Raw genomic sequence first — 57,671 nt, 5'->3', positions numbered from 1 at the left:
TCTGCCGCAAGTTGAAAGCCGATCCGACAACAAAAGGAATCCCGGTAGTGATTTGCTCAACTAAAAACACAGATGTTGATAGAACTTGGGGCAATATGAGTGGCGCTGATGGCTATTTAGTCAAACCTGTAGACGAAAATACCTTGCTCCAGACTGTTAGTAAATTTATTCGCTAAAGGAAACTGGGGCAATGGTACAGAGCAACGATCGCTTTTCTTCGCTACCCATTAATAGCCAATTTCGACTTGAAAACTCTCCTCAAGGAAACAACCAGAGGTTTTTAAGATTTCCGTTGAATGGAAAGGTAAATGGGTTACTCCCATTAGCTGATTTGCGGGGAGTAATTCAGGTTGCACTGACCGAGATTTTACCAGTACCGCAGGTAGCAGAATTTTTGTTAGGCATAATGAATTGGCGGGGAGAAGCGATCTGGATTCTTGATTTAGCAGGTTTGTTGGGAGCAACACACTGGTGTCGGCGAGAAAGTGTGCGTAACTCTGGCATGGCGATGCTTGTTCAAGTTCAGAATCAAACCGTCGGGCTGTTGGTAGAGCAAGTCAATACCATTGAAGTTCACGATCCCCAAGAGCGGTTAGAGATTTCGACATCGATGTTACCTGGCCGACTAGGCTCATTCTTACAGGGTTACTTTGTGGATTCTCAAGGTAGCCCTTTGATGTTACTTGACACCCAGGTTGTGATTCAAGCCCTTCAGCCTCTTTAAAGTTCAGAGCTTCCTATACAACGCCAAAAGCTGACGCACAAAGGCTTCTGGACGCTGAAGCCGTTCTAGAAAAGTAATACCAATTTCAAAAAAGAATGCTCCAGATACACGCTTCCAAAGCCTTGTTCTGTCTGCCTTTATTAATTTTGAATTTTGAATTGGTATAAGTAGCCTCCGCTCTGCATTCTACTTCTTAACTCCGACAACCTTCATAGCAAGAAAGATCATGGTAGCGCAACACAATCTTAGACCTAGCCAACCTCAGTCAAATTCCAGCAACGGTTATAAGGAAACTGATAACGGGCATACCGTTGATTTACCAGCAAAACAGCAAATCACCTCCGCTCTAGAAGAATTGCGAAATGAACTGGATCAAGCTGATTGGGTGGAAACAGGGCCGTTGCGAGAGAGAATCCGCAAGTTAAAAGAACTGCTAAGTGTGTTGCCATATCAAGACGGAGGAGATGGATTAGAGGTAGAGCAAGTACAGGCGATCGCTAGCAAAATCCGCCAATTTTCCGATCTAGATACTTTGCTTGCTACTGCTGTCATGGAGGTACAAAGCGCACTGCAAGCCGATCGCGTGGTGCTGTATGAGTTTACGAATCCAACGCTGGGGATAGTTGTTGCGGAGGCGATGAGGGATGGCTTTACCCCAATGCTGAAGGAAAAACTGCCCGCCGTCACTTTTGGGTTGGGTTCTGCCAAGGTTTATCAACAAGAAAAATTAGTCGCGATCGCCGATACATACACTGCTGGCTTGTCTCCTTATCAAAAGCAGCTTGTGGATCGGTTTCAGGTAAGAGCTTGTTTGAGTTTGCCGATTTTAGCAAAAGATGGGGTTTGGGGTTTGTTGGTAGTGCAGCAATGCACTGCTGCTCGCCAGTGGCAGAATGCTGAAATTCAGTTACTAAAATTAATCGAGCAGGAATTAGAAGCGCAACTGCAAGTTGCCGCGATCCAGGCTGCGTTACAACAAGAAGTGGAAAAAGACCAAATCCTGGTCGGTGTAGCGAATAAAATTCTCCAGTCCAAAGATTTGGATACCATCTTTCGCGTTGCCACCCAAGAAGTGCGACAGTCACTAAAATGCGATCGCGTGGCAATTTATCGTTTCCAGCCAGATTGGAGTGGGGAATTTGTAGCTGAATCTGCTGGATCTGAGTGGGTTTCTCTATTAGAAGAACAGCGAAACAATCCAGCAATTGTCAATAACGTTAACTATTGCAGTGTGAGGAACCTTGCAGACGAAGGGGGATTGGCTGGGACAACAGGGCGATCGCACAGTGCAGATAGCTACATTCAGCACACCCAAGGCAAAAATTTCCATCGCGGACAGATTTATCGAGTCACCAATGATATTTACAGTGCTGGTTTTTCTGACTGCTATATCAAAATTTTAGAAACCTATCAAGCCAAAGGATACATTATTGTTGCCATCTTCCAGGGAGAAAAGTTGTGGGGCTTGCTCGCTGCCTATCAAAATTCTCAGCCTCGTCAGTGGAAAGATAGTGAAGTTCGCCTAATGGTGCAAGTTGCAACTCTGTCTAGTATTACTATTCAACAGGTGCAATATCAGCAACAACTTTATAATCGCTCTGAGGAGTCAGCCAAACTTGTTGAACGAGAACGTACTGTTTTCGGCATCATTGAAAAGATTGGGCAAGCAACGGATCTTCGCACCCTTTTCCGGATTACAACCCAAGAGTTGCGGCGATTTTTAAAATGCGATCGCGTTGTCGTTTATCAATTTCATCCAGACTGGAGTGGAGAAGTGATCGCTGAATCTGTGGCTGCTGGTTGGTCGTCACTGTTGGAGATGCAGGAACAAGACGGCATTTTAAAAACAGGTCTGATATCTTCAGAGCGTTGCAATATTAAAGATTATGGCTCCCCTGTTAAACCTGATGCCGATACCTATCTCAAGGAAACGCAGGGTGGAATGTACGCCAAAGGAACGCGCTTCCGTAAAGTCAACGATATTTCTGCTGCTGGTTTTTCACCTTGTTATTTAGAATCATTAGAGAAGTTTCAAGCCAAAGCATACATCATTGTTCCCATCTTCCGCGCTGGTAATCTTTGGGGTTTGTTAGCAGCCTATCAGAATTCTGATGTTCGGAAATGGACTGAGGAAGAGACCGGTGCTTTGTTGCAGATCGGCGAACCGTTGAGCATTGCTCTCCAGCAAGCTGAATATATCGAACAGCTACGGTTAAAAAATATCGAAATGACCCAAGTAGCTGAAGTAGAACACGCCATCGCCCGAATGACGGATAGAATGCTTCATTCCCAACACCCAGAAACAATTTACCGCACTACCTTGGCAGAATTGCGGCAGTTGTTCAAATGCGATCGCCTAGCAATATATCGCTTTAACTCTGACTGGAGTGGTGAATTTATTGCTGAATCTGTAGGAAGTGACTGGGTGCCTCTGGTTGGCCCCGATATCAAGACTGTGTGGGAAGACGAACACCTACAGCAAACCCAAGGCGGACGCTATCGCAACAATGAAACTTTTGTCGTCAATGATATCTATACTGTTGGTCATGCCCAGTGCCACATCGACCTGTTAGAGCAGTTCCAGGCTAAAGCCTACACCATCGCCCCTATTTTTGCTGGAAACAAACTTTGGGGTTTGCTAGGAGCCTATCAGAATAGTGGGTCACGCCAGTGGAATTCCGAGGAAGTGCGATTGCTGACCAAATTGGGCATTCAGTTGGGTTTAAGCGTGCAGCAAGCCGATTACATTGAAGAACTGAAAACGAAGAATGCAGAGTTGGCGCGGGCAGCAGAAGAGGAACAGGTGCTGACAGCGATGGTGGAAAAAATCCGTCAAGCCCAGGATATGGACACTATTTTCCTAAATGTGCTGCCAAGTTTACGCAAACAACTACACTGCGATCGCCTAGCAGTATTTCGCTTTCATCCCGACTGGAGTGTGGAGTTTATTGCCGAATCCGTAAAAGATCAATGGCTGTCTTTAGCTGGTTCCGAGATCAAAACGATTTGGATGGACGAACACTTACAAGAAACTCAGGGCGGACGCTATCGCAATCATGAAACCTTTGTTGTTAATGATATCTACACTGTCGGTCACGTTCAGTGCTACCTAGAGATATTAGAAAAAATCCAGGCCAAGGCTTACACCATCGCTCCGATCTTTATTGGAAACAAACTCTGGGGCTTTATCGGAGCATACCAAAATACTGGGCCTCGCGAGTGGAAATCCAAGGATGTGCAACTGTTGCGAAAAGTAGCTGTGCAAATGGGTATAGGCTTGCAACAGGTTAAGTATATCGAACAGCTCAAGAAAAAGAATGCAGAGTTAGCCAGAACCGCAGAAGGGGAACGAGCATTAACACGGCTGTCAGAAAAAATTCGCCAAGTTCAAGAGCTAGATACGATTTTCCGCAATGCCCTACCAGAATTGCGATCGCATTTAGAATGCGATCGTCTCGCAGTGTATCGCTTCAATCCAGATTGGGGTGGGGAGTTTATTGCCGAATCCGTAAGTCGTGAATGGGTGGCTTTGGTTGGCCCCGATATTAGGACTATATGGGAAGACGAACACCTACAACAAACCCAAGGTGGACGCTATCGCAACAACGAGACGTTTGTGATTAATGACGTTTACATTGCTGGCCATGCCCAGTGCCACTTGAAAATTCTCGAGCAATTTCAGATTAGAGCCTATATCATCACCCCGATTATTGCCGGAAACAAGCTCTGGGGTTTGTTAGGAGCTTACCAAAATAGCGGCCCCCGGCAATGGCAAGAGAATGAAATCAACTTGGTAGCGAAAATCGGCACCCAGTTTGGGGTTGCCGTCCAACAATCGCAATACTTACAACAAACCTTAAGCAAGAATGAGGAACTGATCAAACTGGCAGAACGGGAAGTAGCAAACGCCCGATTTTCCTATCGCCTGCCAAGTCGGTTAACAGAGATGGCCCAAAGTCATGGTAATGTTCTGGAATTTATCCAGTTTGCCACCCACGAACTTCGTCAACTGCTGAAAGTAGATCGAGTTGGAGTTTACCGTTTTGAGCCTGATTGGTCTGGAGAATTTGTAGTTGAGTCTGTGACTGGGGATTGGCCTAAGTTGGTAGGAACTAGCCTTGCCAAAGTTAGAGATACCTATCTCCAGTACAACCAAGGAGGGCGTTATGTCCGCAAAGAAAGTTTGCAGGTTGACAATATATATACTGTCGGTCATGACGAATGTCACATCCAATTGTTAGAAATGTGGGGAACTAAAGCCTACATGATTTCTCCGATTTTTCAAGAAAATCGGCTATGGGGGCTGATGGGAGTTTATCAAAATAGCGCACCGCGCCAGTGGGAGCAATCCGAGGAGGATGTTCTCAACCAAGCCAGCGTCCAGATTGGTATTGCCCTCAATCTTGCAGATTACCTAACACAGGTGCGTACTCAAGAGCAGCAACTAGCAGAAGCAGCAGAGCGCGAACGCACCGCCCGCGAAAAACTCCAACAAGGAGCAATCCGCGTTCTCATGGCTTTGGAACCATCCTTCAGAGGCGATCTGACCGTTCGAGCGCCCCTATCTGAAGATGAAATTGGGACGATCGCCGATGGTTACAACACTACAATCCAAAGTTTGCGAGATTTAGTGCGACAAGTGCAGATTGCTGCTGGCAGGGTGAGTGAAACTTCTAGCGATAACACGATCTCAGTAGTGAAACTATCTGACCAAGCTCAACAGCAGGCAGAACGGCTTGAACACGCTCTGGAACAATTACAAATGATGGTAACTTCCACCCAGATAGTCGCTGCTGATGCCCAAAAAGTAGGACAGGCGGTGCAAAGAGCTAATAACACCGTCCAAGCTGGTGATTCCCTGATGGAAAGAACCGTAGATGGCATTTTGGAGATTCGGGAAACCGTGTCGGAAACAGCGAAAAAGATTAAACGCCTTGGTGAAGCTTCTCAGAAAATCTCGAAAGTAGTGAGTCTGATTGAAAACTTTGCCACTCAAACCAATTTACTGGCACTCAATGCTGCGATCGAGGCTACCCGTGCTGGAGAGTATGGCAAAGGCTTTGCGGTGGTTGCAGATGAAGTTCGTTCTCTGGCTTATCAGTCGGCTAGTGCCACCACAGAAATTGAGCGACTCGTGCAAGAAATTCAAGCTGGCACCAACGAAGTTACCGAAGCAATGGAAATAGGGATTAGCCAAGTTGTCCAAGGCTCGAACTTGATCGATGAGACTCGTCATTCCCTGAGTGCGATCGTGGTAGCTACCAACGAAATTGGTGGACTAGTACAAGGAATTACCCAAGCAGTTTCCCATCAAAGTCAGCAATCTCAGATGTTGACAGAAGCGATGATGGATGTTTCAGCGATCGCCCGCAAGACTTCAGAAAGTGCCATCCACATTTCCGAGTCTTTTGAGGAACTACGGATGACTTCACAACAACTGGAAACCAGCGTTAGCCAGTTCAAAGTTGACTAAGTAAGTCGTGGTGAATATTTGTTCTCAGGATAAGGCAGAGGGGCAGAGGGGCAGAGGGGCGGAGGGGCAGGGGAGAAACAACTCTCCTCTGCTCCCCTGCCTCCCCTGCTCCCCCTGCCTGCCTTAACAGATAAATCTCCTTGACACCAAGCGTATTATGAACCCCGATCCCAGTAATCAAGAGCAGGCTTTTCTTGCGGAAGCGGCAGAGTTGTTGCAAACCATTGAGCAGAATCTGATCGGTCTACTTGATGAAAAAACAATAGAAAAAGTTCATGCCTTGATGCGAAGCGCCCATACTATCAAAGGGAGTGCTGCCAGTGTTGGGCAAGAAACTATTCAGACAATTGCCCATCATTTGGAAGATGTATTCCAAGCGTTATACGCTCCAGAACTGGAAATCGATCCAGAATTGGGTGCTTTGCTTCTAGATGCTTATGAGTGCCTGCGAACTCCATTGAGTGCAGCCTTGATGGGCTTATCCTGCAATGAGGCAGAAATACTCGATCGCACTGCCTCAATCTTTGCCCAACTTCAACATAAACTAGGCGACTTTTTTGGTCGTGAGGCTCCGCTTCCCAGTTCGGAAGAACTTGGCTTTGATGTCGTAGAGTCAATCTTTTCCGGGAGTGTACCCCAGGATTTGCAACAGCTGGAAACTGACATCCAAAGCCAAGATCCGCAACAAATTCAAACAACACTCAACTCCCAAGCAGAATTTTTTGTCGAACTAGCAGCATCTTATGGCTTATCTGGATTGGAAGAAATTGCCCAGGCAACCCTAAACGCGCTCAAAGCGCATCCAGACAAAGTATTGCAAATCGCTCAGGTGGCTTTAGAAAATTTTAAAGCAGCTCAAATAGCAGTACTTGCAGGCGATCGCACTCAAGGGGGAGAAATATCTCCACAATTGCGAGAATGGGCAGGGCTAATTACTCCTATCCCAGAACCGCAAGAGCAGCCAGTTGCGATCGCTGCCCAACCCACAGAAACGTCTACAACTGAGAATAAGCCATCCCCCCTCCTCAGTGCCAGCGAAGCGGAATCAATTTGGTCGTTTTTCCCGAAGCGGACTGATAATTCCCTACCGAAAACACCGGAGGTACTGGCACCTATTTCTCAGGATTCGGTAGTAGGCCCCTCTGCCATAGATAGGATTTTACAGTCAATCTGGATCGGAGATCCACAGACATCCTGCCGATACACAGACTCAGATCGGCCAGCCTCTCCACCACCAGCGCCAAGCCTCCAGGCTCAGTCATCGGCATCACTTCCCAGTATCCGAGTCGCGATAGAACAGCTCGATCGCCTCAGCCATACAATTGGGGAATTGCTAATCAGCGAAAACCAACAAAACCTGCAATCTAACCACATCCACAAAGCAGCCCAAGACACTCTACTACAGTTTTTGTACTGTCAACAACAACTTAGTAAAGTTTTTACTTGGTCAGATCGACATCTGCTGCTTCCCGAACGCAAGCAGCGACATATACATGGATCTCCACGAGTTATCTCTGCTACCGAGGCACAATCCAATTTTGATGCCTTAGAAATGGATAACTATAGCGAGTTGCACATTCTCCTGCAAAATCTTACAGAAGACATGGTGCAATTAGGAGAACAGATTGAGGCTGTTAATGGCTTAGTTCAGCAATCTCGCTTCAGTCTTGGAAAGCGTAAGCAACTGCTTTCAGGAGCGCAGGAAGATTTGCTGCAAGCCAGAATGGTTCCACTGGGAACAGTGTTGAATCGATTACCCCGCCTCCTGCAACAGATGGTAGCAACTTATCATAAGCCTGTTGAACTCAAGCTTGGCGGTACGAAGGTACTGGTGGATAAAGCCATTTCTGAGCAGCTATACGATCCCTTGCTGCACATGATTCGCAATGCCTTCGATCACGGCATTGAACCGGTAGAAACCCGCCGCGAGCAGGGTAAACCAGAAACCGGAACAATTACAATTAAAGCTTATCATCAAGGCAACCGCACTACTATTGAGGTACGGGATGATGGTCGAGGCTTTAACTGGGAATCCATACGTCAGCGAGCTATAGAAAAACACCTGCTGACTCCCGAACAAGCCGCCTACGCCTCAGAAGACCAACTGGCAGAGTTATTATTTGAACCGGGCTTTTCTACCGCCAACCAGGTTGGTGAGTTATCTGGCCGTGGTATCGGCTTAGATGTGGTTCGCACTCAATTGCAAGCTTTACAAGGTTCAATTGTGGTGCGATCGCTTTCAGGGCAGGGAACCACCTTCATGCTGCAATTGCCCCTGAGCTTGACAACAGCACGCTTGCTCGTTTGTCAATCTCAAGGTATTACTTATGGCTTGCTGTCTGAAGGAGTTAGCCAGGTTTTATTACCACAGCCAGAGCAGATTCAAGTCCAGCAATCTTTACACGGGCAAGGCAGCCAAAAATTCTGGCAGTGGGGAGAAGGGCAAAATCAGCAACTAGTTCCCATCCGCTCGCTTGCGAATTTGCTGGATTACAAATACCCTTTATTCACCCAAGACCACAATTTAAACCTAAGTCCTTTTCCAGTTAAACAACGGAACACCGTCGAACCTCTGCTGCTGTTGGAAACAGAGCATCAATACCTGTGTTTACAAGTCGATCAGATTTTAGTCGAGCAGGAATTAGTAATTAAATCCCTCGGCAGAGTGCTGACTTTACCTAGTTATATCCAAGGCTACAGCGTGTTGGGAAATGGTAGTCTTACCCTAATCGTTGACCCGTTGGAGTTAGTTCGGCAAACTTGGGAGACAGATATGATGCCGACTTCCCCAGCATCAAGTCTTGCAATATTGCCCGCGCCTGAGCCTGTTCTGGCTCTAGAGGCGCAGCAATCCGCAACTATAACGCAACCGCAGCAACAGCCGATAGAAGTCAATACAGCCGTTGCTCAACCTAACCGACTGACAGTGTTAGTCGTGGAAGATTCGGTTGTACAAAGGCAAAGTTTGGTACAGACGCTCCAGAAAGCCGATTATCAAGTGTTGCAAGCAGGCGATGGTCGAGAGGCGATCGCTCAATTGGTGCAACACAGTGATGTCGATCTAGTGATTTGTGACATTGAAATGCCGCGTATGAATGGATTTGAGTTTTTAGAACACCATCGCCAAGACGAGCGTTTGTCCGGGATTCCTGTGGTGATGTTGACTACTCGTAGCGGACAGAAGCACCGCCAATTAGCTCTAGCTCTAGGGGCGAAAGCTTACATGACCAAACCCTATTCCGAACAGAGCTTTCTAGCCGCGATCGCTGAACTGGTTAATGGGTAAAGGGGAAAGGGTAAAGGGGAACGGGGAAGGGAAGGAATGGAAAGGAAAAAAATTGAAACTTTTGAGGATTTAAAAGTATGGCAAAAAGGTATTGACTTAGTTAAGCAAATATACTTGAGGACTAAAGAAGGTGAACTGAGTAAAGACTTTGGTTTAAGAGATCAGTTAAGACGTGCATCCGTATCAATACCTACAAATATTGCAGAAGGATTTGAACGATATTCTCGCAAAGAATACTTAAACTTTCTAAATATTGCTAAAGGGTCTGCTGGTGAAGTTCGCAGTCTTTTAAGAGTAGCGTTAGAAGTAGGCTATCTAGACCAACCAACTTATACACAACTTTCTAATCAAGCTATAGAGTTGAGCCGTATGCTATCTAATCAAATTCAATCTATAAATCAGTCATCAAAATAATAAAATCTTTCCCCTTTACCCTTTCCCCTTTACCCTTTCCCCTTTCCCCCTTACCCTTCTTCATGAATTACGAATTACGAATTAGTATTTATGCTTAACACTCCCTTTCCGTTTAAGCGATTATCTGGCGCTGTGAGCGAGCGCGACTCATTACGAGTCGTTGTTTTTGCGATCGCAGACTATTTATTTGCCCTGCCAGTTGGTGCAGTTCTCAAGGTGATGGCTTGTCCCCCTATTAGCAGTACGGTTGAAAGTGGTATCGGGATGGTTGATTTGGGAGCGCAAACCATTACGATTGTGGACTTGCGCCAGAAGTTCATTCAGCAAGTACAAGACCAACAGGCACATCAAGTTCCCTCTGCGGTTGACACTTCAGGGCGCTTCTTACTTCTGACTCAAACGCGAACTGGGGAAATTTGTGGCATTCCTGTGGACAAGCCCCCTGCCTTAATCGATATTCCTTTGTCAGCAGTGCGTCCGGTGCCTTGGTCTTATCGGCAAGTAGCGGAGTTAAGCTGTGTTAGCCACATGGCTGTTTTGCCTGTAGCACCGAACGAGGAACCACTGAAAGTACTTCTTTTTGGTATGAGCCAGATATTGGCTGATAAGTTGGGTTTGCCCGGAACAACCCCAACCTTGGCTCTTGGGCTGACATCAGGCGAACAACGGCAAAGATTTCTGCGTTTTTCCTTGGGGAATCAAGGAAGTGGATTGCTACCATTTGACTCAATACAGGACATTATTCATCTCGCTAGCCAAGAAATTTCCCCAGCCCCGGCCTTACCAAGTTGGATTTTAGGTTTCTATAATTGGCAAGGACAGATGCTGCGGCTGGTTGACTTGGAACATTTGCTTGGTTATGCGCCGCTTTTGAAGCGGCAGTCACGACCAGAAAAGCCAATGGTTCTAGTTCTCGAACTGCAAAATCAGGTAATCGGGTTTTTGGTGGCTCATGTCTACGATGTAGAGTGGCAGGATTTACAGCAAGCACAATCGGCACCAACCGACCTTTCCCCAAACAAACTGCTAAATTTTGTTCGAGGTATTCTGCCAGGCGATCGCTGGATTTTAGACACCAGAGCGATCGCCCAAACATTGCAATGGCAAACCCACTGATTTAACTTGATGCTGCCAAGGAGTTTTCTGTGACGATCGCAACTTTAGACCCTAATTCTGAAACCCAGCCTGTTGAAAATGAAATCCAAATAGAAGAAATTTTGGCTAATGTGGCTCTAATCAAAGCAGTCTTTCAATCTGCTAAGGGACCAAAGGTCGCTCAATTGCAGCAGAAGGTAAGTCAAATCGAAGCTTTTATCCAAGCTTTGGCTAAGGATTCGCCCAGTGACAATGATGAAAATGTTCGAGGGGCTTTTCAACTCCAGCGAGAACAACTTGCGGCCATCGATCGACAAATGCAACAAGCAAAAGGTCAAGCTGAACTTTTGGAGATAACAGTCACCGCCTTGCGAGATGTTCTCAACGCCGATCGCGTCCTGATTTATCGTTTTGAGGAAGACAATCGCAGTCGAGCGATCGCTGAAGCTATACAAGCGGGTTGGACATCCTTGCTCAACCAATCCCTACCGATAAATTTGTTTGTTAATAAACCCGATGTTGGCGACGGACAAAACTCGCAGGGCAACCTAACTGAAGTATTGGAATTAACTCCACGCCAACAGCAATTTTGGCAACGCTTTCAGGTACAAACTAGCCTCTGCTTGCCCTTGATTGTCAAACAACAGCCTTGGGGTTTTTTAGTTATTCATCATTGCCTTCAACCCCGACAATGGCAGGAAACAGAGCGCAGTTTGCTACAACAAGTAGGAATGATGTTGACAATTAACTTGCGCTGGGCTGAAATAGTAGCTCCACCTGCTCAACAGCTTGAATCCCTCGATCGCTTACAGTTACTAGTGCCATTTCAGCAAGTGAGGCAGGCAGTACAAGAAGGAGCCAGAATCGCCGAGCTTGCCAACGAGCATTTAATGTCTATTCAAGATACTGTTGCTATTACTAATAAACAGCTGCAATACCTTGGTGAATTTTGTCAGCAAGCTTCTGGCTTTGTTCACCTTGTGGAAGGCTTGAGTACCAAAATTCAGGTTTTGTCTTTGAATACAGCCATCGAAGCCACAAAAGCTAGCGATCGGGAACAAGGTTTGTTAGCTGCTGCCGAACAGGTGGAAATTCTCGCTCGTCAAGCCCGCGAAAGCACGCTAAATATAGAGGAATGGTTCCAAGAACTCCAGGTGGCAGCAACAGACGTTGCTTCTGCTATCGAACCGTGCGATCGCCAAATCAGTGCTGGGCTGGAGTCAATCGCGCAAATCCACGAGCAATTTCGAGCGATCGCCGACATCGCTGCTTGTACCCTCAAATCAATGTCGAAGCCATAGAATTGTCACAAACCCATAGAAACTGAGAGTTGTTTTCATGAGTACCGATTTTGTCCCCCAACCGCAGAACGACGATCGCTTTCTAGAAGAAGCGATCGATCTGTTACTGTTCTTGGAGCAGGAGTTGCCTAACTATACAAAAGACAGTAACCCTGGTACAGCTTTGGCTCTCATGGAAGCTGCTCGCTCTCTGCATTCGATTGCCATAGCAGCCGAGCTAGATGCCATTGCCATAGTTGCGGCTGCACTAGAAGAGATTTTTCAGCTTCTGCATCAGTATCGAGCAACTGTCAACGCCCCAATCGCCTCCCTGTTGTCAGAAGGATTAGATTGCCTACAGATGCTGTTGATGGCATTTTTAACAGCCTCGCAAATTGACGAAGTAGAAATTCTGGAGCGGATGTCTGCCATTGTTGCTCGTTTACAAGCAGAGTTTGGCGATTCCCAGGAAACAAACCTTGAGACATCGGTAGAGCAACCGCAGGAATATCAACCAGTTATTCAGTTTGGCGATCGCTTGGCCGAGGTAGAATCTTCTGCGGAGCAAGTTATCGTTAAAGACAACGATAGTCTACTAATATATGAAGAAACTAGCCCCCAGTCTGGCAGCCTTGTTCACGTAGATAGCGAGCAGCTTCCCGTCAATGTAGGGGAACTAGTAAACCCGGAGGAGTATGGGGAAGAAGATTTTCATGCTTGGTTGGGGGATTTTTCCTTGTCTGCTGAAATATCTGAAACATCCCTAGTTAAATCTGTTCGCGATCGCCATCCACTCTCTTTGCAAGAATCGATTTCTACTATTCTTGCAACCAGTATTCCAGCCGCTACACCCATCAATATTAAGCATCTCGAACAACTAAACGCGCTAATTGCAACACTATTAATTAACTATAATCAGCAAGCTTGTCAGGAAGAACAACAACAACATACGATCGGGCGGTTGTTCCGACAAGTTAAACGATTACAACACCTGCTCGATAATCTACAGGAATGGTCAGGACGTTTAGCAGCAATTTCAGATACCCTTTCTCCTCTAGCTGCTTCTCGCTCTCAGCAATTATACAATACTCTGCAATCTGTTTTGGCTGAAGCGTCTCAGGTGGGATCAACTGTTGATTCGCTGAATAACAATCATCATCAACTCAAACAAGAACTCATACAGCAGGAAAAGTTACTTAACCAGTCTTCCAATTTAGTCAAAAAAGTTACAACTATTCCTTTAAAAGTAGCCTTAGAACCTTTACATCGACTTTGGTCTCAGTTACAAGCTCTACAAGATAAGTCTGCTAGACTACATTTACAAATTAGCGAGATCCAAGTCGATCGGGTATTTAGCGATCGCCTCCGTACCCTCCTGTTGCATATAAGTTGCTATTTACTAGAGCAAAGTATAGAGTCTTGCCAAACACGCCAACAGCTTGGTAAAAATAGCAATGGTATCATCGAAATTCAAGTTTATCAGCAAGGAAATCAACTGATTATTGATGGCTGTGATGATGGTGCAGGACTTAACTTATCTCAAATCTATCAACAAGCTTCAGCCCAAGGACTCGCCCTGACAAAACCAGGGGATATCTTACAAGAACTGGTACTTGAACCAGAGGTTTCATCTGTTTTGTGCGATCGTGCTGCCTTAGAGTTAGGAGTAGAATTAACTGAAGTTTGCAAGCAATTAACAGCTATTCAGGGAAGAATAGTATTGAAGTCTAAAGCTGGACATGGTACAGCCTTCTCGCTCCAAATTCCCCTCAATCAAAAAATTGCTCAACTTATCGTCTGTCAAGCTAACTCCAGAGTCTATGCATTTATTGCCGATTCTGTAGAGCAGATTTATCTATCCCAGTCCGAACAAATCATCCAAACTCAAGCGGGACGGATGTTATTATTGCAGTCTTCTGGCACCAGTGGCTTGCTTGGTTATGCTGATGAGGATCTAACAACAGAAATGCTCGTTCCTATCCACTTATTAACTGATGTGCTGATTTATCCTAACCAGCTTCCCACCTCAGTTACTACTTACAGTACAGATACACTAAATGCTTTCAAGCTGGATAAGCCTTTATTAGTATTTCGTTACTTAGACAAACGATGTGCTTTAGAAGTAGATTGCATCATCGGCAAGCAATCCTCTGCAATCCATCCTCTGGGGGAAGCAATCCCAGTTGCTGCTTATATTCAAGGAACTAGCATTCTTGCCAATGGGCAACTTAGCTTGGTTTTGGATGGTCAGCTTCTCACAAAATCTCTAGCTTGAACTCAATACCTGCCGAAAAAAACTAAGTTACAGCGATACTATCCTCAAATACTTTTGCAGTCTAGAAGACCTTAGAATTGAGGTAAGTCCTACAATAAATTTCAAATATTAAACTGATATCTATCCACGAGGTAGAAGAAACTACTTACAAAATTCCGTATTGTAGAATTGCTGTCTTAAAATCAGGAAAAAACGCTCGTGGTTCCCATTAGAGATAATAATCCGACAAAAATCACGCCTTATGTAACTTATGGGTTGATTGCTGTCAATGTCCTCGCTTTTCTTTATGAAGCAAATCTTCCCCCACAAGCATTAAATGGATTTTTACACCTTGCGGCTGTAGTTCCACGAGAACTGACTTTAAGTTTTGCGGGTATCTCTGTACATCAACCAGTTCCAGAATGGGCAACTTTGATTACTTCCCAATTTTTGCACGGTGGTTTCTTACACTTAGCTGGCAATATGTTGTTTCTCTGGATTTTTGGCAACAACGTTGAAGATAAGTTGGGTCATGCCAAATATTTACTGTTTTATTTATCTTGCGGTGTTTTGGCATCCTTGACCCAGTGGTTCTTCGCTCAAGATTCTAGCATTCCTTCTTTGGGTGCAAGTGGTGCGATCGCAGGTGTTATGGGTGCATACATTCTCCGCTTTCCCAACGCCGAAGTTCTTGGTGTAGTACCTTTAGGGTTTTTCTTCCCAACTTTCCGTGTCCCCGCATATTTCTTTTTAGGATTCTGGTTTCTCGAACAAGCCTTTTACGGACTTACCAGCCTGGAAGCACGTACCAACATCGGTATGGAAAGTGGTGGTATTGCCTACTGGGCCCATGCAGGCGGGTTTATTTTTGGGGCAATTCTCGGTCCACTGTTGGGCTTATTTAGCGATAAATCCCAGGAAGAATCTTGGTACAAGTAATTATTTTTCATAGTATCGTTTTTACCCTCAATTATGCTGATTAATTTAATAGGTGAAATTGCTTAACCTTCGCAACTGCTAGCCTTACAAGCTATATTGCAGTTAGTCAATAATTTAGGAAAAACACCTGTGTTTCCCCTCTACGATGAAAATCCGACGCGAATTACCCCGTATTTCACCTATGGGTTAATTGGCATGAATGTTTTAGTTTTTATTCACGAGGTGAGCCTGCCACATGCACAATTGAGTCAGTTTTTAAGTGAGTATGCGGTAGTACCTCAAGAGTTAACCACCAATTTGAATGGAGAGTGGATAACGTTATTTACGTCGCAATTCTTACATGGTGGTTGGTGGCACTTAATCTCAAATATGGTGTTTCTCTGGGTTTTTGGCAACAATATTGAAGATCGATTAGGTCATGCCAAATATCTGATTTTTTATTTGGCGTGTGGTGCTTTAGCTGCCTTGTGCCAATGGTTTATTGGGATGAATTCTGAGATTCCTTCCTTGGGGGCAAGTGGTGCAATTTCAGGGATTTTGGGTGCGTACATTATCCGCTTTCCCCACGCTCAAGTTATGACTTTAATATTTTTGGGGTTTTTCATCACCACAATCAGAGTTCCAGCACTAGTCATAATTGGAATTTTTGTTGTGCAAAATGTGATATCCGGTCTTGCTACCCTACAAACAGCCGCTAATATGACCGTGCAAACTGGTGGAGTTGCATATTGGGCGCACATCGGTGGTTTTATATTTGGGGTAATTCTTGCTCCCTTATTTGGCTTGTTTCGGCGCGACTAAATGCATCATTTCCTGAAACTCGCAGCACAAAAATTGTTACCTCTCAATTATCTGCGCTAACTTTCTGTACTAAACGCTTTTCTTTCAGAGACGCTAAAGCGAACGCCAACGCGACACTTTGTGTTAAAATTTACACATTTGAAACTATTAGTTTTTGTTGGCACTCGCTGAAACTTCTTCTGACTGTTCTACCTCAGATGTAAATGCTGATGATTTTGGAACTTCTTCAGGTACAGAAACGATGATATCAGCACCATTAATAATTGCTCCCAATAACCCTAGTTCCGATTCAACCAATTGATCGATAGCTTCACCTAGCATATTCTCTTGCGTATAGTTTGGTCGCGCCACTAGTACGATCCCATCGCTGTAGGGTTGAATTAACAAAGGGTCATTGGATATGCTCAGGGGACTAGTATCTAAAATTACTAAATCAAACCGTTCGCGGACATCTTCTATCAGCCGTCGCATTTCGCTCGATTCAAGAATAGCAGCGGATTGCCGCACTGGTCCAGGGCTGGGAAGAATGTATAAATTTGCAACATCAGGAACTAAACGAATACATTCGCTCAAATTAGCGTAATAACGCAGGGGTTCAATAGTGGCCTCAGGGTCAGGAATGACTTTCAAGGATGCACAACGGGAAGGCGATCGCAAATCTGTTTCGATAATTAAGGTTCTTTTTCCAGCACGGGCGGAAGCAACACCCAAATTATAAGCACTTGCCGTTTTACCCTCTAGGCTACTGGTGCTAGTAATCAATACTACCTTTAAGTTTTTACCACCAATGCGGCGCATATTACTACGGAATTTCTCATAAAATTCTAAATAAGGAGAATCTTGGGAAAATACTACCGGTACAGCATCTGGCTCCAAATCATCAACTGGCATTAAAGGCAATTCTCCCAACAGTGCCACTTCTCGTTGCTTGAGGCTCTCGCGAATATCCTCCCTGGTTTTGAAAGTCCCTTCCAGCGCTCCCAACAAAAATATCACCCCGCCACCAATCAATACACCTAAGAAACCACCCACAGCAAGGGTAATAGGCACACTCTTCGGAGGTTTGGGATCGACAGTGACTGCGGGGCGTCTGGCAATACTGAGGCTGCTAGTAGTTTCTGCCTCTGCGGTTTTAGCATCCGTTAGCTTCACCTGCATTTGGTCATAGATGGCTTTTTTAAGTCCAACCTCCTGTTCTAAACGCGATCGCTCTAATTGCTTATTGGGTATTAGAGCATACTCTCGTCTGAGCCGCGCTTCTAGTTGGATTTCTTGAGCTAGTTGTTGTTGCAGTGTCTCCCTTTGGGTTTGTAAAGACACCATTTGGTTTGCCAATTGCTGGCGTGTTGGATCTAAGCTGCTTTGAGTGCGAATACCTGCAACGCTACCCTGAAGCGGAGCCGCCGTTCCATCACCACCTAAAACCTCAGCTGCACGTTGTTGTAGTAATTCCTCAGCAGCTTGTTTCTGACGCAGTAACTGCACCATCGTTGGATGTTCTGGCCGCAAATCTTTTCTGAGTACAGCAATTTGCGATTCACTTTGATAAATTTGCGCTCGTAAGTTACCAATAATTGGATCGGCACTCAAAGCAGAAGAAACATAAGCCTGTCCAACAGTTAAGCCTAACTTATTTTGTAAACTGCGAACTTGACCATCAACCCCAGAAATAGTTAATTGAATTTGCCGTTGGAGATTTTGGCTAGCAGTAATGGCGCTTAACAAGCTGCCATTCTCTGCTGCTAAGATTGCTGTTCGCTCGACGCGATCGTACTGTTCCAACTTCTTTTCAGCAATTTGCAATTCCCGTTTAGCTTGTGGTGTGCGATCGTTAATCTTTTGAATAATTGCTTGTAAGCGCCCAGTATTGATGTCACTACTCAACTTGATCATTGCTTGCATCAATTCCGTCAATACCTGTATGCCTCGTTTGGCGTCACTATCTACATATTTAAGTTCAAAGGTAGAAGATTCTAATTCTCCACTCTTAGCATTTTTTTTAGGTAGAGCAAGAGCAAGACTTGCACCGAGTTGTTTCGGCTTGACACCGACTTTCTCCGCCACACCTGCAATTATTTGGTTTGATAGTAAAACTTCCTCATTTAGTTCCTTTCCTTGCTGTTGGATTTCATTACCAGTTGCAGAGAAAGAAACTGGTGGTCCACTATAAGTAAGTGCCCCAGATGCTATATAGCTAGTAGGTGGCTCTGGTTGCATAGCTACCACAGTTGACCCAGCGATAACTAAACCAAAACTAGCTAGTCCAATCCACTTATATTTATCAAAAGCAATAAGATAGCGTTTAACAATTGGTGGGGTCATGGTCGCTTCGCTCCAATTCAAAATTTAAATATTCAAAATTCAAAATTTAGGAAGCACCAAACTAAAGATAGTGGCTTTGATACAAGGATGCTATCAACTTCCTACTGTATATATCGGTTGATATCTTTAAGATTTTTCCATTAATAAATTCAAATATCGGTTAGAGATGTGGCTTCCTACACTCCAAACTATTTTTAGGTTGTATCCTGCTTTTAATGTTACTAATTCGATCCACCACCGATGTTGTCAAAAAACCGAAGAAAGGATTGAACATTGAAGAAAGGTTGGGTAATGGTGGTCAAGAAATTAGTAATTCTACCAATGAGGTTCCGACCAACAACAATAACATCATTATCTTGAAGTGCGACATTTTGCGACGCATCACCGCCTAGAGCTTTTTTAGCATCAAGTTTTTGGGTAACAGCTTTGCCTCGTTCCGAATCAAAGCGAACCAGAGCGATATCTCTCAGATTAGCAGTGTCTAGATTTACACCTCCCAAAGCATCTACAAATGTACTGCCGTTAGGCAGTGCTTGAATGGAAAGACCTCCCGCAGCGTAGTTTAAAACTCGGACTCTAATCTGTGGTGTGGCCAAGGATGAACGTGCTACTAAATTGCGGTCATAACCATCCTCATTACCAACTTCACGACGGGGCACGAGTATTGCATCTCCGTCTTGTAAGCGTAAATTCGGGATTGAACCGCCATTTTGCAGTGCTGCATATAAGTCAATAGTTTGTGAAATCACAGAACCATCGATTAACTTTCGGCGTACTTGCACCTGTCGCAGGTCTGCATTCAATGTTGAACCACCAGATGTTAGCAAAGCATCAGCAACGCGGGGTGTTGGTGAATTAATTGGATAAATTCCTGGTCGAAATATTTCTCCACTAATGGTAACTTGAACTGGTCGCGTTCCTGCCAAAGATACTACCACGACTGGATCTGGAAAAAAGCGACTCAAGCCCAGGCGAATTTTTTCTTGAGCTTCTTCCAAGGTTAAACCTTTTAATGACACCGTTCCCACTTGCGGCACGATGATGTTGCCTTCTGGACTAATTACAGCTTGAAAACTGAGGTCTGGACGCTGCGCTGCTAATGCTAAAACTATTATTGGATCGACTACATAACGATTTAAACCCAAGCGAATTTTTTCTTGAGCTTCTTCCAAAGTTAAACCTTGTAAAGAAACTGTTCCCAATAACGGCACCGCAATATTACCTTCTGGGTTGATTAAAGCTTGAAAGCTCAAATCTGGAAAGCGCTGAACCGAAACACTAATTCCGTCTCCGATGCCTAAACGGTATGGGCCGGGAGGACGCTGAAGCACAACACCAATTGCATCTCCTGGCCCCAACAGATAGCGACTGAGTTGCGGAGAAATTTCTTCATTCGTATCTGGAGGTACAACTTCAGTACCTGGCACAGGCGAAGGAAATAGCCCTGGTGATTGTCCTTGAGATGGAAAAGGCTGGGCAACAACAAGTTGGATAGGTGTTGTTAAGAAAACTCCTACTTGAAGACTAACAAAACACAAGGCGCTGAATCCACGCATATAAGAATTAGGATCTATGAACATCGGTCAGAAAATATTGATATAGAAATTAGTCGCGCCGAATGGTTATTTTACTCTAAAAATGCCTTGGATGTCTCTTTTATCTACAAGTATTTACCAAGAGAAAGAGAATAATTTTGCTAAATTTAATTTCCAACTTCATATTGTTAACATCATTTTAAGTGAGTTTCAGCCTGACACAATTTATAGAGATACTCTTGATGAATCTCTGCACAAGAGCATCTATAACAGACTCTAGAGAGGGCCTGCCATTAATGCAGCTTGAACTGTTTCCCCAATAGACTGAGCTAAAGACCAAGATGTTTCTACCTGCCCCAAAGGTTCCATTGGAATCAGAATGCTCACGCCAACCCAAGGAGTGCGTTGCTTGCGCCACTGTGCCAGTTGATCTGCCAAGAACCAGTGAAAAGGTGATGGATTTCCGCCGTCTGGCATCGCGTACCATTGCAAAACAGCGAAGGTTTGCTGTGGTGTGGAGGCGCGAAAAAACCTAGCTTCTACTTTAGTTTCGACGTTAGAAGCCAACTTTGCAGATGGTTTCACAGTAAATTGTGCAGAACGAGATTGAGCTATATCCCACTTTCCCCAGCGCGACCTTCCCCAGCCGTTAACGTCTGTCCACTCTACCTCTGGTTGATCCATAGGCCCATTTTGCGGCAACAAAAGCAGAATTGCTTGGGATTCGGAACCTTCTTTTTTAATTACCTGCAAAGACCAATTATGTTCGCCAATTTGCTGTTCTGCTTGTTCAATGGTTTGCCAACCAGGAAGGGTTAACCCAGTCTTGCGGATCTGTTTTAATTCGTGGAGAGTAGGAACAGGGGGCGGTTGTTTCCATTGCCAGTGTCCTGTCAGATATCCGGGAACCCCCGCCATTGCTAGTAGCAGTAGCAATAACAAAAGTGCTGCTACCTGAGTCAATTGGTTTTCCTTGAAAAATTTAGAGAAGGAAATCATCAGTAAAATTTGCAATACTTAGGCAAAATCTTACTTTATAAAATCACATTGTGAGTTCAGTAATATTTAGGACTTACGTATAAGTGATGAAAAATTAAAGGAGTTGGGAGTGAAGAGTGGAGAACAGGGGAGAAGTTGCAGAAAATTTTCTCCTCTGCTCCTCCGCTCCTTCGCTCCTCTGCCTAATCCCCAATACCTCTAACTTCTGCCTCTTGCTCAGTTTCTAGAGAGGCTGAAAAATAGTTATTAATCCAATTCAGTAAGGGCACTAGTGACACCAGCATACAAGCAGAGTAGAGATCGCCACCCCAACCCTCATGCAGCCATTTAAAAGCCGCTTCTTGACCCGTGCCGTGAAAGAAAGTCAGTAAAGTATTACGAATGATATTGGCAATAATACTAACGATCGCAGCAAGAGATAAAAACGATATAGTTGTTCGTCGTGAAGATAAAGCATCTGTCCAATAAAGCAGCATCAAGCCCACGTAGATAGTCGTAAACAACATTTTCAGTCCTGCACAATAGGGAGCAACTTCTACAATCCGTCCTCCCACGTAAAGATTGATCTCATCTACGGTTACTTCCATCCCAAATTGATTCAATATGAAACCTGCTGTGCCAGCGATGAAGCTTTGGAGAGGCAAAGTATAGGGAGCAATAAGATAGGGTAATGCTGTTGGGGTTGCTAAAAATACTAGTAGTAGAGAGAATCCTTGTAATTGCAAACCCGCTATTCCCTTAAACCACAAGCATAAGCCAATTAATATCACGGGCAAGGATAGGTTGACCCACTCTGTAACACCGCTAAGATAAAAAACTGCCCCTAATGACAATAAAACAGCGCCCAAAGGATTGATGGTATCTGGCAAACGTTTCCACTTTTTCCGGTTCATCCAGCCCAGATAAGCCGCAAATGGTAGACCAATAATTCCGTGGCTGAAATATTCGTGTTCTGTACTGATATTTTTGTGCAGCCAACCATCCAACCAGTGTAGCAATATTGGAGCATAAAGCAGCAGCAAAACGCCTAAAATAGCTAGATTTAACAAGCCTGATGCGTTTATATTTTTAACCTGTTGCTGGAGTGCCATAATTTTAAGTAATTCAAAAACTTTGGTTATTAGTCATTGGTCATTGGTTATTGGTCATTTGCAAAGGATAAATGACAAAGGACAAATGTCTAATTTTTAGATGTACATTAAGTATGAATTAACTTCAGGCTACCACGCTGCCAAGGTCGGCAGGAGATAGATTATCTGCCTGATAACTTGTTGAGACTGCATTGGCGATCGCTGCTACAACTTCTTTAACTTGGCTACTACTCAAACCAGGATACATCGGTAATGATAATATTTGCTTTGACAACTTCTCTGCTTGGGGAAAATCTCCCGGTTGATAGCCTAAGTTGGTGAATGCTGGCTGGAGATGACAAGGAATTGGGTAGTGAATACCAGTTTGAATCCCCGCGGCTGTGAGTTTTTCTTGGAGTTCCTGGCGTTCTATTGGGCAAGAATCATCTACTTTAATCACATAAAGATGATAAACGTGTCCTGTATCACTTTGATTTTCTATAGGAATAATCCCAGCAGTTGCTAAGGGTGCTAGTTCACTATCATACTGCTGGGCAATAGTCAGGCGATCGCGATTCCACTGGGGCAAATATGGTAGTTTTTTGTGCAAAATTGCTGCTTGCAAAGTATCCAAGCGGCTATTAGTACCTGGTTCAGTATGAAAATACTTTTGCGATGCACCATAATTTCGCAAGCGCACCATCTTTTGGGCTACATCTGAATCTCGTGTCAGCAGCATTCCCCCATCCCCAAATGCTCCCAAATTTTTGCTGGGATAGAAACTAAAAGCTGCTGCTATTCCTACTGAACCAGCGTAATATCCGTCTCTTTGAGCAAGATGTGCTTGGGCGGCATCTTCAAAAATTAGGAGTTTGTAGGTATCGGCAAAGTTCACTAGATCGCGTGGTGATACCATTTGACCATAGAGATGCACGGGGATAATTGCTTTGGTTTGAGGTGTAATTGCCTTTGCTGCGGCTTCTAAGTCAATTAAAGCAGTTTGGCGATCGCAATCTACCAAAATTGGCTTGGCGCCAGCACGTATTACCCCAATTAAGGTGGCGATAAAAGTATTTGCGGGTAAAATTACTTCATCGCCAGCACCAATATTACACGCTTGTAATCCCAAAGCGATCGCATCTGTACCTGATGCCACACCAACTCCATAAGCCGTACCAGATACTGCCGCAAATGCTGCTTCAAAATCTGAAAGTGCTTGCCCTAAAATAAAATCTCCCCGTTCCAATACAGATTGGATTGCGTCTTGCAATTGCTTTTGAATTGGTTCATGTTGTAACTTTAGGTCTACAAAAGGAACTCTAATAGTCATTTTATTCATTACCAATCGTCCTCAAAAAATGTTTCCTCACATGGAAAAAATAGAAAACCTTGTACAATTTTCGGTATGAAATTGTCATAGATTTAATCTATTGGATAAAGGTTTAGATCGATTATTTAGTCGGTTATGGTTTTCAAAATTACGCCCTCTTAATTTGAGCGCCCGAAGTTGCCATCAGACTTCTCTCAAAATTCAAAAAGTTCAGAAACTAGGCTTTTCAATAATTTGCTAGTTTGCTAATCCGTAGGGATATGGTTAGCCTATTTAGGTCATCCTGCACTAGGATTATCATCTCTAGGTGCTAGTTGTTATCAGTAAAATATCTATATTTTATTACAGTAACATCTATTTTTTTAAGTAAATTTACCTTGAATGTTCCAGTCAAAATTTCCCTTATATACATAAAGAATGATAGCCCCTTTGTATTGTATCCTTAGCATTAGCTTACCCTGGCTGAATTCAAATCTAACGCAGTCTGATTGGAAAATCTCAAGCAATAAAGACTACATCAGTGCCAAATAAAGAACATTCAGCACCAGTAACTAGTAACTAGCAGACACCACATCTTGGCTTAATGCAAGGGAGAAAAAATTTTTGCCCTAAATTTGTTTGTCAGAGGCAAAATTAGGGAATGCTTAAAAATAGCAATTGATAACCTAGAAATAGGACTTGGATCAATTAACACGATAGAGAAATTATTAAGGTAGCAGTGGCAATGATAGAGCCTGAAAACAAATTATTTGCCCTAAAGGATGGTTGGGATTCTCATGAATCAAGAGAACAGCAACGCCTCAAAGCTTTGTCCGATTTAGGTTTGCGGCAACCAGAAACGATTCCGGTTTTTGAAGAAGCCACACAGACTGCTGCCCACTTTTTGGAAGCACCAATTTCGATATTGGGATTTGTGGATCAAGAACGCCACTGGTTCAAATCGGCGATAGGCTTATCTAGACTAGGACTAATGAATCATTTGGCACAAAGCCGCCAACTACTACGCCGGGAATCATTTTGCACTCAGGTAGTAGACAGCTTTCAAGTGTTTGTCATTAATGATACGCATAAACTTACCGATCCAGTACTTGCTGGCAGCAAGTTAGTGCAAGATTATGGTATTCGTGCTTACTTAGGAGCGCCATTAATTGATGCTGAGGGACATTGTTTAGGTGCATTAGCGGTAATGGATTTAGTCCCGCGCAATTTTACAACGCGAGATATTGAGTTTTTACAAATCATTGCTCGTTGGAGCATGAGTGAATTTGAACGTAATAGACTCCTGCAAGGCAAACTCGAATCAAGCGCTGCCAAGAACGTTCCGATATTTTCACTGAATGAGGAACGTAACACTGAGATTAAAATCACTGCATCCACTCAAGATAGCGACTCTGTTTCTACTAAGCAACTGAAGCTAGAACTTTTGAGTCAGCTAACTCAGGAGTTACGCACGCCCTTAACATCTGTACTCGGTATGGCTAGTGTTTTAGGACGTGAGATTTATGGGCCTTTGACGACTAAACAGAGAGAATATTTAGAAATTATCCAACACAGTGGTCGGTACTTACTTTCCCTAGTAAACGAAATTACCGAACTAGGAGCGATGGATGAAAACTCAACTGTGCTAAATCTAGCTCCCGTGGATATTGAAATGCTATGCCAACAAGCTATCAATACCCTCGAAGAAGTAGCTAATCGTCGCGAACAAGATATTCGCCTGTCTATAGAACCGGGACGCAGTCGCATTTGGCCTTTAGATAAAGACAAGGTGCGGCAAATGCTTTATCATCTGGTTTTCAGTGTGATTCAACTTTCAGCTACAGGTAGCATTGTTCGCATTCATGTTTCTTACAAAGAAGATACGCTCAACATTACTATTTGGGTTTCCCATCCCTGGTTAGGGGACGGGATAACAGAGGTAGATCCTTACTTCCGTCTCAATTCTTTGTCACTGCTGGAGCTTACAGGTGAGGTAGCAACTTACAATACTCATACAGAAAGACAAGAACAACTAGATACTTCATCAGTAGCAGTGGAAAATTCCAAAAACTTGAGTGATTCCCACTCAAATTTCTTTGCTACTAGCTCAGGTATAAATTTAGCTAAATCACATGGAAGTCTTTCTCGTGAAAGCTTAGGTCTATTACTAAGCTGTCAACTGGCAGAATTACATGGTGGACATATTTTGATTCAAGGTTCACCAGAATCAGGATATCGTTATGTGCTTTCTTTACCACTGCAACTAGCGACTTCCTCACAAGCAATTAGCGATGTCTAATTGTGGGAATTGGGGAAGGTGGGGCCCCCTCTGGGGATAAGGGGTAATGGAGATTGGGAAAGACGTATTTTCTATCTAGATTTGATTAATTCTCTGTGTGCTTCTGCGCTTACCTATGCCTTTAAATTTCAACCCTCAATTCGCCACTATTTTACATCAAGCTGTACTAAGTATATGAAGAACTATTCTTAACTTTCTATTGGCTGATGGCCAGGAATAGAAGCGCCATCACGCGATGGGCAATTTCTGTTATTACCTTTTTATAGCTATAGGCATTATGATCGATTCCAAGTTCTGCGTCGGCAGGCTAATCGATCGCAATGTTTTTTATGAATTTAGTCTGGCAACGATTTACTCTATCAACTTTACCGCTCAAAGAATATTTTGCTACCAGTTATGTACACCGCTCTCTGGTGGGACTGCTAAGTTCTTGGCGGCAAACTAGCGTCTTGCTTCAATGGGGAGATGCGATCGCAGCAGCTTTACTCAGCTTAATATATGCTCTAGCACCTTTTGCTTCGAGTACATTGGTGGGTTTTTTGCTGGTGGCTTGTGTCGGATTTTGGCTGTTGTTGACTTTATCTGATGAAGTAACACCAGCAAATGTCTCGTCAGTCACTCCCATTCACTTACTGGTATTGCTCTACTGGGGAGTTGCCGCAATCGCAACAGCATTATCACCAGTGAAAAAGGCGGCACTTAACGACTTGGGAACCTTGACCTTGTATTTGCTACTATTTGTCCTTTGTGCCAGGGTATTAAGGTCGCCTCGCCTCCGTTCTTGGATTATCATCCTTTATCTGCACGTATCGTTAATTGTTAGTGTATATGGGTTGCGGCAATGGTTTTTTGGAGCCACAGCATTGGCAACTTGGGTTGATCCAGAATCTCCTATGTCTAAGACTACAAGAGTCTACAGTTATTTAGGCAATCCCAACTTATTGGCTGGATACCTCTTACCAGCAGTAATTTTTAGCTTAGTGGCAATTTTTGCATGGCAAAGCTGGCCTAAAAAAGCTCTTGCATTAACGATGCTAATTGTCAATAGTTCCTGCCTGATTCTGACTTTTAGTCGTGGCGGTTGGATTGGACTAGTGGTGGCAGTGTTAGCTGTGATGGCATTGCTACTTTTTTGGAAAAGCGTGGAAATGCCTCGTTTTTGGCGTACTTGGTCAATACCGATTGTTTTAGGAGGTTTGATCGGCGTATTGGTTCTAGCAGTGATATTTGTAGAGCCAGTCCGGCTGCGAGTGTTTAGTATTTTTGCTGACCGTAAGGATAGCAGTAATAATTTTCGCCGAAATGTGTGGGATGCTGTATTTGAAATGATTCGCGATCGCCCGATTTTCGGCATTGGGCCTGGTCACAACTCTTTTAATAAAGTTTATCCCCTCTACCAACGCCCTCGTTACACTGCTTTGAGCGCCTATTCTATATTGTTTGAAGTGACTGTAGAAACTGGTTTTGTTGGTTTAGCCTGCTTTCTCTGGCTAATAATTGTCACATTTAATACAGCACTTTTGCAAGTGCGACGATTGCGACAAATCAGAAGTATAGAAGGATTTTGGTTAATCGGAGCGATCGCTATTTTGTTGGGTATGCTAGCTCACGGCACCGTAGATACTGTCTGGTATCGTCCTGAAGTCAATACCCTCTGGTGGCTGATCGTTGCCTTAATTGCCAGCTACTGGACACCTTTAGCTCAAAGCCAGACAAATTCAACTAACTCAGAACCAGCAGTAAATTAACATAAATAAGTTGTCAGTTGTTTTCTTACCGGACAACTGACAACTTTTGAATTTTGCATAAATAAATTTTGAATTATCTAGTCTCTGTAGGTAGTGGCACTTGGGGCATTAGGGTCGCGATAAGCTACAGGTTCGCGATCGTTCTTTTTGCCAGCCAACCCGCCTAGACCGAGTAAACCAAGCAATCCCAGCCAACCCCAATCAAAATCGTTGCGATTATTGTCAGTAGTCGTTGTTGGAGCAGTAGTAGTGGCTCCAGTGTCATTAGTTGTCTGAGCTTGTGCAGATAGAGTTAAAGGTAAAATTCCCATACTCAAGGTGAGAACGCCAGCGCCAACAGCGGTAATGAAATTACTTTTCATAAGTTGTGAAAGTTCCTGATGCTATTTGAAGTCACTCACCACTGTATCGATTCTCAACCTTAACAAAATCAATCTGCGGCTATAAACTCGGCATTTTCATAACTCACGCTGTAGACATACAACATGGTTTTCACAGCAGTCTGTTTCTCATTCTTGCTGTAGTAGTTTAGCAACACTGAATCCTCAATAACTTTTCATGGCCCGTTGAATATCACGCTGGTCTTGGCGTCGTTTCAGGTCTTCTCGTTTATCGTGCAGCTTTTTACCTTTGCCAAGAGCTATACTCACTTTTAGCCAGCCTCGTTTGAGATACATTTTCAAAGGGATTAAAGTTAAACCCTGCTGCTCGACTTTGCCAATTAGCTTACGGAGTTCTTGACGATGCAATAGAAGCTTGCGTGTACGCCTTGGTTCGTGATTAAAATATTGTCCACTAGCGTTGTAAGGCGAGATATGCACATTGATCAACCATGCTTCACCATTGCGAAGCAAAGCATAGCCATCTTGGAGATTGACTTTACCCGCGCGAATCGACTTCACCTCTGTTCCTGTCAACTCAATTCCAGCTTCGTAAGTTTCTAGAATTTCATACAAATAACGGGCTTGACGGTTGTCGCAAATAACTTTGTAACCTTCGTTCTTGTCGCTCATTGATAATTTTGTGTGCTTTAAATGTACCTAAAAAATTATTTGGATTGGCTTGTGAATTATACGGTGTATCTTAGAACCGCTATAAATGGTGAACTGTATATCACTAATTTAGCTTTTCTAAGTTCACAATTAAGGTTTTCTGGCAACTTTTAAGTTAGCTGATACCGATTACCTCTAAGATTTCATAGAACAAGTTGCTTGAGCAACTTGTCTCACCAAGCCTGATTTTGTGCAGTTTCACAAATAGGACTTACACATCAAGTAGAGGTAATACCCTGTGGAAAGCCGCTTATCTACGAAAACTCCACGTAACTTGCTTCTTGGCGTTTACATAAATTGTCTCTACAGAAAATCAAAATTTTCACTCCCTTTTTGCATAAGTCCTGACAAAGAATTAATATGGCGCTAATGATAATGAGTTGTTACAAATTACAAAGCTCTCTATGCCTCTTAAGCACAGGGAGTCTAAGGTAGTTACACTTCATTAACCCTCCTAATGATTTAAGATTTCCTTTATAAATAAACCCTGAGAGCAGTCATTAGCTGGTAATCCTGTCATAGTATGAAACATAAGAACACTATTATTGTCTGTGTTCGTTAACGGAGTAGATAAAAGCAAATTTCTGAGTAAAAAAATGCTAGGGGTGTATTATCCATGCCCTTGACGATCCTTGTAGTGGATGATGATTTGGGCACTCGTCTGTCTGTTAGCGACTATCTTGAACTGTCTGGCTACTCTGTGATTACGGCTAATGACGGTCAAGAGGCTTTGTTTATGGTGGATGAGTATCATCCTGATTTGATTGTCACGGATATTGTTATGCCACGGATGAATGGCTATGAACTGGTGCGCCGGGTGCGTCAACAACCAGTGTTTCGTTTATTGCCTGTAATTTTATTAACGGCACGCATTAAGACCCAAGAAAGAATTTTGGGCTACCAGTCAGGGTGCGATTTATATTTACCCAAGCCTTTTGAACTGGAAGAGTTAGCAGCAGCAATCCGCAATCTTTTGGAGCGATCGCAAATTATCCAATCAGAATATCGTTTTTCTCATAAAGACAGTTTGGGCATTTCCGGCTTGAAAAAAGCGGAGGATGCCCATAATTCTCTGTCCACTCAAATTCAAAAATCTCATCTGCACTCAGCCCTAACTCATAGAGAACAGGAAGTCTTAGAGTTATTGACTCATGGTCTTTCTAATGCCGAAATGGGTCATCAGCTACACCTGAGTCCTCGAACTGTGGAAAAGTACGTGAGCAGTTTATTGAGGAAAACCTCAACCAGCAACCGCGCGGAATTAGTCCGTTTTGCGATGAAGCATGGTTTAGTGGAATAAAAGTTAGGAGTAGAGACGCGATTAATCGCGTCTGTGCAGGAGTGAGGAATTAAAACTCCTGACTCTTCACTCATAACTCTTCACTTTTAACTTTTGTCAGCAGACCTTCACAAGCATCGATCAGTAAATCAATAACCTGATTAAATCCCTCTTGACCACCATAATAGGGATCTGGAACTTCCTTTAGAGTGTGTCGAGAGCAAAACTCGCACATCAAACGCACTTTATGCTGATATTGCTTAGTTCGATCGAGAGTGAGGATGTTCTCATAATTTTCTCGATCCATAGCCAAAATCAAATCAAAGTCTTGAAAGTCTGACTTTTCAAACTGGCGTGCTCGACCACGCAGTTTAATTCCCAACTTAGTAGCAGCCGCGGCACTCATGCGTCTGTCAGGTGAGCTACCAACGTGATAGCTAGATGTACCAGCAGAGTCACAGAGGATATGTTCGCTCAAGCCAGCCTGCTCAATTAGATGATTCATGATATTTTCTGCCGATGGCGATCGGCAGATGTTACCTAAGCAGACAAACAGCAACTTGTAAGGCATAGATATACTTTGTCCTTTGTCAATAGTCATTTGTCCTTTGTCCAATGACTAATGACTAATGACTAATGACTAATGACCAATGACCAATGATTAAAATCCAGGTAACTCCAACCCACTGGTTAATTCTTCCATGCGTTCCCGCATTGTTGCTGTGGACTTGTTGTAGGCTTCTTTCATTGCCACTGTTACAAGATCGGAAAGTACTTCTGCACCTTCTGCTAAAGCATCTGGAGAAATTTCTACCCGCTTGGGTTCTTGGTTCCCACTGACAATCACCTTTACAAGACCACCGCCAGATTCTCCTTGAATCTCCATTTGCTCCAATTCTTCTTGGAGTCGCTTTGCGCCTTCTTGAACTTGCTGCGCTTTCTTAAAAGCTTCGGCTAATTCTTTCATTTTTCCTAAGCCAAAGCCGAATCCCTGTCCTTTTCCTGTCATAATTATTTGTACGCGTATGCGTTGAATAACAAATCAAATTCAATTATAGATGCGGTAAGTAATTTGACTCTTTTTTTACCAATAATTAATGCGTCATAGAGTGGGGAGTAGGGAGTAGGACATTGGTTATTAATTCTTCTCCCCGATCTCCCAATTCCCCATTCCCCATTTTTTATCCACAAGCACCTTGAAACTCTCCGAGCATTTTGACTTCTGGCTCTAAATTAATTGACCAACGTTCTTGTACTTGATGTTGGATGTGGCGAATGAGACAGAAGATATCACTAGCTTTTGCTCCACCACGATTGACGATAAAATTAGCATGTAGTAGTGCTACTTGTGCTCCACCAATTTGGTAGCCTTTTAGACCAGTTTGTTCAATTAACCAGCCAGCACTGTAAGGTTTGGGATTGCGAAACACACTGCCACAACTGGGGAAGTTGTATGGTTGAGTGCTTAACCGATGCTTTTTGTGTTCTTTGGTAATTGCCACAACTTTTGCTGGGTCTGCACCTGGCGCGAGTTGTAAGGTGGCTTGGGTGACTATGCGATCGCCACCTTGCAATAATGAAGTCCGGTAGCCATAACCTAACTGTTCCGGGGTAAGAGTTTCCAACGTACCATCGGGTGAAAGTACTTGGGCACTAACTAACATATCTGCGATACAGCTATTATGTGCCCCTGCGTTCATCACTACGGCACCTCCTGCTGTTCCAGGGATACCAACAGCCCACTCCAATCCTTGCCACCCTAATTCTGCTGCCGCCCACGCCAAGCTAGGAATTGATTCTCCGGCAGCAACGGTTAATTGACCAGTTTGGGGGTCAAAGTTGCTGAAGCGGAGATGACGAGTAGCAATGACTAAGCCTGATATACCACCATCACTCACGAGCAAGTTAGAACCTGCTCCCAGTGTTGTCACCTTTAGATCGCGTTCTTTGGCGTATTTAAGACTTGCTTGCAGTGCTTCTAAGTTTCGGGGGGCAACGTATAAATCAGCGGCTCCCCCAACTCTATAGGAAGTAAACGCTGACAAACAAGCCTGGGACTTGAGCGCACAATCAGTATTGGGTAAGTAGATTACTTCACTCTCCACCGAATTAGTTATTTGGGGTTTCTTTGTATTCAAAGCAGAAACTGTGCAGACGTTTCCAGCTGCCTGGGAAATGGTCATCTTTACTTTTTTTGGTAAAATTTTTACATTTATTTACCGCAAAGATACGGTAATAGAGTTCACAGATGAAACCGTTGCGAGAGGAGCGCTTTGCTCAAAAATAAAACTTCGCAAAGTCTCGACTTAGGATGTGGCTTTAGCAGGCTCACAAAGTGTCGTAATTACTTCTGGAATCACCTGGTTCAAATTTCCAGCCCCCAAAAACAGCGCCAAGTCTCCTGGGCGTAGTGTTTGTAGCAAGTACTCACACACTGCTGTTAAAGTTGGTTGATAAACTACCTGCGAATGCTGTTTAGCAATTTCCGCCGTTAGACGTTCACCACTAATTTGCCCTAAATTAGGTTCGCCTGCACTGTAAATATCAGTCAGCACCACCAAATCAGCATGAGTAAATGACTCGGCAAATTCATCTAAAAAGGTCAGTGTACGACTATAGCGATGGGGTTGGAAGATGGCAACCACTCTTTGCCCTGGTCTTGCCTGTAAACGTGCTGCGGCGAGAGTAACGCGAATCTCGCTAGGATGATGAGCATAGTCATCAATAAAGGTAATGCCATTGACTTCGCCTCGGAACTCAAAGCGTCGTCTTGCTCCTTCAAAAGTGGCGATACCTTTGGCAATTGCTCCAAATTCTAAGCCCAAAGCGCGACCAACAGCTACTGCGGCTAGGGCATTGCTGAGATTGTGCCGACTGAGCAACCTCAATGTCAACACGCCCAAAGCTTTGCCTTTTTCCCAAACCAAAGCCGTGGTACCATCAGCACGATAATCAATATTGGTGACGGTGTAATCAGCGTCAGTATCTGAGTGTAAGCTGTAGGTAATTGTGGGTTGCAAGCGATCGCGCACTGTCGCACAGTCAATGCTACCTATTAAAGTTTTACAACCCTTAGCAAATGTCTGGAAGGTGTCAATGACTTCTTCTAATGTATCGTAGTGGTCGGGATGATCGAGTTCAATATTGGTGATGATGCCAATTTCAGGAGCGTGTTTTACTAAAGAACCATCTGATTCATCTGCTTCCGCTACCAAATATTGGCTGTGTCCCAATCGAGCATTGCCTTCCCAAGCATTGACTTCGCCACCGACTATAATTGTTGGGTCTAGGCCTGCTTCCAGAAGCATATAGCCTATCATACTACTAGTTGTAGTTTTGCCGTGGGTTCCGGCCACTGCAATACTGTAGTAATCCGCAATTAAAGCTGCTAGGACATCTGAACGATGTAAAACTGGACAACCTAATTCCAGCGCTGCTTTGTATTCTAAATTATTAGTGTTAATTGCTGTTGAACAAATAACTTGAGGCAGTTTTGACTTAGTAGCAGTAGGTAATTGTTCTGGTGAATTTAATACTACTGGATTAGCTAATACCTGAGGTTGAAAGAATTCGAGATTGCTTGCCTCTTGTTTACCAAAAATATGAGCACCGATAGATTCCAACTTGTGCGTAATGTGGTTAGGACGAAGATCCGAACCTGATACTGGAAATTGACGCTTTGCAAGAACGTATGCCAGAGCAGACATACCTATGCCACCGATGCCAATGAAATGAAATGGTCTACCACTAAAATCTACAGAATTAGTCATTTATTACTCCTTTTACACCACACCACACCATAATCACAAATGACACGCGTATCATAACAGGAATTTGATTTTTACCGTAACTACTCCTGTATCATGTTCATGTTTGATGCCCAAATGATGTTTCTGCTCTGGCTTTCCTGGTTGAGAATGATTTTACCTTGGTTGGAGGTTTTTGCTATTTCGGAACTGTTCTTAAGATTATTCTGAAAATTTTGGCTGCATCGGGAAAGAAATTCTTGTAATGTCAAATACATATTTTTGGCTACCTTACTGGAATTGGCTACATAATACATTGTTTAGTGAAACTAATTTGAAATTGCATCAAGTTTAGGCGTGAATTGAGTACAATAGTACATTGGTAATGAAACTATTTTTCAATTGCATATAACCCAGGCTTATCTGGATGCAGCAACTAGCAATTTTTGGTGGCACATTCGATCCAATTCATTGGGGACACCTGCTCGTAGCCGAGACAGCTTTGCATCAGGTATGCCTTGAAAAGGTAATTTGGGTGCCATCCCTAAACCCTCCTCACAAAGAAGCAGCTTTGTTTGAGCATCGCGTGCAAATGCTGCAATTAGCCATTAAAGATAACCCAGCATTTACTGTCTCACTAGTGGAGACTAATCGCTTTGGGACTTCTTATGCCATTAACACCCTGATTGACTTATCTGCTTGTTACCCAAATACTCATTGGTACTGGATTGTGGGCTTGGATACTTTCCAAAGCTTACCCAGTTGGTACCGGGGACACGAATTAGCACAAATGTGTGATTGGTTAATCGCACCCCGACAGCTAGGTGGTGAGACTATAACTCAAAGCAAATTAATCTGCAAGCAAGTGGAGCAACAACTCAAGGAGCAGTCTTTGATTATTCACTGGCAACTCTTGAATATACCTTTAGTAGGAGTTTCGTCAAGTCTAATTCGCAAATTTTGCCGCGATAACTTCGTCAACGCCAAGGGCGAACGCCAGTCAATTCGTTATTTAGTGCCGGAATCGGTCAGATCATATATCACTAACAACAATCTCTACTCTTACAAATCTGAATAAATTATGTGTTTTTTTATTGATCTAACACTTTATGGTTAAAAGTGCCCCCCCCCTTTGCGATATGATTGGGGTCAACGATATCAACATATAAGCATAAATACAGAGGGCAAGACACTGTGATTAGAGTTGCAATCAACGGTTTCGGGCGGATTGGACGTAACTTTGCGCGTTGCTGGGTGGGTAGAGAGAATAGTCGGATCGATCTTGTCGCCATTAATGACACTTCAGACCCTAGAACCAATGCTCACCTGCTAAAGTATGACTCAATGCTAGGCAAGATCAAAGGTGCTGAGATTAGTGCTGACGATAACTCGATCATCGTCAACGGTAAAACCATCAAGTGCGTATCCGATCGCAATCCCGAAAACTTGCCCTGGAAAGATTGGGGAATTGACCTAATTATCGAAGCAACCGGGGTATTTACTAGCAAAGAAGGAGCGCTCAAGCACGTAAATGCTGGAGCTAAGAAAGTTCTGATTACCGCTCCTGGTAAAAACGAGGATGGTACTTTTGTGGTTGGTGTGAATCATCATGATTATGACCACAACAAACACCACATTATCAGTAACGCTAGCTGTACTACCAACTGCTTGGCACCAATTGCCAAGGTGTTGAACGATAAGTTCGGCATTATCAAAGGTACGATGACCACCACCCACAGCTATACAGGCGATCAGCGCTTGCTAGACGCTTCTCACCGGGATTTACGACGGGCGAGGGCCGCAGCGATAAACATTGTACCCACTTCTACTGGTGCAGCAAAAGCAGTGGCGCTGGTTATCCCAGACCTCAAAGGCAAGCTAAATGGCGTTGCCTTGCGCGTACCAACCCCGAACGTCTCAATGGTAGATTTCGTAGTTCAGGTTGAGAAGCGTACTATTACTGAAGAAGTTAACCAAGCTCTCAAAGATGCTGCCGAAGGGCCACTTAAAGGCATTTTGGACTACAGCCAACTAGAACTAGTATCTTCCGATTATCAAGGTAGTGATGCTTCTTCGATTGTTGATGCTAGCTTGACTTTGGTTATGGGCAATGACTTAGTAAAAGTTATGGCGTGGTATGACAACGAGTGGGGTTACAGCCAACGAGTCTTGGATTTGGCAGAGTTGGTAGCTGAGAAGTGGCAATAATTAATTTGTCATTAGTCATTGGTCATTAGTCATTAGTTATTGGTTATTAGAAAAAGGACAAAGGACAAAGTACTATTGACTAAAATGTTGAAATCCCTGGCTAAGATTCAGAACTTGGTCAGGGAATTTTTTTTGCTCGTCGTGCAATATTACTGTCGATCCGGCTGTAATTCTGCCTGCGATCGCAGCACCTTCTCCAAGATGTTGCACTAAGGCTGATGCTAGTTCTTGTGGTAAACACAGCACTAATTCAAAGTCTTCGCCACCGTATAGAGCATATTTTAGTGCTTGGTCTGGTGTCAGCCAATGGTTAAAAGTTTTTGGTACGGGAATTTGTCTGTATTCTAAGACAGCGCCAACGCCACTGGCACGGCAAATTTGGATTATCGCATCTGCCAAACCATCGCTGCTATCCATACCAGCAATAGAGAATTGGGAGTTAGGACTTAGGATTTTCCAGAGGATTGGTAAGACATCTAATCGTGGCTGTGGGCGTTGGTGTGCGCGGATTAGAGCCGTCTTTTCTCCGTTGTTGAGGTTTTGTCCTAGTTCGGGATGCAAAAGCAGTTCTAAGCCTGCTCTTGAGGCTCCATGAACGCCCGTAACGACGATCGCATCACCCACAACAGCAGTAGAACGGCGGATAATTTGACTAGGGTTAACTTGACCAAAAGCGGTAATTGCCAAAGTAGTTACAGGCGATCGCACCACATCACCCCCAACAATTGGGGTATTGTATTTTTGCAAGCATTCTGTCATTCCCTGGTATAGTCGCTCAACCCAACTAACCTTTAGTTCGCCAGGAAGTCCCAACCCGACAGTTATTCCCAATGGGGAAGCGCCCATTGCTGCTAAATCTGATAAATTGGCAGCAGCAGCTCGCCAACCAGCATCTTCTGGGGAGGTGGTAATGTTGCTAAAATGCACGCCATCAACCAGCACATCTGTTGTCACAACCAAAGATTGCCCTGGTGCAGTCTCAAGTACTGCTGCATCATCGCCGATAATTTCTGGAGGACAGAAGCGCTGTAATCTTTCTAAAAGACCTTGTTCGCCAATGTCTTTTACTTGTCGAGAAGATAACTCACTGTTCACAATCGGTTTTTCGTGTTGCAAAATTACGAAGAAAACTGATGATTTACTTTAGTGTTTAAGATAAGGGTATCGTCTAGGAGTCAGTTGGGATGGTAACAACACCAGTAACCAGCATCACATTTGAAGAGTACTTAACCTATGATGATGGTAGCGATTTCCATTATGAACTGGTGGATGGCAAGCTAGAGCTAATGAATCCACCTACTATTGAACATTTTCTGATTGTTGATTTTTTGGATACTGCCTTGAAAGCAGAAATCAAACGTTGTAACTCTACTTGGCTGTGTTTTCGAGAAAGTGGGGTGAGAACGGGTAGAAATAAATCTAGGTTGACTGATTTGTGTGTAGTGACACTGGAGCAAGCTAGAGAATTGTTGAATGCTTCAGCAGTATTTGAGTCACCACCGTTACTAATTGTCGAGGTGGTCAGTCCAGAGTCTGTGAAACGGGACTATCGCCATAAGCGATCTGAATATGCGGCTTTAGAAGTTCCTGAATATTGGATTGTAGACCCACTGGAGACAAAAGTTTCAGTGTTACTACTGGAAGATGGATTTTACGAAGAAACAGTTTTTACTGCCAACCAGCAAATTGGATCGCGGACTTTTCCAGAATTAGCGATCGCAGTCGATCGGATATTCACCGCCGGAAATCTGAATCAGGAGAGACGCGATTAATCGCGTCTGTACAAGAATTATTCTTCTCCTGCCCCCTATGTCTTCTTATGCAGCTTGCGGCTGAACCAGATTTTCTATTCCTTGAACCACGGTTGCTGATTCAATTTTGTCACCAGCTTTCAATTTATCCAAAACTTCTTTTCCTTCAGTGAGATAGCCAAAAACGGCATAACGACCATCCAATAGGTTGCGTCCGGCGGGGGTGAGTTCTGGTTCAAACAAAAAGAAGAAAAATTGTGATGAGCCACCATTTACTTCACTTTCAGGACGAGCCATGACTACTGCACCAAAGGCAGAAAAAGGTAGAACTGGCATATCAACGTAACGACCAGCTTCTTCTAGAGTAATGCCATAAGTAGGTGCTTTATCGCCTTTAACTAAAACTTCTAAGGGAATAGCGCGATATTTGCCCGTTGTTGGGTCAATGAAACCCACATCTTTCCCAGCAGGATCTCCAGTTTGGAGAAAGTAAGATTCTTCAGAACGGGTAAATTCTAAACCATTATAAAAACCCCTCTGTACCAAATCTACAAAATTACCAGCAGTTACAGGGGCGCTGTAACCATCTACGACAAGGGTCAAATCGCCTTTGTTGGTTTTAATTTCTACAGTGGCACGACCTTTAAGTTGTGGCAGGTTGCTATACTCAGCAGGCACTTCAAAGGGAAATTGTTTCACCATTGACTCTTCTAACTGAGTAACGAGATTTAGTAGTTTATTTCTCTCTTGCAGAATTTGTTCTTTATCTTTGCTGTTCGCCAATTCTTCCAATTTACCCACCCCAGATTTCAACTCGGTAATCCAAGCTTCGGCTTGGGGTTGGCGTTCTGCGGGAACGCTTGTTAAGATTTGGGAAGGTTTATCGAGAATGCGGGATGCTTGGCTGATGTCTTTGGAAATAGCACCCCAACGCCGATTGGCCCGCAGTTGAGCAGAGATGTCCTCTAAGCTGCCTTGTAGTTGCCGCACAGGTTTGTTATCTATCGGGAGTGCATACCGCAACAAAGCCTTTCCGTCGGTAATTGCATTGCCGGCTGGCAGTGCGGCGCTACTGGAGGGAGTCCACCCAGCTGTAGTTATGCCTAAAAATATTGTTACCAGCAGTATTGCCATTAGGCTGTTCTTCAGCCAGGATTTTAATAAGTTAAGCATGGGATAACTCAAATGCAGCAGTGAATTGTTGACTGGACGTAACCCATAAATAATCTTCCCACGTTAGGTGATGAGTGGAGCAGAGGTCTAGTGCAGAGGAAAAATGACTAATGAGAATGACACTAAACTAATGACAAATGCCCAATGACGACCCTAGAAGGGTACAATAAATGCCGATTGTCTTCCCAAATTTGAAAGTTTCATGATCTCTAGTAACGACTTTCGACCCGGTGTTTCAATTGTATTGGATGGGTCTGTATGGCGAGTGCTTGAATTCTTGCACGTCAAACCAGGCAAAGGTTCTGCCTTTGTACGAACTAAGCTAAAAAATGTCCAGAGTGGGAGCGTTATGGAAAAAACGTTCCGCGCAGGGGAAACAGTGCCGCAAGCCACTCTAGAAAAAAGCACGATGCAGCATACCTATAAAGAAGGCGATGAGTTTGTCTTTATGGATATGGAAACCTACGAAGAAGGCAGATTAACGCGCGAACAAATTGGCGATCGCGTCAAGTACCTGAAGGAAGGTATGGAAGCTGAAGTTATTAAGTGGGGCGAACAGGTTCTGGGAGTAGAGTTACCTAAGTCTGTGGTTCTGGAAATTGTACAAACAGATCCAGGCTTAAAAGGTGACACTGCCACAGGTGGCTCAAAACCAGCAACTCTGGAAACTGGTGCAGTTGTGATGGTTCCTTTATTTATTTCCCAAGGAGAACGTATCAAAGTTGATACTCAGGAAGATAAATATATCAGCAGGGAATAACTTTCATCTCCACGGAGATGCAAGTCCCGCTTGAAATCCCTACATAGGGATTAATTCCCTGCCACACTTAAAATGCTAATTTACGGATAGGTCGAGGTAATAAAAACTGTGCCATTGGACTTTAATGAAATCCGCCAACTACTGGCAACTATCGCACAAACAGATATTGCAGAAGTCATACTCAAAAGCGATGATTTTGAGCTAACAGTCCGTAAGGCTGTGATCGTTAGCAATCAGATGTTGTCGGTAGGTCAAGGGACTTTAGGCGGTGTGGTAGGTTCAGGCTTGACATCAGGTTCATCTGGGGGAAACCAGATGAGCGGAAGTCAGGTAACGGAGGTGTCCACATCTCGTGTATTTGAGAATACTGGAACTAGCACACAAATGCAGTTATCAGTAAATCCTCCCTCAACCATTGACCAGAGATTAGTAGAAGTGCCTTCCCCAATGGTAGGAACGTTTTATCGCGCTCCTGCGCCTGGGGAAGCGGCATTTGTGGAAGTGGGCGATCGCGTCCGCAAGGGTCAAACAGTCTGTATCATTGAAGCCATGAAGCTGATGAATGAAATCGAAGCCGAAGTCTCTGGACAGGTGATGGAAATTCTTCTCCAAAATGGCGACGCTGTAGAATATGGTCAACCTTTGATGCGAATTAACCCTGATTAAGTATTAATGTATATATGATGTGAGTCATTGTTAAAATTTTCTGTCCTTGCGGGTTAACCCTGATGAAACAAACGTTGCCTTTACCACCAGAAGTGGTGCAACAAGTAGCTGAATACTTCAGCCTGTTAAGTGAGCCAATGCGCCTGCGGCTGCTACACTTATTACGGGATGAAGAAAAATGCGTGCAAGAGTTGGTAGAGGCAACACAGACTTCTCAGGCAAATGTGTCAAAACACCTGAAGGTAATGTGGCAAGCAGGTATTCTTAGCCGCCGCAGTGAAGGAACTTGCGCCTATTACCGGGTGGAAGATCAAATGATTTTTGATTTGTGTAATCGGGTTTGCGATCGCCTCGCCACAAGGTTGGAGCAGCAAGCCCGTAATTTTCGCGTGTTAAATAGCAATCGTTAGGTCTTATTGCCCTTTGTCATTTGTCAGTTGTCATTTGTGAAAAACCAATGACTTATGACCAATGACTAAAGCGGATAATCTTTTTGAAAGTTTTCACGAGTTAGCGGTTGTTGTAACTCTAGGCCCTCACCGCCTAAAACATCCAACGGTTTGCCGTTCACGTCAATATACACCTTGGCTTTGGGATTTAAAGTTGTTGCAGTGTAAACAACTTGTCCTATACGGCCCATCATTGAGGTGCTACCACCACCACTGGTAAAATCTTCAGATAAATTAACGTGAACCTCATTATTTTCAGCTTTCAACCCCAAAAGCTTGGTTCCTTTTGGGATGGTTGTAGAATCTGTCCCTTCTGTTGGGCCTGCTAACAAACTTTGGAAAGCTGCTTCTAAAGGCTGGTTGGATCGAATAGAAGCGACTTTAACAGGCTGGGGAACCAAAGTAACATTTTTGTCGGTTGGTCTTAGCCAATAAACGTTAGGCGTTTGCTCATTAGCTGGCTGCCTAGTTGATGGCTGTGCTGGCTGATCGATGCGGCCAGAAGGGTTTGATGGTGTAGGAGTATTGCTGGATTGTGAAGTAAACCAAGCTACACCGCCACCCACCGCTACAACCGCAGCTGACACGGCTGCAATTACGCCTGAAGAAATACGATTAGATCCTTGTTGGTCTTTCATGTTCAAAACCTTCCTAACTGAGGGCTGATATGGTAGTTATGTGAGGAGCAGCCTGGTTAACGACGATACTTGTAACTGAAGAGTTTCTCACAATCTGGAAGAGACTTTGATGCCTTTTAATTTTGCAAGTACCTCATTCAATTTTAGAATTTTTACTTCTAATCCGTCACCTACCAAATTATGTAAATTTTGGGGAGTGGGGAATCTCATTTTTTACAGTATTTGGAAAACCTCTCTCCTAGAAGGAGAGAGACTTTGAATTTTCCGCCTTACCATTGTGGAAAGGGCATTAGGTTTTTCGTGTGACTTTCTAGATGAGGTGAAAAGTTAGGTTGGATAAAAAATTTTCTACTTTCTACTTACCTCTCCCCTCTATTGCTTCCTTAATCCACTGTTTGAGTGTAGTTGTCACTTCATCAATGACTATTTCTTGAGATTTACGGGTGGCTCTTTCTACAACTTCAACTTTGCCATTAGCGATCGCGCGTCCGGTTACAATTCGATAAGGTATGCCAATCAAGTCAGCATCTTTAAATTTCACTCCAGCCCGTTCGTCGCGATCGTCTAGTAGGGTTTCAATTCCCGCTTGATTGAGTTCTGTGTAAAGTTTTTGGGCGATTTCAATTTGTTGAGCATCTTTTATGTTGGGAATTGTGATAATCGCGTGGTAGGGTGCGATCGCAACTGGCCAAATAATCCCATCTTTATCATAAGATTGCTCTACGGCAGCTTGGGCTAATCGTGATACGCCCACGCCAAAACAACCCATCAATAGCGGCTTTTCTTCACCCTGTTCGTTGGTATAAGTTGCTCCCATTGCTTGGGAATATTTAGTACCTAATTGGAAGATGTGACCTGCTTCAATTCCACGGGCGCTTTGTAGGATTTGTTCTGGATTATGGATGGCGCGATCGCCTGGTCTTGACTTACGAATATCTACTACTCGGTCTGGTAACTTAAATTGCTCACCCCAATTAGCACCAACTACGTGATAGCCAGCTTCATTCGCGCCTGTAACAAAGTTTTTTAAATCAACGGCTGTTTGATCCACTAAGCGCAAAAACTTGGGATGGATCTGTTTATTGGCGTTAATATACTCATCTGCGATGTCTGGCGCAATGTAGCCTAAAGGTAGAGATTTTGCTGTCCATGCTTGCTGGGCTTCTACATTTGGTACATTCAAACTAATAATAGTTTTAGCACCATACTCAGAAGCTAATTTGGTCAATTCATTTTGCAATTTGACCTCATTAACTTCCCCATCGCCTCGGATGCTCACCAAAACTAATACCGTTATACCATTATCATAAACTGTCTGATAAAGGACATTTTTTACCAATTGAGTGGGAGAACAGTTGAGAAGTTGACAGACCTTTTCAATCGTCTCTGTTCCAGGTGTATCGCGTTTCTCATAGGTTGTAAACCGTGAGGTTTCGGCGTCAATTGGTAAAGAAACAGCCTTTTCTACGTTAGCGGCGTATTTACCATCCTCAGTGTAGAGAACTTCATCTTCACCAGCTTCTGCCAAAATCATAAATTCTGTAGAACCAGAACCACCAATTGCACCAGAATCAGCGTCCACTGCGCGAAAAGCTAAACCAGAACGCCGTAGGATATTGCTGTACGCTTTATACATATCCTGGTAAGTTTCCTTGAGGCTGGCTTCATCGGCATGGAAAGAATAGGCATCCTTCATGATAAACTCCCGTCCGCGCATTAAACCAAAGCGGGGACGAATTTCATCGCGGAATTTGGTTTGAATTTGGTAGAGATTTAGTGGTAGCTGGCGATAAGAGCGAATCATATCACGAGCGATCGCTGTGACTACTTCTTCATGAGTTGGGCCTAATCCTAATTGTTGCTCGCGGCGGTCAATTAGGGAAAACATGATCCCCTCAGCTTTAGTGTAAGTGTCCCAGCGTTCCGATTCCTTCCATAAATCAGCAGGTTGTAATTGTGGTAGGAGGCATTCTTGTGCGCCTGTAGCGTTCATTTCTTCCCGCACAATCTGAGAAACTTTTTGCAATACCCGCCACATTAAAGGCAAATAAGCATAAAGACCACTACCGATGCGACGAATGTAGCCTGCACGGAGTAATAATTTATGGCTAGGAATCTCAGCATCAGCTGGATCGTCCCGGAGTGTAACGAATAACATTTGTGAGAGTCGCATCTTTATAGCCTTTCTTCGATCGCTAATTTCTATGTCAACTAAAGTATGAAGTATTAAGGATGAAGTACAAAGTACACAGCGTTATTTATTTTTCATTTTTACTTATAGCCTTCCGCCTTTTTCGAGCGCAATTTTAGGAGAAAACTACCTTGGCAGATGTAATTTATCAAGCACAGCCACCCTTAGAATTTATTCCTCCGGCGTTTAACCCTTTATTTCTACGATTTATCCATCTGTTGCTACCCAGTTGGATAAACTGGCAAACACCTATTACCCAAATTGAAGCAGACAACGTAGAGGTGCTGGTGGATCTCTATCGCCAGTTTCAGGAGGGTAAGATCCGTTTTATGCTGGCATTTCGCCATCCTAAAACAGACGATCCATTTTGTTTGACCTACTTGCTGTCTCAACTCGTGCCAAAGGTAGCACGATCGCAAGGTACAACACTACAACATCCCATTCACGCTCATTTTATCTACGATCGCGGCATTCCTCTCTGGGCAGGTTCCTACGTTGGCTGGATTGCTTCTCGTTTAGGTGGTACTCCGATTCAGCGAGGTAAGGCTGACTGGACGGGGTTACGTTCGGCGCGTGAGTTGTTTGCCAATGGGAAATTTCCAATGGCGGCTGCGCCAGAAGGTGCTACCAATGGTTTATCAGAGAATATTAGCCCCCTAGAACCTGGTATTGCCCAATTAGGCTTTTGGTGTGCTGAAGATTTGCACAAAGCTGAACGCGACCAACAGGTTCTAATTGTACCAGTTGGGATTAAATATAGTTACGTTGATGCTCCTTGGGATGCGATCGCTAATCTTTTAAGTGAAATGGAAGCGGCTAGTGGTTTACCTGTGAATGCACCAGAACAGGCTTCGATAGAGTCGCTTTATCCCCGGTTGTTGACTTTGGCAGAACATTTACTTTCGTTAATGGAAAAATTTTACACGCGCTTTTATCATCTAAAGCTGTCAGATATCAAAACAGTAGTAGGAGAAATCGAAGATAGAAATGAAGCACTAGCAGTTCGTTTGCAAGCTTTATTGAATGCGGCGCTACTAATATCAGAACAGCATTTTGATTTGCAGTCAAAAGGTACTTTGAGTGACCGATGTCGCCGGGTAGAACAAGCTGGGTGGAATTATATTTTTAGAGAAGATTTTAAGGATGTAAAAGGAATATCTGCTGTCGAGAAAGCTTTAGGCGATCGCGTTGCCGAAGAAGCGAATGCACGGATGTGGCACATGCGTTTAGTAGAAAGCTTTGTGGCAGTTTCTGGTAATTATATTCGTGAGAAACCGACGGTAGAAAGGTTTGCTGAGACGACTTTAATTTTATGGCAAATGATAGCTAAAATCAAAGGCGATAAAAGTGTACAACGTCCACAATTGGGTAAGCAAAAAGTAAAAATCACTGTGGGTGAACCTATATCTATTTCTAAGCGTTACCCAGCATATAAGGAAAATCGCTTAGGTGCTAAACAAGCGGTTGCTGAGGTGACAAATCATTTACAACACGCATTGGAAAGTTTAATTTGAAAAACATGGAACTTATATACTCATTATCTTATATTATTTGGTAGTTGCTTTAGAATCTTTGGATATCCAAGATTCCCGCTAAAAGGTTGTAAAACTTAATTGACTACCATTGGTTCCTATCAGGTAAAAGTCCGAATTCAATCGACTGTTGAGGAAATAGCTTTTCTTTCCCCAGCTATAGAAAATGATATGCCAAACGATTGGTTCTGTAACTGGTTAAACTTCTGGAAAAATACTAGTTTTGAGTGTCAAAACATAGTCAAACTCGTTTACGAGGGCAAAGTTTGGGGATTAGTGCAATATGGTCTTTATCCCCATCCTGGATATCCCTGTTTTCTAGAAATAGAACATATAGAAGCCCATCCTACAAGTCGAGGAGATATAGCTGAACGGTTAATTGAACCAATCGGCAAATGGTTAATCTGGTATGCAGCCAAGGTGGGTCTAGAATTTTGTCAAACACAAGGAGACGAGCCGCTAGTTATTCTAGAAGCTATAGATACAGCTGTGTCATACTATAGAGATAAAGTGCAGATGGAATATCTTGGATTTGCACGTAGCACTCCTAGAGAAGATTTATATGGCTTCAGATTTTCACGAACAGCAGCAGCAAAATTCTGTCAGCTACACGAAAGTCAATGGGGAGAAGCAAAACTATATCAGCAGTGATGAAATAAGAGTAGGCTCAAGTGAGATGATGACTCACGCCCAACGGCAAGCTTTTTTAAAAACATCTCCTTTGGGAAAACTATTTGGTGTTGCACATTTACTCCCTGAAGTCGAAGAAACGACAAACAGAGAGTGTGCCCAGGTAAATAATGCAAAAGTAGAGATTATATTATCGGTTCGTGAAAAAATATTTTTACAAAATGTTCTGAGAATTTCTCACTCTTCTTTCTGGAAATTTTACTGTGCCTTGGTTTAGTTTATCAAAGGGAATTTAGTTTAATCGAGCTTGGTACGTCAACCTGGAAATACCTTGGATAAATCCATAACTAAATCAGGAAAACATGGCAGATTAACTGATTCATTTGGCAGATAAATTAACTTGCGGCGATAACCAAATTTAATTTGCAAAGTTTGATAAGGCTCGCTATAGCACTCCAGAGAATTATCGACTAAATTAAATATCCAATAATCAGAGATATTTGCTTCTGCATAAATAAGTAGCTTTTCCTCTTGGTCATATTTTAAGGATGAATCGGCAATCTCAATTAAGAGTAAAACATCAGATGGGCTGGGATGATTCGCTAGATAGTCATCATCTCTATTTTTTGCAATTACTCTATCTGGTTCAGGCTCACTGTTGTTAGACAAAGTAATTGGTTGTTGTCCTCGCAGGGTTGCGCGATCGCCTACTAGCTTATATAATTCTCGCTCTAGGCGTGTTTCACAAACAGAGTGCGGTGTACCTTTTGCTGCCATCTGAATTATTTCACCCCTAATTAGCTCAACTCGGTCATTCTCCTCAAAGAAGCCGAGTTCAGCTAGACGGTGATATTCAGCTATAGTAAAGCGTTTAGCAGTGGTAAGGCTCATAACAACTACGAGAATGCAGAGTTATTTTTATCTTAATATAGCTGTAGCTGATTAAACTTCACCGATAGAAGATAATGAGGTGTCTGGGTATTCTTCTTTATCACCTTCTATAGTTGCTTCTATACTTACACCCTTCCAGGGAAAATCAAAATATTGTTCCTGAACCGTTTTTAATTCCTTTATTGACTCTTGGAAAAATAATTTAATAGCAGATACGTGGTTTTCTTCAGATAAAAAATCTTTTAAGCTTTTTCGATAAAATATACCTGACCATGCTGGCAAAACTTTTAAATTACTAGGAGTCCATATATTAGGCTTATCGTTAATTACTTTCTGCATTGATTCAATAATTTTTGGGCGTTGTGCAAACTTATGAGAAACCTGCAAAAATATACCTAAATATGGATAATCAGTTAAATTACTTGGATTTAAACCGAAGTATCCAACACCACACCATAAGTCCCATGTTGAGGGAGAAAAGTGGGTGTAGATAATATATCTCTCGTCCCATTTCCATTGAGTCCTACTTGCCGCACCTTTGATAACACCTCCAAAAGCTAGCTTGAATTCCTGCTGTACTTCTTCACTGAGAGTTGATTCCATAATAAGGAGAGTTTTGTTATAATTCACCATTGTCAATAAGTCAATTGATGAAAATTGATTAATGTGAGACATTCTGCTATTCCTCATTAAAATTAGTATTTCTTGAGCTAAGATATCAGACGCGCGTTCTTTCAAGAAACTATAAAACTGATACCACCTCAGTTGGAAGAAATTAATCTTGGGTGATAACTCAAGGCAATACTCTTTGATTGCTGGTTTTGGATCACAATCATATTGTTTTATTTCTTCTTTTGGATCATAATCACGGGTAATGTAAATTAAAATTCGATGTCTAACATTTGGTAATTTACTTAAAATCTCAGCATATTTTTTTAATTGTCCTGGTATTTCTGTTGAGCCAATTTTTGATTCAATGAATATTACGTCTGTATTTAAACCAGTTGAAAGTTCAACCACAATATCAAGCCTACTATCCTCAGTATGCCTCGCCAGTGCTTGATGTTCTTGTTGGGTTGAAATCTTGATGCTGGAATAATTATCATCACTAATGATTAAGTGATGTTTTAGCCAACTAAGTAAAATATCATTATTTAGGGACAAAAAATAAGCAACAATCTCAGTAAAAAAATCTTCAAGCGGCTTGCTTCCTGAATGTAGATTGAGTAAATTGCTAAACAAAGACATTAATTTTTAGCTATTTAAGATATTTGCAGAAAATGTATACACAATAACTATGGTTGTAGTCCAGCTTGAACAAGGCTACTGAAAATTGTTAGAAGTTCTGTTTGTATTCGATATTACTAACGTTGCAGCAGTTATAACTTAGCCGATCGCAGTTTGACAAGAGTGCTATAATATACCAAAAAAATAGGGGTAGAATTTTTACCCCTAAAAACTTGTATATTATTTTAAAAATAGCTAGAGAAGCTTATTACTCTGAAGTTAAGTGACTTTCTAGCAAAGTTGCGATCGCATCAGGATGAATATTCTTGTATTTCTTTTTACCAAGCTGTAAAACACAGTTGGGAGCGCTGCCACAGCATTTTTGGCAACTTGTATGTTCAATAGTAACTTTGTCTAACAAACCGCGATCGCACAAAGTTTTTTCTAATTCTGATAATAAACCTTTACCACCACGTTTCAGGCAACCGCCCTTTTGACATACCATAATCCTCGCTTTGGTTTGAAGTGGTAAATCTTGTTTTGGACACGCATCAATTGGTGTCACTCGATAGGCTTTGATTTTAATTTTACTTGTGCGCGAGTCTATCTCACTATGACCACAAATGCGAATTTGCTGACCAGGAACTAAAGATGAACTTAGTAAAGAGCGTAACTCTTTAGGCAGTTTAATTTCTACATTTCCAGATGGAACTGCTAATTGCAAGTATTTATATTTTCCTGGTTCACCACCAACAAAACCTAGTAACTGTCCCTCAAGGTTCAATTCTGATAACGTCAAATACTTGTTACCCATGATTGATAAAAATTTAGGAGTGAGGAGTTAAAAGCGAAGAGTTAGGAGTGAGGAGTTAGGAGTGAGGAGTTAAAAATGAGGAGTTAGGAGTTAATAATGCATAACTCTTAGCTCAGAACTCTTAACTTCCAACTCAGAACTCTTAACTCCTAACTGTTTTTAAGCTAGGCGTTTAGCTTCTACTGTTTGAGGTAAATTTGCTGTGTCTGGCAATTCACGAAATTCTAATTCCCAACCATTTGCTAGGGTGAGAACTTTGCCATCATTTCCATCGGTTTGTTTGACAACTTCTTCTTCAAGGTCTTTTTTAGCAACGTAAACTACTAAAGTGCCGGCATCATTCATCCGTAGCATTACTTTCATGAGATTCCTCAACCGATTCTAGTTCTTTTTTCTTGCAGCCGACGACAAACCCTGTTTCTAAGAAATGCACAGCATATATATAGGAAGTCTGCAAATATGTGCCTATACTCGCTATGTAACCGATATCTCCCTTGTTTACCAAAACTTGGCCGACTTCCTTACCGGGAAAGGTACCATCGTTTTTTAGCAGTTTACGAACTCTGACTTTTTCACCAATTTCAAAAGCGGGTGGCAAGTTCAGTTCTAATTCATCGCGTTGCATGAGAGTACCTCTGTTCTCTGACCAAATTCAACAATTCTTCTGTCGTCAAACTGCGTTTTTTCTGTACCGATTGATGGCGTACTGCATCTAAAACAGATTGGGTTTCTTGAGAGTTCAAGAAAATTCCATGCTGTTCTAGCAAGTTAGCAACTAAATGCCGTCCAGAATGTTTACCTACTACTAAACGCCGTTCCCAACCTACCTCTTCGGGTGCAAATGGTTCGTAGGTGATGGGGTTTTGCAATACTCCGTGAGCATGGATGCCAGATTCGTGAGCAAAGGTGTTTTCGCCAACGATCGCTTTCCAGGGTGGTACATCTGCTCCTGATGCGGCTGCAACTAGTTGAGATAGTTCCAGCAAACTGGGTGTGTCAATGCCCAAATCAACGCCGTAGATACGTTTGATTGCCATGACAACTTCTTCTAATGCTGCATTTCCTGCCCGTTCACCCAATCCGTTGACTGTGGTATTCACTGATGAAGCTCCGGCTTTGATACCCGCAAGGGCATTGGCAGTTGCCATACCAAAATCATTATGCGTGTGGATTTCTAGGGGAATCGTCAACGCTGAAACCAGTCTTTGGACTTTGGTGTAGGTGGTGAAGGGGTCGAGAACTCCTACTGTGTCGCAGAAACGGAAACGGGATGCACCCCATTCTTGGGCATAAAGTGCTACATCTAAGAGGAAGTTTTCATCAGCTCTGGAAGAATCTTCTCCGCCGACTGCTACCCAAAGGCCTTGATCGAGGGCAAAGTTGATGGAGTCTTTGAGTTTTTGTAAACTTACTCGCCACTGACCATGAAATTTAGTGGCAATTTGGATACCAGAGACGGGAATGGCAATATGCACCCGATTCAAACCGCAGGCGATGGAAGCCTTGATATCTGAGATGACAGCGCGGTTCCAGCCCAAGAGTTTTGCTTGTAAACCCAAGTCTGAAATTGCAGCGATCGCACGGGTTTCTTCGTCACCCATTGCCGGTATACCCACTTCTAATTCCGGTATACCAATGGCATCGAGAAACTTAGCGATCGCTACTTTTTCTTGTAGAGTAAAGGCAACACCTGCGGCTTGTTCGCCATCACGTAATGTAGTGTCATTAATTATGATTTGATTCATTGCAAATATCCCTCTCTTGGAAGTATTCTTAATATCCTTTCCCTCTACAATCCCTCGTGATGGTAAATGCTAAAAATATCACAATTTATAATGTAGGATACATGATCCTTAATTATTGCCCCATTATTAGCATCACATCTGTATGGCAGGGAACTAAAACAATGTATAAATTACTAATCGTTTTTACCGATGTCAGTTGAAATGTCTTCGAGTAGCAATGAACTAATATAACTATTAGCAAATCCGGAACAAAGTAATACACAAAAGCCAGCAATTAAGGATGTAATCATCTTCGTAACCTCATATTTTCTAGTACATCTGGGTGTAATTTAGGCAGGTAATGGTACTCAACCTTAAGAGGTGCAAATTCGCTAACTTTGGTCTGCTAGCCAATCAAAAATTTTTCCTAGCTGCTCCAAGTCAACGAAACCATATTGCCAGAGGAGCATCGGTAGCGGGCCATTTTCTAATTCACGGTGTCGCAGAGCTACAGCAATATCGGCATTTGAAAGTTCAAGTTCATTGTGCAAAAAATTGAGTAGTTTTATATCTCTGTTCCGAGTCGCCATAAGTGATTGAACTTTCAATTTCTTAATTTGGGAAAAAGTTAAAAATCAGAAATTCCAATTTATATTTAGGAATTTCGTCTTTTTAATTGTTGCTATATGTCAGGGAAATTTCAGATTTAGTAGACCCAACAAAATATAAACCCCGTCTAATCCATCTCAGTCTGCAACAAATTCTGCTAGCGGACAGTAGCTTCAAACTCTAAACCTATTTGAGCTTTGTGCATCTATGAACAAAAAGGATAAAGTCCAGTACTTGCGTCATGAATTCAAGATTAATCGTGCCTAAATTAGGTCTTTTTGAAATAATCATGACTCATCACTATAATGCCAGCAACGCTCTAGCCATTCTAATAATTCGTGACGAGAAGCAAGAAGTTGCATAACTGTACTACGAATTAGAATTACTTCGAGCAAATTGTTCACTTGCACCCGTAAAGAACCATCGGGGGGACAAGAGCAATTAATTTTTAACTCCTGCAAACGGTGATAGATTCGCCAGCGATCGCTCAAAGGAATCTGCAAAATATGATTTGTCATTTGTCATTTGTCATTTGTCCTTTGTCATTTGTCAGTTGTCCTTTGTCCTTTGTCATTTGCTAATGACCAATACTTCGACTACGCTCAGTACAAGTGACCAATGACTAATGACTCTTAACGCCTAAAGTTTGCAGTTGTTTTTCGAGTTCTTCAATGCGCGAGAGCAAAGAACGAATCACGGTTGCTTCCACATCGGGTAGCTTTCCATGTTCTAAAGGAGAAAGGCTGGCGCTTTCGTTGCGAGAAATAATTCTGCCGGGAACTCCCACAACAGTGCGATCGCTGGGGACATTCTGCAAGACAACGGAACCTGCGCCAATACGGACGCGATCGCCAATTTGCAGATTACCCAAAACTTTCGCACCCGCCCCAATCACTGCATTTTTGCCGACTGTGGGATGACGCTTACCAGTTTCTTTACCAGCTCCGCCAAGGGTGACGCCCTGATAAATCAGTGTATAGTCGCCCACGATCGCAGTTTCGCCAATGACTACTCCCATTCCGTGGTCGATAAACACGCCCTCACCAATCTCTGCACCTGGGTGAATTTCAATACCTGTCAAAAATCGCCCCAAATGAGAAATTAAACGGGGGATAAAACCGACTCCTCGACAATGTAACCAGTGAGCAAGACGATGCAAACATAGCGCGTGCAATCCAGGGTAGCAAAACACCACTTCTAGCCAATTACGTGCTGCGGGATCGCGCTCAAAAATAATGCGAAAATCACTCAATAATGGCTCAAAAAAAACGCCAGAGAGAAGATTTTTCAGCATGGATGTACGGGCAGAATCCTGCGTTTTGGTACTTGGGGGATTGCTAATACTGTCTAAAGACTGTTGCATCGGTAATGTCTATCTGGTAAAAAAGTCATCTGCTATTTTTATGCTTATATCAGGTGACATCCAACTCGATATAAAACCCAATGCTGATTGGATTTATTGGATTGATTGAGGTTGTACTCAAACGCCGAAACCCCGACTCCAGATAAACTGAAAATTTATCTTGGGGTAGGGGCACTAGTATTTAATGATGGGGGTACTAGTATTTTTGGGGCAGGGGTTAAGAATTTATGTTCGCGCTACAAGAAACTTTACCCGTAAGCATTTGCTAAGATTTTATCAAAATATTTTGCAATATATTAAGCTGTACTCAGATGCACTCAAATATGAATTTGGTAAGGCTATAAATCTATTTTCTGTATATCCTATTACTATTAGTATCTTATTATTTGGATAGGCGAAAGACAGGTTTCTTTATTTTCTTTTAGGATTTGCTGTCTGTATGTATGTATACGTTTCAAAATATAGTTATCGCTCATCACGACTGTTTTCTTATTATATAGATGTGTGGGAATAGCGATCGCAAAATCTTAAAACAGCAGAATAGGTAAATGTTCTCATAGCAATTAAACTTATTGCATGAATCAATGAGCTTTCACCCTAAATCCCTCTCCCAAGCTTGGGAGAGGGACTTTGAATTTGTCTCCCTTTCTCCCAATTTTGAGAGAAGGGGTTGGGGGATGAGGGCTAGTTTTGTATTCGTGCAAGAGTCTATTAAATAATTACTGATTCCTGTCTGCCAAGACAGGTATATTACACTACACACAAAAGCTGTAGAAACTTGTTAATGGAGTTCAAAGACTCATTAATGGAGTTCAAAGCCTCTTTAATGAGTATCAAAGACTCTTTAATGGAGTTCAAAGCCTCTTTAATGGAGTTCAAAGCCTCTTTAATGAGTATCAAAGACTCTTTAATGGAGTTTAAAGACTCATTAATGAGTATCAAAGCCTCATTAATGGAGTTCAAAGCCTCTTTAATGAGTATCAAAGCCTCTTTAATGGAGTTCAAAGACTCATTAATGAGTATCAACGACTCAAGAACCAGATACAGCTTTAGCTGGTCTACCTTTGATAGCTTTAAAGCGTTCGCCCAACTGTTCAGCGACAGTTTTTAAGCCTGGAGTCTTTTTTGATGCAGTCTTCACGTAATCATAAACAGTCAAACTGCTAGTCATAGCTTCACTACCGACAGCCATTAGGGTATCATCTACTTGTTCGGTGAGTTGCTGCATTGAGGTTAAAAGTTCGGTAAGCGCAGCAGCTAATTGATAATCTTGAACCAGTTCCTCAACGTCAAAAGTGGCTGGAAGAATTTCGCGGTTAGACTGAGCAGCAGTGATGCTATTGTTTACAAAAGCTAGGCTTTTATCGCCCATTTTTACTAACTTACGCCGTTCTTCAGTGCTGAGAGTAATTAGAAAGGGCATCTTTCTTTGGACTGTCTGTAGCGCGGCTTTAATTTCTTGGATATCTTCTGGCGAAAGGGAGGCTGCAATATTCTGATAAGCCATTATATATTTACCTTGGGAGTTCTAATGGTGAAGTAGCAATAGTTGCTAAGTATAGAATTCCCATTGGTGGATGCGATCGCACATCATAACCTATTTATTTATCTGTTTTAGCGCCGATGCTGAGGGATACTGACCAGATGCAATCAAAGCTTGTCGTTCTACAATCCTTTCATCGCCGTTAAAATCTAGGATGCGTGCGGTAACTTCACCGATATCTGTTTGATGGTAAATCACAGCCTCATCTAGTCGAAAATGAGCGCCCCAAAAGTCTCTGCGTGGGTTAAAAAATCGGACAAGTTCGCCAGTTTGCCAATTAATTGACCCCAAATCCGTCCCTTTTTGCAGGTTACAGAAAATACAGGCATAGCAGAGATTATCTGCTGTTGTAGCACCGCCGTGTTTGATGTCGATTATATGGTCAACTTGACAACCCGACGATCTATCTTCTTCAGAAACGAGACAATACTCGCAAATATGCTCGGCGCGATCGCTAACTAAACGCCGCAATTCTGCATTAATATATGGACGAGACACTTTGAATACTTACTCCGCGCTGATGTACTGACGAGCTTTTGCTTTTGCTAGTAGCATAATATGCTCTAGCGTGAGGAAATGATCTAACTCTCGCTGGTCACTTCCTGTAAGCCCTTCAGTTTTTGCGCGGTAAACAAGATCCTCTAAACGGTCTTTGGCTGCATCCGAGAGTTTGAAATCGATAACACTTTGGGGAGTGGTTCCAGCAGCAATAAACTCTATAATTTCATCGTAGACTTTGGCTGTATTTACAGATGTAGTCATGAGATTACCTATTTTTATTTAATTTTACTAATTTACATGGGATAAGCAGAAAGCCCTCATGTAGAGACGCGATTTATCGCGTCTGAAAAACTGGCACGTTAGACGCGATAAATCGCCGTCTCTACAAGAATATTCTCGTCAATTATTGCTTAATTGTGCCAACTTCTTCTGAGCAAATTCCCGCACTTGCTTATCTGGGTCATTTTGTGTGCGATCGCGCAACAGTGGTAAAGTCTGGGGATGCTGAGGAAATTGCTTGATAATTATCTCAAGCGCAATATGCCGAGGATTGGTTTGCCAAGTTGTCATACGCTTGAAAGGATCATTAATAGAGCGACTAAACAAGAATTCAAACATCCAAGCCTCATCTTTCCACCCCCAAGCCAATTGCTTTAATGCTACCCGTCGCACAGACCAATCATAATCAAGTTGAGCGCAGTTTTTGAGAAAAAGTAAGGTTTCGGGGTCAGTTTTCCAACCTTTAGCTAATGCTTGAACTGCTCCAAATCGTACAGCAGGATTAAAGGACATAGAGCAGGCTTTGAGCCACAGCAAAGTTTCGTGGTCGTCTTTCCACTCCCTGGCAACCTCTTGCACTGCTGTACTTTGTATATCCCAATCTCCATAGGTATGAGAAAGTTCTTTTAGCCACGGTAAAGTTTCAGGGTCATCTTTCCAAGTAGTTGTAATTGCTGTAACAGCTTGAGTACGAATTTCCCGAATTAGATCAAATTTATTACCTGAAGCCCGAGAATTATCTTCATATCCATATCCGAATAAATCCTTTAGCGAATTGTGTAATTTATTAGCTGTTGACACAATCGCCGAGCGATTTCTCACCTCTACAAGACACTTAGCCGCTAAAAAGAGATTGACAAACTTTTCCGCTTCGCCATCTTGCGCCATTAAATAATCAATAATCTCCCCAACAAATCTTGGCTCAATCATCCCCGCAATTAGCAGCAAGACTTCATGCCAACTTTCATCTTGCCAGTGTTTACCAAAAACTTCATTCTTCAGTTCCTCAATAGTCAGCGTTTGCGTTTCTTTAAACTGCCAGACAAACTCCCAAGCACAGAAATATTCTAAAAAAGTCCGATGCACAAAAGCATAATAATCCGCACCCAGGAAACATAACATAAAGTTGCGAGTCCGCAGTTGATTAATCATCACCCGCGCAGCTTCTCTAGGTTTATCAAATTCTATGGTTTTGAGATAATCAGTCAGAACTTTGACTAAATCATTTTCATTAATCAAATTCCCTGCCAAACCTTTCTCACCAGTTTGCATAAAATAAGCAACCTGACGCAGCATCGCTTGCTTATCTTTATAATCAATCGTCTTCGGATCTAACCTCTTATCTTCTGTCAAAGCGCGTTCTACATCCCATTGATGCAGCAACACCCGCGATGCTTGATCGTAAAGTGTAGCTCTATCTCTTGGTAGCTCTTGATTCCGATTAAGAATTGCCATCATCGTCAACAGCAGAGGATTTCCCGCCAATTCTGCAATAGATTTGGAAGCTGCAATTCCTCTTTGCAGCCGTTCCCGTTTTCTCACTTTATCTACTGCATCGGTAAAAGTTAACTCATGCCAACGGTTGATAAAATCCTGAATTTGTTCTGAGTCTAAATCTTGTAAGATAAAGTGGCGAAACTCAGCATTAAGCAATCGTTGCGGTTTATAGCCAATAATCCGAGAAGTGACAATTACCTGCACATCAGGATAGTCATTAGTAAAGCGATGAATATCAGTAATTACATCCTCTCGCTTACCAGGGTCAAATACCTCATCCAAACCATCAAACATCACTAAGGCATTACCAGCTTTTAATTGTTTATCTAATTCAAGCTGATTGAGATGATGAACAGCACCACTACATTGATGAAAAAATTCTAGAAAATTATTGCACTCTTTATCTTCCCGTCGCCGCATATAAGTGCGTAACTCAATTAGCAACGGAATTGGTAATGAGATAACATTATCCAGTGGAGACTCAGCCCAATTCAAAGCCAGAAATTGCAACAATGTAGACTTACCTGAACCAGGATCGCCCAAAATCACAGTATATTTATAATCTTGCTTTTTATTGACAACATCTAAAACTGAACGGATCGGCTGTTCAAAATAAACCCGTTTGTGGCGTTCTAATTCTTCTAATTCCACTTCAGCTTCTACTTGGTCAGTTTCTCGCAGCCGTCTAAGATGTTCTTTAGGCAGTTCGTGAACTTGTGGTAAAACTTGATGAGCTTCCCGGACATTTTGAGCAGTAAAAATCCGCCATAATTTAAGCTCGTTATAAGCATAGCCGCTAGTATCTAAGCTATCTAACTTGAGATTGCCATAGCTTTCGCGGATTCCTTCTTGATATTTAACTAAATTAAATGCGGTAATTTTCTGAGCATTGCCTTCTAAGATGTCTTTGATTTTATCCAAGTTTTGGGAATCCAGAACATCTCTGAGTTCAGGAATACCTTGAATAATCTCTTTAACCTTTTGCAGATATTTCTTAGCAATCCGCTTCCAGTTAAAATCATCTGGTAAGGGATTGGAGATATTAATTTTATCCCAAATTTCTTGTAATCTATTAGTGTCTATAGCTGGATTATTATCTTTAAAGGCGTTTCCCAAAATTTCTTTGACTTCTTGATTTTTGAGAAATTGCTTTATCGGCTGCGTATACTTTTTGATTTCATCTTCAGAAAGTTCTCCACCTTTTAAATCTTCCTGCACAAGTTGTAAAAATTCTTTTAAAGCTTTACCAGCAGCGATTTCTATGTCTTCCTTCTTAAGTTTCTCTAAAATATTGCCAGGGATGCCTTTTAATAAATCTTTAGCCCAATCTTTAGCAGCATCCTTGGCTAAGTCTTCCAGAATGGGTTTAAAAATCAACCCCGCGGCCTGAGTTACACCCCAAATAGCTAACCAGTCCAGCATAATACTCGCTTCTGTTGAGATTTTGATTACGAGTATATCCACTAGCTGGAGTAATAGACCTCTTGCAAAAGTCCCAAATACGTGGGACAAGTAGGTTAGAGTTGGGTAGCATTGATGACATACGAACAAGTAAAAATCTTAAAGCCAGAAGACTTTAAACGCTTGTGTGGTGTACGAC

50 protein-coding genes (1 of these 50 running past the window's edge) are annotated in these 57,671 nt (G+C 42.8%); 22 read left to right on the top strand and 28 right to left on the bottom strand.

Going from position 1 to position 57,671, the window contains the following annotated elements:
- The 10 genes from AC1F2U_RS20590 to AC1F2U_RS20545 all read left to right on the top strand — a co-directional run.
- On the top strand, positions 1 to 176 hold the 3' portion of the coding sequence (locus AC1F2U_RS20590) for a response regulator transcription factor (RefSeq protein WP_012408767.1). It extends 187 nt beyond the left edge of the window; only the last 176 of its 363 coding nucleotides appear in the window; its start codon lies beyond the left edge, outside the window; the stop codon is at positions 174 to 176.
- Positions 177 to 190: 14 nt separating this feature from the next.
- A complete protein-coding gene (locus tag AC1F2U_RS20585) occupies positions 191 to 724 on the top strand; it encodes a chemotaxis protein CheW (protein WP_480262770.1) in 534 nt (177 codons plus the stop codon).
- 226 nt (positions 725 to 950) lie between these two features.
- Entirely contained in the window at positions 951 to 6,197 is a 5,247-nt protein-coding gene (locus AC1F2U_RS20580; protein ID WP_480262769.1) for a GAF domain-containing protein, read from the top strand.
- Between the two features lie 157 nt (positions 6,198 to 6,354).
- Positions 6,355 to 9,483, top strand: coding sequence for a hybrid sensor histidine kinase/response regulator (locus tag AC1F2U_RS20575; RefSeq protein ID WP_480262768.1), 3,129 nt, complete (start codon positions 6,355 to 6,357; stop codon positions 9,481 to 9,483).
- A 36-nt stretch (positions 9,484 to 9,519) separates the two neighbouring features.
- Positions 9,520 to 9,897 carry a four helix bundle protein gene (locus tag AC1F2U_RS20570; RefSeq protein ID WP_480262767.1) on the top strand — a complete coding sequence of 126 codons (378 nt, stop codon included), beginning with the start codon at positions 9,520 to 9,522 and terminating at the stop codon, positions 9,895 to 9,897.
- Between the two features lie 90 nt (positions 9,898 to 9,987).
- Positions 9,988 to 11,013 carry a chemotaxis protein CheW gene (locus tag AC1F2U_RS20565; protein WP_480262766.1) on the top strand — a complete coding sequence of 342 codons (1,026 nt, stop codon included), beginning with the start codon at positions 9,988 to 9,990 and terminating at the stop codon, positions 11,011 to 11,013.
- A gap of 29 nt (positions 11,014 to 11,042) precedes the next feature.
- The gene (locus tag AC1F2U_RS20560; RefSeq protein WP_480262765.1) at positions 11,043 to 12,293 is read left to right on the top strand and encodes a GAF domain-containing protein; all 1,251 of its coding nucleotides are present in this window, start codon (positions 11,043 to 11,045) and stop codon (positions 12,291 to 12,293) included.
- Positions 12,294 to 12,330: 37 nt separating this feature from the next.
- Entirely contained in the window at positions 12,331 to 14,547 is a 2,217-nt protein-coding gene (locus tag AC1F2U_RS20555; protein ID WP_480262764.1) for a hypothetical protein, read from the top strand.
- 198 nt (positions 14,548 to 14,745) lie between these two features.
- Complete coding sequence (locus AC1F2U_RS20550; RefSeq protein ID WP_292734774.1) at positions 14,746 to 15,465, top strand: rhomboid family intramembrane serine protease; 720 nt, start codon at positions 14,746 to 14,748, stop codon at positions 15,463 to 15,465.
- A gap of 129 nt (positions 15,466 to 15,594) precedes the next feature.
- The gene (locus AC1F2U_RS20545) at positions 15,595 to 16,266 is read left to right on the top strand and encodes a rhomboid family intramembrane serine protease (RefSeq protein ID WP_480262763.1); all 672 of its coding nucleotides are present in this window, start codon (positions 15,595 to 15,597) and stop codon (positions 16,264 to 16,266) included.
- A 147-nt stretch (positions 16,267 to 16,413) separates the two neighbouring features.
- Here the strand turns inward: AC1F2U_RS20545 and AC1F2U_RS20540 are convergent, their stop codons facing one another.
- The 5 genes from AC1F2U_RS20540 to AC1F2U_RS20520 all read right to left on the bottom strand — a co-directional run bounded on the left by AC1F2U_RS20540 (position 16,414) and on the right by AC1F2U_RS20520 (position 23,531).
- Complete coding sequence (locus AC1F2U_RS20540) at positions 16,414 to 18,588, bottom strand: GumC family protein (protein WP_480262762.1); 2,175 nt, start codon at positions 18,586 to 18,588, stop codon at positions 16,414 to 16,416.
- A gap of 221 nt (positions 18,589 to 18,809) precedes the next feature.
- The gene (locus AC1F2U_RS20535) at positions 18,810 to 20,168 is read right to left on the bottom strand and encodes a polysaccharide biosynthesis/export family protein (protein WP_480262761.1); all 1,359 of its coding nucleotides are present in this window, start codon (positions 20,166 to 20,168) and stop codon (positions 18,810 to 18,812) included.
- A 231-nt stretch (positions 20,169 to 20,399) separates the two neighbouring features.
- A complete protein-coding gene (locus AC1F2U_RS20530) occupies positions 20,400 to 21,122 on the bottom strand; it encodes a cyanoexosortase B system-associated protein (RefSeq protein ID WP_480262760.1) in 723 nt (240 codons plus the stop codon).
- 182 nt (positions 21,123 to 21,304) lie between these two features.
- On the bottom strand, positions 21,305 to 22,213 hold the full coding sequence (gene crtB, locus AC1F2U_RS20525; protein WP_480262759.1) for a cyanoexosortase B: 909 nt from the start codon (positions 22,211 to 22,213) through the stop codon (positions 21,305 to 21,307).
- A gap of 124 nt (positions 22,214 to 22,337) precedes the next feature.
- On the bottom strand, positions 22,338 to 23,531 hold the full coding sequence (locus AC1F2U_RS20520) for a DegT/DnrJ/EryC1/StrS family aminotransferase (protein WP_480262758.1): 1,194 nt from the start codon (positions 23,529 to 23,531) through the stop codon (positions 22,338 to 22,340).
- Between the two features lie 715 nt (positions 23,532 to 24,246).
- Here AC1F2U_RS20520 and AC1F2U_RS20515 point away from each other — a divergent pair.
- Positions 24,247 to 25,800, top strand: a complete 1,554-nt coding sequence (locus AC1F2U_RS20515) for a GAF domain-containing sensor histidine kinase (RefSeq protein ID WP_480262819.1) — start codon at positions 24,247 to 24,249, stop codon at positions 25,798 to 25,800.
- Between the two features lie 329 nt (positions 25,801 to 26,129).
- Positions 26,130 to 27,548 (top strand): IctB family putative bicarbonate transporter, encoded by a 1,419-nt coding sequence (locus AC1F2U_RS20510; protein ID WP_480262757.1) that lies wholly within the window; start codon positions 26,130 to 26,132, stop codon positions 27,546 to 27,548.
- A 77-nt stretch (positions 27,549 to 27,625) separates the two neighbouring features.
- On the opposite strand, the gene AC1F2U_RS20505 is transcribed toward AC1F2U_RS20510, so the two are convergent.
- Together AC1F2U_RS20505 and smpB are read right to left on the bottom strand one after the other, a co-directional pair.
- Entirely contained in the window at positions 27,626 to 27,910 is a 285-nt protein-coding gene (locus AC1F2U_RS20505) for a WGxxGxxG family protein (protein WP_480262756.1), read from the bottom strand.
- Positions 27,911 to 28,093: 183 nt separating this feature from the next.
- Entirely contained in the window at positions 28,094 to 28,561 is a 468-nt protein-coding gene (smpB, locus tag AC1F2U_RS20500; protein WP_094349892.1) for an SsrA-binding protein SmpB, read from the bottom strand.
- Between the two features lie 655 nt (positions 28,562 to 29,216).
- On the opposite strand from smpB, the gene AC1F2U_RS20495 reads away from it, so the two are divergent.
- On the top strand, positions 29,217 to 29,900 hold the full coding sequence (locus tag AC1F2U_RS20495) for a response regulator transcription factor (RefSeq protein ID WP_480262755.1): 684 nt from the start codon (positions 29,217 to 29,219) through the stop codon (positions 29,898 to 29,900).
- A gap of 70 nt (positions 29,901 to 29,970) precedes the next feature.
- Here the strand turns inward: AC1F2U_RS20495 and AC1F2U_RS20490 are convergent, their stop codons facing one another.
- The 4 genes from AC1F2U_RS20490 to murC all read right to left on the bottom strand — a co-directional run bounded on the left by AC1F2U_RS20490 (position 29,971) and on the right by murC (position 33,649).
- On the bottom strand, positions 29,971 to 30,450 hold the full coding sequence (locus AC1F2U_RS20490; RefSeq protein WP_480262818.1) for a low molecular weight protein-tyrosine-phosphatase: 480 nt from the start codon (positions 30,448 to 30,450) through the stop codon (positions 29,971 to 29,973).
- Between the two features lie 90 nt (positions 30,451 to 30,540).
- Positions 30,541 to 30,888: a YbaB/EbfC family nucleoid-associated protein gene (locus AC1F2U_RS20485; protein WP_099100025.1), complete on the bottom strand. Its 348-nt coding sequence runs from the start codon at positions 30,886 to 30,888 to the stop codon at positions 30,541 to 30,543.
- A gap of 172 nt (positions 30,889 to 31,060) precedes the next feature.
- Positions 31,061 to 32,062 carry a UDP-N-acetylmuramate dehydrogenase gene (gene murB / locus AC1F2U_RS20480; protein WP_480262754.1) on the bottom strand — a complete coding sequence of 334 codons (1,002 nt, stop codon included), beginning with the start codon at positions 32,060 to 32,062 and terminating at the stop codon, positions 31,061 to 31,063.
- Positions 32,063 to 32,185: 123 nt separating this feature from the next.
- Complete coding sequence (gene murC / locus AC1F2U_RS20475) at positions 32,186 to 33,649, bottom strand: UDP-N-acetylmuramate--L-alanine ligase (RefSeq protein ID WP_480262753.1); 1,464 nt, start codon at positions 33,647 to 33,649, stop codon at positions 32,186 to 32,188.
- 403 nt (positions 33,650 to 34,052) lie between these two features.
- On the opposite strand from murC, the gene nadD reads away from it, so the two are divergent.
- Positions 34,053 to 34,703, top strand: a complete 651-nt coding sequence (gene nadD / locus AC1F2U_RS20470; RefSeq protein WP_480262752.1) for a nicotinate (nicotinamide) nucleotide adenylyltransferase — start codon at positions 34,053 to 34,055, stop codon at positions 34,701 to 34,703.
- Positions 34,704 to 34,819: 116 nt separating this feature from the next.
- A complete protein-coding gene (locus tag AC1F2U_RS20465) occupies positions 34,820 to 35,833 on the top strand; it encodes a type I glyceraldehyde-3-phosphate dehydrogenase (protein WP_480262751.1) in 1,014 nt (337 codons plus the stop codon).
- A gap of 72 nt (positions 35,834 to 35,905) precedes the next feature.
- Here the strand turns inward: AC1F2U_RS20465 and thiL are convergent, their stop codons facing one another.
- A complete protein-coding gene (gene thiL / locus AC1F2U_RS20460) occupies positions 35,906 to 36,928 on the bottom strand; it encodes a thiamine-phosphate kinase (RefSeq protein WP_480262750.1) in 1,023 nt (340 codons plus the stop codon).
- 89 nt (positions 36,929 to 37,017) lie between these two features.
- Here thiL and AC1F2U_RS20455 point away from each other — a divergent pair, with 89 nt between their 5' ends.
- Positions 37,018 to 37,605: a Uma2 family endonuclease gene (locus AC1F2U_RS20455; protein WP_480262749.1), complete on the top strand. Its 588-nt coding sequence runs from the start codon at positions 37,018 to 37,020 to the stop codon at positions 37,603 to 37,605.
- A gap of 45 nt (positions 37,606 to 37,650) precedes the next feature.
- On the opposite strand, the gene AC1F2U_RS20450 is transcribed toward AC1F2U_RS20455, so the two are convergent.
- Complete coding sequence (locus tag AC1F2U_RS20450) at positions 37,651 to 38,757, bottom strand: peptidylprolyl isomerase (RefSeq protein ID WP_480262748.1); 1,107 nt, start codon at positions 38,755 to 38,757, stop codon at positions 37,651 to 37,653.
- Positions 38,758 to 38,959: 202 nt separating this feature from the next.
- Here AC1F2U_RS20450 and efp point away from each other — a divergent pair, with 202 nt between their 5' ends.
- From efp to AC1F2U_RS20435, 3 genes are all read left to right on the top strand, one after another.
- Positions 38,960 to 39,517, top strand: coding sequence for an elongation factor P (gene efp, locus AC1F2U_RS20445; RefSeq protein WP_194042039.1), 558 nt, complete (start codon positions 38,960 to 38,962; stop codon positions 39,515 to 39,517).
- A gap of 108 nt (positions 39,518 to 39,625) precedes the next feature.
- A complete protein-coding gene (gene accB, locus AC1F2U_RS20440) occupies positions 39,626 to 40,183 on the top strand; it encodes an acetyl-CoA carboxylase biotin carboxyl carrier protein (protein WP_480262747.1) in 558 nt (185 codons plus the stop codon).
- Between the two features lie 62 nt (positions 40,184 to 40,245).
- Positions 40,246 to 40,593, top strand: coding sequence for an ArsR/SmtB family transcription factor (locus AC1F2U_RS20435; protein ID WP_334811386.1), 348 nt, complete (start codon positions 40,246 to 40,248; stop codon positions 40,591 to 40,593).
- A 65-nt stretch (positions 40,594 to 40,658) separates the two neighbouring features.
- Here AC1F2U_RS20435 and AC1F2U_RS20430 read toward each other — a convergent pair whose 3' ends face one another.
- Together AC1F2U_RS20430 and AC1F2U_RS20425 are read right to left on the bottom strand one after the other, a co-directional pair.
- Positions 40,659 to 41,270 (bottom strand): GerMN domain-containing protein, encoded by a 612-nt coding sequence (locus AC1F2U_RS20430; RefSeq protein WP_480262746.1) that lies wholly within the window; start codon positions 41,268 to 41,270, stop codon positions 40,659 to 40,661.
- Positions 41,271 to 41,625: 355 nt separating this feature from the next.
- Positions 41,626 to 43,443: a proline--tRNA ligase gene (locus AC1F2U_RS20425; protein ID WP_480262745.1), complete on the bottom strand. Its 1,818-nt coding sequence runs from the start codon at positions 43,441 to 43,443 to the stop codon at positions 41,626 to 41,628.
- Between the two features lie 149 nt (positions 43,444 to 43,592).
- Here AC1F2U_RS20425 and AC1F2U_RS20420 point away from each other — a divergent pair, with 149 nt between their 5' ends.
- The 3 genes from AC1F2U_RS20420 to AC1F2U_RS20410 all read left to right on the top strand — a co-directional run bounded on the left by AC1F2U_RS20420 (position 43,593) and on the right by AC1F2U_RS20410 (position 45,900).
- On the top strand, positions 43,593 to 44,975 hold the full coding sequence (locus tag AC1F2U_RS20420; protein ID WP_480262744.1) for a 1-acyl-sn-glycerol-3-phosphate acyltransferase: 1,383 nt from the start codon (positions 43,593 to 43,595) through the stop codon (positions 44,973 to 44,975).
- Between the two features lie 99 nt (positions 44,976 to 45,074).
- Positions 45,075 to 45,644, top strand: coding sequence for a hypothetical protein (locus AC1F2U_RS20415; protein ID WP_480262743.1), 570 nt, complete (start codon positions 45,075 to 45,077; stop codon positions 45,642 to 45,644).
- A complete protein-coding gene (locus AC1F2U_RS20410) occupies positions 45,556 to 45,900 on the top strand; it encodes a hypothetical protein (protein ID WP_480262822.1) in 345 nt (114 codons plus the stop codon). The genes AC1F2U_RS20415 and AC1F2U_RS20410 overlap by 89 nt, the downstream gene beginning before the upstream one ends.
- Positions 45,901 to 45,938: 38 nt before the next feature.
- Here AC1F2U_RS20410 and AC1F2U_RS20405 read toward each other — a convergent pair whose 3' ends face one another.
- The 13 genes from AC1F2U_RS20405 to AC1F2U_RS20345 form a co-directional block, all read right to left on the bottom strand.
- A complete protein-coding gene (locus tag AC1F2U_RS20405; protein WP_480262742.1) occupies positions 45,939 to 46,514 on the bottom strand; it encodes a Uma2 family endonuclease in 576 nt (191 codons plus the stop codon).
- Between the two features lie 51 nt (positions 46,515 to 46,565).
- Positions 46,566 to 47,762, bottom strand: a complete 1,197-nt coding sequence (locus AC1F2U_RS20400; protein ID WP_480262741.1) for a PD-(D/E)XK nuclease family protein — start codon at positions 47,760 to 47,762, stop codon at positions 46,566 to 46,568.
- A 247-nt stretch (positions 47,763 to 48,009) separates the two neighbouring features.
- On the bottom strand, positions 48,010 to 48,555 hold the full coding sequence (locus AC1F2U_RS20395) for a (2Fe-2S) ferredoxin domain-containing protein (protein ID WP_480262740.1): 546 nt from the start codon (positions 48,553 to 48,555) through the stop codon (positions 48,010 to 48,012).
- 159 nt (positions 48,556 to 48,714) lie between these two features.
- Positions 48,715 to 48,918: a putative nitrogen fixation protein NifT gene (gene nifT / locus AC1F2U_RS20390; RefSeq protein ID WP_322649722.1), complete on the bottom strand. Its 204-nt coding sequence runs from the start codon at positions 48,916 to 48,918 to the stop codon at positions 48,715 to 48,717.
- A complete protein-coding gene (locus AC1F2U_RS20385; RefSeq protein WP_069070441.1) occupies positions 48,893 to 49,180 on the bottom strand; it encodes a nitrogen fixation protein NifZ in 288 nt (95 codons plus the stop codon). The genes nifT and AC1F2U_RS20385 overlap by 26 nt, the downstream gene beginning before the upstream one ends.
- Positions 49,167 to 50,300, bottom strand: coding sequence for a homocitrate synthase (gene nifV / locus AC1F2U_RS20380; protein WP_480262739.1), 1,134 nt, complete (start codon positions 50,298 to 50,300; stop codon positions 49,167 to 49,169). Before nifV ends, AC1F2U_RS20385 begins: the two co-directional genes overlap by 14 nt.
- Before the next feature lie 371 nt (positions 50,301 to 50,671).
- Complete coding sequence (locus tag AC1F2U_RS20375; RefSeq protein ID WP_094349915.1) at positions 50,672 to 50,869, bottom strand: DUF2949 domain-containing protein; 198 nt, start codon at positions 50,867 to 50,869, stop codon at positions 50,672 to 50,674.
- A 306-nt stretch (positions 50,870 to 51,175) separates the two neighbouring features.
- Positions 51,176 to 51,406 carry an Asr1405/Asl0597 family protein gene (locus AC1F2U_RS20370; RefSeq protein WP_480262738.1) on the bottom strand — a complete coding sequence of 77 codons (231 nt, stop codon included), beginning with the start codon at positions 51,404 to 51,406 and terminating at the stop codon, positions 51,176 to 51,178.
- 104 nt (positions 51,407 to 51,510) lie between these two features.
- A complete protein-coding gene (gene cysE, locus AC1F2U_RS20365; protein ID WP_480262737.1) occupies positions 51,511 to 52,251 on the bottom strand; it encodes a serine O-acetyltransferase in 741 nt (246 codons plus the stop codon).
- A 1,030-nt stretch (positions 52,252 to 53,281) separates the two neighbouring features.
- Positions 53,282 to 53,758 (bottom strand): hypothetical protein, encoded by a 477-nt coding sequence (locus AC1F2U_RS20360; protein ID WP_480262736.1) that lies wholly within the window; start codon positions 53,756 to 53,758, stop codon positions 53,282 to 53,284.
- Positions 53,759 to 53,848: 90 nt separating this feature from the next.
- On the bottom strand, positions 53,849 to 54,292 hold the full coding sequence (locus AC1F2U_RS20355) for an HNH endonuclease (RefSeq protein WP_480262735.1): 444 nt from the start codon (positions 54,290 to 54,292) through the stop codon (positions 53,849 to 53,851).
- Between the two features lie 9 nt (positions 54,293 to 54,301).
- Positions 54,302 to 54,556, bottom strand: a complete 255-nt coding sequence (locus AC1F2U_RS20350; RefSeq protein ID WP_480262734.1) for a hypothetical protein — start codon at positions 54,554 to 54,556, stop codon at positions 54,302 to 54,304.
- 138 nt (positions 54,557 to 54,694) lie between these two features.
- On the bottom strand, positions 54,695 to 57,493 hold the full coding sequence (locus AC1F2U_RS20345; protein WP_480262733.1) for an NACHT domain-containing protein: 2,799 nt from the start codon (positions 57,491 to 57,493) through the stop codon (positions 54,695 to 54,697).
- Between the last annotated feature and the right edge of the window lie 178 nt (positions 57,494 to 57,671).

It is taken from the genome of Nostoc sp. LEGE 12454 (genome assembly GCF_056620565.1).
This window is presented reverse-complemented; position numbering and strand designations above follow the sequence as displayed.

Coding starts and splice junctions, on each gene's coding strand:
- AC1F2U_RS20370 (WP_480262738.1), bottom strand. CDS start 51,406: ATGACAAATCATATTTTGCAGATTCCTTTGAGCGATCGCTGGCGAATC.
- efp (WP_194042039.1), top strand. CDS start 38,960: ATGATCTCTAGTAACGACTTTCGACCCGGTGTTTCAATTGTATTGGAT.
- AC1F2U_RS20455 (WP_480262749.1), top strand. CDS start 37,018: ATGGTAACAACACCAGTAACCAGCATCACATTTGAAGAGTACTTAACC.
- AC1F2U_RS20375 (WP_094349915.1), bottom strand. CDS start 50,869: ATGGCGACTCGGAACAGAGATATAAAACTACTCAATTTTTTGCACAAT.
- AC1F2U_RS20585 (WP_480262770.1), top strand. CDS start 191: ATGGTACAGAGCAACGATCGCTTTTCTTCGCTACCCATTAATAGCCAA.
- AC1F2U_RS20430 (WP_480262746.1), bottom strand. CDS start 41,270: ATGAAAGACCAACAAGGATCTAATCGTATTTCTTCAGGCGTAATTGCA.
- AC1F2U_RS20530 (WP_480262760.1), bottom strand. CDS start 21,122: ATGATTTCCTTCTCTAAATTTTTCAAGGAAAACCAATTGACTCAGGTA.
- AC1F2U_RS20395 (WP_480262740.1), bottom strand. CDS start 48,555: ATGGGTAACAAGTATTTGACGTTATCAGAATTGAACCTTGAGGGACAG.
- AC1F2U_RS20570 (WP_480262767.1), top strand. CDS start 9,520: ATGGAAAGGAAAAAAATTGAAACTTTTGAGGATTTAAAAGTATGGCAA.
- AC1F2U_RS20345 (WP_480262733.1), bottom strand. CDS start 57,493: ATGCTGGACTGGTTAGCTATTTGGGGTGTAACTCAGGCCGCGGGGTTG.
- murB (WP_480262754.1), bottom strand. CDS start 32,062: ATGACCATTTCCCAGGCAGCTGGAAACGTCTGCACAGTTTCTGCTTTG.
- AC1F2U_RS20540 (WP_480262762.1), bottom strand. CDS start 18,588: ATGACCCCACCAATTGTTAAACGCTATCTTATTGCTTTTGATAAATAT.
- murC (WP_480262753.1), bottom strand. CDS start 33,649: ATGACTAATTCTGTAGATTTTAGTGGTAGACCATTTCATTTCATTGGC.
- AC1F2U_RS20410 (WP_480262822.1), top strand. CDS start 45,556: ATGGCTTCAGATTTTCACGAACAGCAGCAGCAAAATTCTGTCAGCTAC.
- AC1F2U_RS20385 (WP_069070441.1), bottom strand. CDS start 49,180: ATGCAACGCGATGAATTAGAACTGAACTTGCCACCCGCTTTTGAAATT.
- AC1F2U_RS20350 (WP_480262734.1), bottom strand. CDS start 54,556: ATGACTACATCTGTAAATACAGCCAAAGTCTACGATGAAATTATAGAG.
- AC1F2U_RS20425 (WP_480262745.1), bottom strand. CDS start 43,443: ATGCGACTCTCACAAATGTTATTCGTTACACTCCGGGACGATCCAGCT.
- cysE (WP_480262737.1), bottom strand. CDS start 52,251: ATGCAACAGTCTTTAGACAGTATTAGCAATCCCCCAAGTACCAAAACG.
- nadD (WP_480262752.1), top strand. CDS start 34,053: ATGCAGCAACTAGCAATTTTTGGTGGCACATTCGATCCAATTCATTGG.
- AC1F2U_RS20520 (WP_480262758.1), bottom strand. CDS start 23,531: ATGAATAAAATGACTATTAGAGTTCCTTTTGTAGACCTAAAGTTACAA.
- AC1F2U_RS20450 (WP_480262748.1), bottom strand. CDS start 38,757: ATGCTTAACTTATTAAAATCCTGGCTGAAGAACAGCCTAATGGCAATA.
- nifT (WP_322649722.1), bottom strand. CDS start 48,918: ATGAAAGTAATGCTACGGATGAATGATGCCGGCACTTTAGTAGTTTAC.
- AC1F2U_RS20360 (WP_480262736.1), bottom strand. CDS start 53,758: ATGGCTTATCAGAATATTGCAGCCTCCCTTTCGCCAGAAGATATCCAA.
- AC1F2U_RS20535 (WP_480262761.1), bottom strand. CDS start 20,168: ATGTTCATAGATCCTAATTCTTATATGCGTGGATTCAGCGCCTTGTGT.
- crtB (WP_480262759.1), bottom strand. CDS start 22,213: ATGGCACTCCAGCAACAGGTTAAAAATATAAACGCATCAGGCTTGTTA.
- AC1F2U_RS20565 (WP_480262766.1), top strand. CDS start 9,988: ATGCTTAACACTCCCTTTCCGTTTAAGCGATTATCTGGCGCTGTGAGC.
- AC1F2U_RS20555 (WP_480262764.1), top strand. CDS start 12,331: ATGAGTACCGATTTTGTCCCCCAACCGCAGAACGACGATCGCTTTCTA.
- AC1F2U_RS20575 (WP_480262768.1), top strand. CDS start 6,355: ATGAACCCCGATCCCAGTAATCAAGAGCAGGCTTTTCTTGCGGAAGCG.
- nifV (WP_480262739.1), bottom strand. CDS start 50,300: ATGAATCAAATCATAATTAATGACACTACATTACGTGATGGCGAACAA.
- AC1F2U_RS20405 (WP_480262742.1), bottom strand. CDS start 46,514: ATGAGCCTTACCACTGCTAAACGCTTTACTATAGCTGAATATCACCGT.
- AC1F2U_RS20490 (WP_480262818.1), bottom strand. CDS start 30,450: ATGCCTTACAAGTTGCTGTTTGTCTGCTTAGGTAACATCTGCCGATCG.
- smpB (WP_094349892.1), bottom strand. CDS start 28,561: ATGAGCGACAAGAACGAAGGTTACAAAGTTATTTGCGACAACCGTCAA.
- AC1F2U_RS20580 (WP_480262769.1), top strand. CDS start 951: ATGGTAGCGCAACACAATCTTAGACCTAGCCAACCTCAGTCAAATTCC.
- AC1F2U_RS20505 (WP_480262756.1), bottom strand. CDS start 27,910: ATGAAAAGTAATTTCATTACCGCTGTTGGCGCTGGCGTTCTCACCTTG.
- AC1F2U_RS20400 (WP_480262741.1), bottom strand. CDS start 47,762: ATGTCTTTGTTTAGCAATTTACTCAATCTACATTCAGGAAGCAAGCCG.
- AC1F2U_RS20515 (WP_480262819.1), top strand. CDS start 24,247: ATGATAGAGCCTGAAAACAAATTATTTGCCCTAAAGGATGGTTGGGAT.
- AC1F2U_RS20485 (WP_099100025.1), bottom strand. CDS start 30,888: ATGACAGGAAAAGGACAGGGATTCGGCTTTGGCTTAGGAAAAATGAAA.
- AC1F2U_RS20495 (WP_480262755.1), top strand. CDS start 29,217: ATGCCCTTGACGATCCTTGTAGTGGATGATGATTTGGGCACTCGTCTG.
- AC1F2U_RS20435 (WP_334811386.1), top strand. CDS start 40,246: ATGAAACAAACGTTGCCTTTACCACCAGAAGTGGTGCAACAAGTAGCT.
- AC1F2U_RS20510 (WP_480262757.1), top strand. CDS start 26,130: ATGAATTTAGTCTGGCAACGATTTACTCTATCAACTTTACCGCTCAAA.